Source organism: Microbulbifer maximicatervae (SeqCode) (genome assembly GCF_056232625.1).
On sequence record NZ_CP174324.1, the window covers coordinates 3,227,672 to 3,282,500 of the forward strand.

Below are 54,829 nucleotides of genomic sequence, written 5' to 3' on the forward strand. Positions count from 1 at the left end.
GGAGAACCCCGCTGCCCCGAGCACGACGAACCCCTGCAAGCCCAGACGATCAGCCAGATGGTTGATCAGGTGCTGGCTTTACCGGAAGGCAGCAAAATTATGTTGCTGGCGCCGGTAATTCGCGATCGAAAAGGTGAGCACCAGCACGTGTTTGAACAACTGCGCCGGGACGGGTTTGTACGGGCACGGATCGACGGGGTTATCTGTGACCTGGACGACACCCCCAAGCTGGATAAGCGCCGCAAACACACCATTGAAGTGGTGGTAGACCGCTTTAAGGTGCGTGAGGACCTGCAACTGCGTTTGGCGGAATCCTTCGAAACCGCTCTGAATCTCACCGACGGTATCGCCTCCATCAGTTTTATGGATGGAGACCAAGAAGATCGCCTCTTCTCTGCCCGCCACGCCTGCCCCGTCTGTGACTACTCACTAGATGAGCTGGAACCGCGCCTGTTTTCCTTCAACAATCCCGCCGGCGCCTGCCCCAGCTGTGACGGCCTGGGCGTTAAACAGTTCTTCGATGAAGACAAGGTAATTATCGATTCGGAAAGCAGTATTTCCGAGGGCGCCATTCGCGGTTGGGACAGACGCAATATTTACTATTATCACATGCTCGACTCCCTCGCCGAGCACTACGGTTTCGATCTGGATAAGCCTTGGAAAAAATTACGCAAAGCCCACCGCAAGGTTATCCTGCAGGGCAGTGGCGACGAAGAGATAGACTTCAGCTACGTCAATGATCGCGGCGATGTCACCGTGCGCCAGCACACCTTCGAGGGCATTATCCCCAACTTCCAACGCCGCTATCGGGATACCGAGTCCCAATCGGTACGGGAGGAGTTAGCCAAGTATCTGAGCACCCAAAAATGCCCAGAGTGCCACGGTACCCGCCTGCGCCGCGAGGCCCGTCATGTCTTTGTGGATAACCGCACCCTGGCGCAAATTACTGAGCTGCCTGTAGGCGATGCGTTCGAGTACTTCGACCACGAGCTGGCTTTTAAAGGCGCTCAGAAAGAGATTGCCGATAAGATTCTCAAAGAGCTCCGCGATCGATTCCGCTTCCTCGTTGATGTTGGCCTGAATTACCTGACCCTGAACCGCAGTGCAGAAACCCTTTCCGGCGGCGAAGCACAGCGCATCCGTCTCGCCAGCCAGATCGGAGCCGGCCTCGTGGGCGTAATGTATATTCTCGACGAGCCCTCTATCGGCCTACACCAGCGAGACAACGAACGTCTGCTCAACACCCTCACCCACCTGCGCGATATCGGCAACACGGTTATTGTGGTGGAGCACGATGAGGATGCCATTCGCAGTGCCGACTTTATTGTCGATATTGGCCCCGGTGCCGGTGTCCATGGCGGAGAAGTCGTGGCAGCGGGTACTGCCGATAAAATTGCCAAATGCAAGAAATCCTTAACCGGTCAGTACCTCTCCGGCAAAAAGAAAATTGCCGTACCGGAAGAACGCTACGTACCCGACTCGGACTATTTGTTGCGCCTCGAAGGGGCCAGTGGAAATAATTTACAGGACGTCGATCTGGAGATCCCAGTAGGATTATTTACCTGTGTAACCGGTGTATCCGGCTCTGGTAAGTCCACCCTGATTAATACAACACTCTATCCACTTGCCGCCACTGCACTTAACAAAGCAACAACTCTTAAGGCCTCTCCCTATAAAGAAGTACACGGCCTGGAGCACTTCGACAAATGCGTGGATATTGATCAGAGTCCTATCGGGCGCACTCCTCGCTCAAACCCAGCAACTTATACCGGTATTTTTACCCCAATTCGCGACTTGTTTGCCGGCACCCAAGAAGCCCGCTCAAGAGGCTATAAACCTGGACGCTTCAGCTTTAACGTCAAGGGTGGGCGCTGTGAAGCCTGCCAGGGCGACGGGGTGATTAAGGTGGAAATGCACTTCTTGCCGGATGTCTATGTACCCTGCGATACCTGTCACGGCAAGCGCTACAACCGCGAGACCCTGGAAGTGCATTACAAGGGCAAGAATATCCACGAAGTATTGGAAATGACCGTGGAAGATGCACGGGAATTCTTTGACCCTGTGCCCGCAATCGCGAAGAAGTTGCAAACCCTAATGGATGTCGGCCTCTCATATATCAAGCTGGGCCAGGCTGCCACCACTCTCTCAGGTGGTGAAGCCCAACGGGTAAAACTCTCCCGCGAGCTATCCAAACGAGACACTGGGCAAACCCTGTACATCCTCGACGAACCGACTACCGGCCTGCACTTTGCCGATATCCAATTACTGCTGGATGTTCTGCATCGCCTGCGCGATCACGGCAATACCATCGTAGTGATCGAACACAATCTGGACGTGATCAAAACTGCAGACTGGATTGTAGACCTGGGCCCGGAGGGTGGCTCTGGCGGCGGGCAAATTATTGCCACGGGGACACCTGAGGATGTTGCAGAAATGGACATTTCCCATACCGGGCGCTTTCTAAAAACCATGCTGAACTAATTGAATAGGAAGGGATGCCAATCTATAGATCGGCATCCTTTCTTGCTCAATTCACTTGAAAATAACTAGTAGGTAGGTGCGACAAGATATGAAGTTATTTAATCGCGACCGCTTAAACTCAGTGATCGCAGTAAGTGCAATTATGATTTCTCTGGCATCCTTCTATGCCACCTATTTACAAGCCAGAGCCGCCAATCAACAAGTCAAAATAATGACAATGCCTGTTATTCAGTTCAGCCATGGCAACTATGACGAGGAGAGCAATCAAAGCAAAATTACATTTGGCTTTCGCAATGCTGGGGCCGGCCCTGCCATCCTAAAATCCGTTAGCTTTAAATATAAAAATGTAGAATACTCAAGCACCCATGATTTTTTGCGCGCCTGCTGTCAGGAAGAGCATAAAATGATGAAAAATAAATTTAATAGAAACTATAAAAATCACCACCCACCCCTTGACGAAGGCTTTCAAAGCTCTTCAGAAATAAATGAAGTTATCATTCCCTCACAGTCGGAGTACCCTTTCTATTCTTTAAGTCGTGGCACTGCAACTTCTGAACTATGGGAAAAAATTAATCAAGAAAGATGGAACCTTTCAATTTCCGCCTGCTTCTGCTCCCCACTGGGAAATTGCTATGAATCAAATTCAAAGAAAATCTCTATGGAAGTAAATCATTGCCCTGACAATTAACCACTTTAATAGGCAGATTCTTAGCGTTAAAACCCATTCAAAATATATTACAGGCAGGATGCCACAGTGAACATTGATATCAACTGCGATCTGGGTGAAGGTGCTGATTTACACAGCTGTGACAGGGACGCCCAAATCATGCCGTTTATTTCCCGTTGCAATATAGCTTGCGGCGGTCACGCTGGCACTCCCGAGATCATGGGTAGATCAATCGAAAACGCCCTAAAAAATAGTTTAAAAATCGGCGCGCACCCCAGCTACCCCGACAGGGAAAATTTTGGCCGCAAATCTCTAGTTATTCCTCAAAATAAATTACTCGACTCTCTTTGCGCACAAGTAAACCAACTAGAAAATATCGCGCGCAGCCTAGGAGCAACTTTAGACCATATTAAACTACATGGCGCTCTTTACAATGATACAGAGTCAAACAGAGAACTCGCTAAAAGTATTATTACCCTACTCGACAAAGAATACCCTTCACTGAAAATTATTGGGTTAGCCAACGCTGCCATGCAGTTCGCTGCTGCCAAACAAAATAAAACATTTATTCGCGAAGGATTTATGGACAGGCAGTACCTCAGCAATAACCAACTAGCTCCACGCTCAATGGCGGGTGCTGTTATTGCTGAGACAGAACAGTGCTTAGAGCAGGCTATCTGCTTGGCAAAGGGCTTAGAATTTAACGATTATCATGGTGAAAAATTACAATTCTCTGTGGATACCATCTGCCTCCACGGCGATAATCCCCAAGCGCCCATTATCGCCAGACAACTTAATCAACACCTCAATGCAAACGGCGTGAGTATAGCTCGGTGACACACCCTGCCCCCCATATACCACTAGCTATTACCATTAACGGAGATTGTGCAGTAGATATCCGCTTTTCCGGCAAACCATGCAAAGCTCTTAGCCGGACAATTATCGGTTTGAGAGCGGCTCTATTAAATGAAGTGCATCCAGGTATCATTGATATCATTCCTGCATACCAGTGCTTAACTGTTATTTTCAATCCCTCCCTATGGGATCACAAAACCTTATACCAATTACTCACTAAAACTACCGAGGACTTTCTAAACAACCCTGCCCCCTTCACCAGTAGACCACGTATAGTGCGTATTCCCGTATGCTACGAAGAAGGCTTTTCTCCAGACCTTGAGGCATTATCAGAACATACCAAATTATCGTCACAGGAAATCATCAAACGACATACCGCTCAACGTTACTTAGTGCATATGTTGGGCTTTACTCCAGGCTTCTTATACCTTGGCGGACTTGACCCAAAGCTATATTGCCCCAGAAAAGAAACTCCCCGAACCAGAATTCCCGCAGGCGCTGTCGGGATAGGTGGAGAACAAACAGGCATCTACCCACAAGCTACACCGGGGGGATGGCAAATTATTGGCCAGACACCCCTTAGTCTTTTTCAACCTGCGGAACCCTCCCCATTTATCGCTGCACCTTTAGATGAAATTGAATTTTATGCAATAAATTCTCAGCAATTTCATATACTCTCGCAGAGTACTAAAAGTAGTTCACCCTAAAAAGGAGGGTCTATGGGAATTCACTTTCTTCGAGCAGGGCTACAGACAAGTATTCAGGACCTGGGTCGTCCAGGCATGATGCACTGTGGAATTCCATGGGGAGGTGCTGCCGACCCACTATCGATGAAAATAGCCAACCTGTTATTAGGAAACCCCTTAGGGCACCCAACCTTTGAGATCACCCTGCTCGGTCCTAGAATCGAATTCCTCTGCAATCTCACTATCGCTATAGCCGGAGGCCAATTCAGAGGCTCCTTAAATAACGAGTCAATTGATAATTTCCGAACCTATAGGGTTAAGCCTGGTGATATTTTGGATATAGCTCAAGCTATTTCCGGTGCAAGAACCTACCTTGCGATTTCTGCCAAGATAGACGCACCCAATATCTTAGGTAGCTCTGCAACTCACGTTATAAGTAAATTTGGCGCAAATAGTGGCAAACCGATCACATCTAACGAAGTCATCCACTTTAAAGAAGTCCACACCGCAAAAGAATCTGTACTAAATAAAAGGTTTCACCTTCACTACTCACATAATTCAAAGCTACGGCTAGTGGCTGGACCAGAGAGCAATTTATTTTCCAAGAAATTTATTGAACACTTTTACGGCTCAACCTATCTGGTTTCTACCCAAAGCAATCGTATGGGCATTTGTCTATCCACTAAAAACAATTCTACAATTCATAAAATTACAAACGGAAAGACACAACTATCATCAGCAGGACTCTATCCCGGCAGTATTCAAGTACCACCCGATGCCAATCCTATTATTTCCTTTATTGAGGGACAGACTATTGGCGGGTACCCCCGAATAGGCCATATTATAAAATCGGAACTTCATCGCCTGGGCCAGCTGGCCCCAAAAAACAAAATCACATTTCAAGAAATAAGCATTGAAGAATCGCGTGAAATTTTCAAAAAGAAACAAGACCTAATTAAAAAACTCCAACAGAGCCTGAATCTTAATCATAGGGAGGCACTATCCCTTTAATACAAGCATAAACATTATCAGATACAGAACTATTTAATGCTCAAAAATAACAGCATAAAGTAGAGAATAAAAATTACGCCAAAATAGACAAAATAATTTTATTAAAAATTTAAATGGAATATTTTTGGACAAAAAAAGAAAAAATATTACAGAAATTCTGTGACCGGCAAGTTTCCCCTCATATCTTTCTAGACCAAAACATCATTATTAACTAACCTCATTGGGTTTTACCCAAACAGCGATTTGGACTAGCGTGCAAGTTGATTATCTATAGGGAGCAAATAACCTCCAAACAATTATTGCAGGATCAACAAAGCACACTCCAAAGAGAAAACACACAATACCTTAAGGGGATTAATAATGATAAAAATTCTCCGTGGTTTTATTTCAATACTCTTAGCGAGTTCTCTACTTATCACAGCGCATGCAAATGCAGAACCGGGTGATTACAACTTCTGGACTACCCTAAAGCATTTGTTTGATCCACCCAATGCCGATGCGCCAGTCACCTCGCAGCAAGCTGAGGGGATGTATCCACTAACTATGGACGATCCCAGTTTTAATGATGATTTTGATCCTGGCGACTACAACACCTGGCAAAAAATTGATGTACCTACCAGTACAGGTGCCATGTGTGGGAATGGATCACCCTATAAGTTCTTTGTTCACCGTGTTCCAGATACCAGTAACACCATTTTCTATTTCGAGGGTGGTGGGGCATGCTGGGACTATGAAAGCTGCTCAGGACAAGCTGGTATTCGCGGGGCTCGCAACCCCAATGGCATTCCCGATGATTACCTAAGCAATGTGCACTTGTTAGATTTTACAAATTTCGAGAATCTTACTACCGCTGGCGTATCCCCTTTGATTTATACACATCATCCCTACGACCAGTATAAAACTGGCGAGTGGAATATGGTTTACGTGCCATACTGCACTGGGGATATCTACGTAGGCGATAAAACTGAAATATACGAGGACACTACTGGCGAGAACCCCGACCTTATCTGGCACCACAATGGATTACGCAACGTTCAGGCAGTTACTTCCTGGGTGAAAAATAATTTGCAAAAACCGAAGCAGATGCTCGCTGCAGGTTGTAGTGCAGGCAGTATTGGTGCCCTGTTTAATTATTCAAAATTGCGCGAGGATATGAATGTCGATTATGGCTATCTCCTCGATGATTCAGGCCCTCTCTATCAGGCACCTTTAGACGGGAGTGACAGCACCCAATATCCCTCATTACCGCTACATAAAGAAGTGCTGCGCTCTTGGACTACCTATACCGCCGATAGCGATGAAAGCTCGGAAAACCCCATCACTATGTTAAAAGCCATAACACCGGGATTCGAAGCCAATCAGCTAGCCTCACTTTATGCTGCGCTTTCCAATAAATTCCCTTCAGATCGATTGGGTATTACGCACTTTCTTGCTGACGGGAATTTTTCATCGTACTCCTACGAGAGATTTTATGAGGATATTTATAATGATCCCAATGCAGACTCCCGTTTAAATAAATTGCGACAGCGCTGGCAGAAAGATACCCATGAAAATTTGATTCCACTGCTGGATCAAACTAGTAACTGGGGCTATTACTTCCCGATGTTCCGCAACTTGAACGAGAGCCACTGCACAACCATTATCGATTTAAACTATGGTGAGATTGCCGAGCACGGGCTTGAATTAAAAGATTTCCTCGACAACATCGTCAATCATAACGGTGGAGGAATGATTCGGGCATACGAAACCGATGAGGTTTCAGATTATGAGGACAATAGTAACTGGTTCTATGATCTGATCGGCTTGTTTATGTAATTAAAATGTCCCCAGCGCTGCCGGTAACTAGCTGGCAGCGCTGAATGATAGAAAGCCTAACTGCCATATACCGCCTCACGGGCGTCCTGAAGGCGTTTACGTAAGTATTCATGTCTACTCATACCATCGGGAAAGGACGTCATCTGCTGAACTTCCTCAACGATCGAGCGCTCAAGATCCTTATAGGTGGAAAAGCCCGGAACCTCGACATGAGGGTCGTAATCCCTGATCACCGTTTGCGCTTTATCCCGATAAATATTAAATAGCTCTTCAGCTCTTTGGGTGAACTCTGCCTGGTTAAGGCTATTTTTTTCCAGCCAGGCCAACTTCATTGAAAGCGCTTCATAGCCTGTAATACGCGATTCCCGCTCTATTTTTTCAATTGCATCCCAGGCCTCTTCACCAGAGAGACTGCCCAGGTCTGCAAAGTAGTCCTTGAGCGCCTGCTTAACATTCTCACGGTCCAGATAAGCCTGAACCCGAGGATGATTTAATAACTCTTCGACCTCCCCATGTTCCAGCTGGGACCAGGGTATGCTGTCAGAAATATTCTTTACTAATTCACTATCATCTTTTAGCGGCTCTATCATCTGGCGCACCTTGGCCACACTTGAGCGCACATCAATATCGTAGTGATCAACCCCTACAACGGCGAGCGTTACTGCTCCGGCAAGCAAAATCAGCTTTTTCATAATTAGTTACCGAGCAAATTAGAAATTATGTATTTGTCTGTCGGTAACTATCTAAGCAGAGAATTGGGAGAGCATGAAAGAAAATAACGCCCTCACCAATGAATAAAGTGCCAATATCTTACAGACTGATTAGCTAGCCAACCCAGTTAACAGCTTGCTCATCGTCTTTTTTTCCTACACAGGGCTCATCCTTGGTCTTCGGCGCCACATAGCCTACCTGTTGCTCCCGCGGAAGGTTTGCGGACTCCCAATTGGAAACCGCTTCTGCGCAGAGGCTGCGTTGCTCAGGGGATAGCGCAACACCACTAGGCCATTTTCCAAGTTCAATGGCCCGCTTTAAGCTGCCCACAATCTCGGGATTCAAACTCTTTAACAGTTGCTCAAAAGACATACAAAAATCTCCTTATGGCAAAAAAAAGGCCGGTCAAAGACCGGCCTTCCGTAGCGCTATGGCTAATAACGCTTAAGCTTCAGCAGCTTCGTCTTCTACTTGAGGACGGTCTACCAGCTCAACGTATGCCATCGGCGCCTTATCACCAGCGCGGAAACCACACTTCATGATACGGATGTAACCACCAGGACGGGCTTCGTAACGAGGACCCAGCTCGTCGAACAGCTTACGCACAGCATCCTTATCACGGATACGAGCGAAAGCCAGACGGCGGTTAGCAACACTGTCTTTCTTAGCCAGAGTGATCAGCGGCTCGGCAACGCGGCGCAGTTCTTTGGCTTTGGCCAGTGTGGTTTTGATCAGTTCGTGCTCCACCAGAGAGGCGCTCATGTTCTTGAACATGGCCTTGCGGTGAGCGCTCGTGCGGCTGAATTTACGGCCACTATAGCGATGACGCATGACTCAATTCCTTACGACCTAAGTTGCTGTCACAGCAGGTCGTTCTGGAGCGGTGTCGCGCTAAGCTGTAGCACCGCTCGGGTTCTTTCTACTAATCACGACACCGTCGCGACTACCAAATGCTTACAGGGGGCTTAACTTGCTGTCGCCTTTCAGGCTGGCCGGCGGCCAGTTTTCCAGGCGCATACCCAGGGACAAACCACGGGAAGCCAGTACGTCCTTGATTTCAGTCAGAGACTTCTTACCAAGATTCGGCGTCTTCAGCAGTTCTACTTCAGTGCGCTGAATCAGATCACCGATGTAGTAAATATTCTCTGCCTTCAGACAGTTCGCCGAACGTACAGTCAACTCCAGGTCGTCTACCGGGCGCAGTAGTACCGGATCAACTTCAGGCTCTTCAGCCTTCGGTTGTGCATCCTTCTCGCCTTCCAGGTCCACAAATACTGCGAGCTGTTGCTGCAGAATAGTGGCGGCGCGACGAATAGCCTCTTCCGGGTCCAGGGTACCGTTGGTCTCCAGATCCAGAACCAGCTTATCCAGGTCAGTGCGCTGTTCTACACGCGCGCTTTCCACGCTGTAGGAAACGCGACGCACTGGGCTGTATGAAGCATCCAGCTGCAGACGGCCAATTGCACGGCTTTCCTCTTCCTCGCCACGACGAGCATCGGCGGGCTGGTAGCCACGGCCGCGCGCTACAGTGAGACGTAGGTTGAGCTCGACATCACCAGTAATATTGGCGATCACGTGCTCAGGATTAACGATCTCGATGTCGTGATCTACCTGGATATCTCCGGCAGTCACCGCACCTGGGCCCTTTTTGCTCAGGCTCAATACCGCCTGATCCTTACCGTGCATAACAACGGCGATTTCTTTCAGGTTGAGCAGGATTTCAATTACATCTTCCTGCACACCTTCGATCGCGCTGTACTCGTGCTCGACACCTTCGATTTCCACCTCGGTGACGGCACAGCCCGGCATGGAGGACAGCAGGATGCGACGCAGCGCATTGCCAAGAGTGTGGCCAAAGCCACGCTCCAGGGGCTCCAAAATCACTTTGGCGTGATTCGGATTGTACTCGGTGACGTCAATACGACGCGGTGTCAAAAACTCGTTGACAGCAGTCTGCATAGCCATACCTGTTTACAGTTGCATTCCTTAAAGTGGACTTATTGTTACTTGGAGTACAGTTCCACGATAAGGTTTTCGTTGATCTCTGCCGGCAGATCGACACGATCCGGAGTGCGCTTGAAAGTGCCTTCCAGTTTGCTCGCGTTTACGTCTACCCACTCGACATCGCCACGCTGGGCAGCGAGGGAAACGGAATTCTGGATACGCAGCTGCTTCTTGGCTTTCTCACGTACAGCGATAACGTCGCCTTCTTTAACCTGGAAAGAAGGGATGTTAACGGTAGTGCCGTTTACAAGAATCGCTTTGTGGGAAACCAGCTGACGCGCTTCAGAGCGAGTTGAGCCGAAGCCCATGCGGTAAACCACGTTGTCCAGACGCTGCTCGAGAAGTTGCAGCAGGTTTTCACCTGTAGCGCCCTTCAGACGTGCTGCTTCCTTATAGTAGTTACGGAACTGCTTTTCCAGTACGCCGTAGATACGACGAACTTTTTGCTTTTCACGCAGCTGAATACCGTAGTCGGACAGACGACCGCGACCAGCGCCGTGCTGACCGGGTTTGGATTCTGCGCGACACTTGGAGTCGTGCGGACGAACACCACTCTTCAGCTGCAGGTCAGTCCCTTCACGACGGGACAGTTTACATTTTGGTCCAATATAACGTGCCATTTTGTCAGCCCCCTCTTACACGCGACGCTTTTTAGGTGGACGACATCCGTTATGCGGGATAGGCGTCACGTCGGTGATGTTGGTGATCTTGTAGCCGCAGTTGTTCAGTGCACGAACGGCAGATTCGCGACCGGGGCCAGGGCCCTTAACTTCCACGTCGAGGTTTTTCAGGCCGTATTCCTGAGCTGCAGTACCTGCGCGCTCAGCGGCAACCTGGGCTGCAAACGGGGTGCTCTTACGCGAGCCACGGAAGCCAGATCCACCTGCGGTGGCCCAGCTGAGGGTATTACCCTGGCGATCAGTGATCGTCACGATCGTGTTGTTGAACGATGCGTGGATGTGGGCAATACCGTCGACAACGGTCTTTTTGACCTTTTTGCGAACAGTAGTTTTTGGCTTAGCCATACCAGTATCCTAAATCCTGTATCAAATCCCCTAGGCGATTAGCCGGACGGGGCATCTTGAACCGCGATTTCGCGCCTTAGTTAAGGCTTACTTGCGAATCGGCTTGCGCGGACCCTTACGGGTGCGAGCATTGGTCTTGGTGCGCTGACCACGCAGCGGCAAGCTGCGACGGTGACGCAGACCGCGATAACAACCCAGGTCCATCAAACGCTTGATGTTCATGGATATTTCACGGCGCAGGTCGCCTTCCACGGTCAGTTTTGCAACTTCACCACGGATGGTTTCGATCTGCTCTTCAGACAGTTCGCGGATTTTGGTGGATTCAGCGATACCAACCGCTGCCAAAATAGACTTAGCCGTAGTGCGACCAACCCCATAAATGTGGGTCAGGGAGATTACGGCGTGCTTGTGGTCTGGTACATTGACACCAGCAATACGTGCCATAGAGGCGTACTCCACGTATTGGAGTCACTGCTTTATATTAAGTATGTGACTCTACTTTGATTTCGGCGCTGACAGCGACTAAAAAACCGGCGGCGCCACCAAAAAGGCGCGCAAGAATAGCTTTTCAGACACTAATTTGCAATAGCCAACGTCCGCATCGGTCCCCCGAAGCGGATGAAGACGACAGTCAACGCCCCCAGTTGGAAGTTTGCTGTTGCTAACTTCCCACCCCAAAAAACTTCCCGGGGTGTTGCCATTCGATACGGGGCTGTATCGAGTAGCGAATTTTTCCAGCTTTTACAGAGGCGCCCTGAGGGCGCTCTCCGCAAGGGGCTGGCCCCTTCTTAGCCTTGACGCTGCTTGTGACGTGGCTCAGCGCTGCAGATTACCCGCAGAACACCCTTGCGACGCACGATTTTGCAGTTACGGCAGATCTTTTTTACAGAAGCGCGTACTTTCATGACCTTACCTCAATTCAATCAAACTGCGAGCAGGCGACGCCCTAGCGACGACCGTAGCTTTGCAGGTTAGATTTTTTCATCAAACCCTCGTACTGGTGCGACAGCAGATGCGATTGTACCTGTGCCATAAAGTCCATCACTACGACTACAACGATCAGCAGTGAGGTACCCCCCAGATAGAAGGGAACGTTAAACCCAACCACCAGGAACTGCGGCAGCAGGGATACCAGTGCGATGTATACAGCACCCACCAGAGTGAGGCGAGTCAGCACGCTATCGATATAGCGGGCCGTCTGCTCTCCAGGGCGAATACCTGGCACATAAGCACCGGACTTTTTCAGGTTATCCGCAACTTCATTCGGGTTGAACATCAACGCCGTGTAGAAGAAACAGAAGAAACCAATCAACAGTGCGAACAGAATAATGTTCAGCGGTTGCCCTGGTCCAAGCTGCAACGCCATCCACTGCAGGACCTCTGCACCGAGACCTTCCCCGCCCTGACCAAACCACTGTGCCAGTGTGGCCGGGAACAACAGGATACTGCTGGCAAAGATTACCGGAATTACACCGGCCATGTTTACCTTCAGCGGCAAGTGGCTCGCCTGTGCAGCTGGAGCTGCAGAGTAACGTCCCGCTTGGCGTCTGGCGTGGTTGATCGTAATGCGACGCTGGCCGCGTTCCATAACAACCACAAAGAACACTACAGCAAGAGCGATGACGCCAATCATCAACAGCATGAGTATGTGCAGCTCACCCTGTCTCGCCTGTTCAAATGCCTGGCCGATGGCACCGGGTAAACCGGCGACGATACCGGCAAAAATCAGCATGGAAATGCCGTTGCCAACACCGCGCTCAGTGATCTGCTCACCGAGCCACATCATAAATACAGCACCAGTCACCAGTGACGTTACCGCCACAAAGTAAAAACCAAACGCGGGCTCAGATGAGTAAGCCAGGTTCTGCCCTGCCAGGCCGAAAGTCATACCGATCCCCTGAATCAGGGCCAGTATTACCGTCAGATAGCGGGTGTACTGGTTGATCTTACGTCTTCCGGCCTCCCCTTCCTTCTTCAACGCTTCCAGAGAGGGAGTCACCGCGCTCATCAACTGCATGATGATGGACGCGGAGATGTAGGGCATGATGCCCAGCGCCAGAATACTCATCCTTTCCAGGGCGCCGCCTGAAAACATGTTAAACAGGCCAAGGATGGTTCCCTGGTTCTGGTTAAACAGGTTTGACAGCTTTTCCGGATCAATGCCGGGCACCGGAATATGTGTCCCCAGTCGATAAACAAGAATCGCTAGAAACAGAAAACGAAGGCGAGCCCAAAGCTCGCCCAATCCCTTGCTGTTGCCCAGGGGATTTCCACCGGATCCTGGTCGTGCCATTGGCGCCTCGATTAGTCTTCTATTTTACCGCCAGCAGCTTCAATCGCTGCCTTTGCACCTTTGGTAACTCCCAGACCCTTAACGGTAACAGCTTTGGTCAGCTCACCTGAGAGGAACACTTTGGCGCGTTTAATATGGCTGCCGATAATATCGGCATTCTTAAGCGCTGCCAAATCGATTACGTCATTTTCTACCTTCGCCAGCTCAGCCAGACGTACTTCTGCGGTAAAGCGAGAAACACGAGCGGTGAAACCGTACTTAGGAAGACGCTTCTGCAAAGGCATCTGACCGCCTTCGAAGCCCGGACGAACACTGCCGCCGGAACGCGCTTTCTGACCTTTGTGGCCGCGGCCACCAGTCTTACCAATTCCGCTACCAATACCGCGACCAACGCGCTTGGCGCTGTGCTTGTGGCCTGGTGCTGGAGACAAGTCGTTCAAACGCATGTTATTCCCCCTCAACCTTAACCAGGTAGTTTACTTTGTTGATCATACCGCGCACGGAGGGAGTATCCTCCACTTCCACTGTGTGGCCGATGCGGCGCAGGCCCAGACCCGCAACGCACGCCTGATGACTTTTCAGGCGTCCGTTGATGCTTTTGGTCTGGGTCACTTTTATGGTCTTCTTAGCCATGGTCTTAACCCACCAATAACCTTAAATCCGAGCTGTAATTAGCCCAGAATCTCTTCGACAGATTTACCGCGCTTGGCAGCTACATCTTCCGGGCTCTGCATTTGCTCCAGAGCTTTGAAAGTTGCACGTACTACGTTCACCGGGTTGGTGGAGCCGTAACACTTAGCCAATACGTTGTGTACACCAGCCATTTCCAGAACGGAGCGCATAGCACCGCCGGCAATTACACCGGTACCCTGGGAAGCGGGCTGCATGTAAATCTTGGAACCGCCGTGGCGACCATTGGTAGCGTACTGGATGGTGTCACCATTCAGGTCTACCTGGATCATGTTGCGGCGTGCAGATTCCATCGCCTTTTGAATCGCTACAGGCACTTCACGTGCCTTGCCACGACCAAAGCCAACACGGCCATTGCCATCACCAACTACGGTCAGTGCGGTAAAGGCGAAGATACGACCACCTTTAACAGTCTTGGCAACGCGGTTGACCTGGACCAGCTTCTCCTGCAGGCCTTCGTCGTTGCTTTTGTCTTTCTCTCTAGCCATAACTCAACCCTTAGAATTTCAGACCGGCTTCGCGGGCAGCGTCAGCCAGAGCCTTAACACGGCCATGGTATCTGAAGCCGCTACGATCGAAGGCAACTTGTTCAACGCCAGCGGCTTTCGCGCGCTCAGCGATCAGTTTGCCAACTGCGGCAGCAGCGTCAGCGTTGCCAGTTTTACCAGAGCGCAGGTCCTTGTCCAGGGTAGAGGCGGAAGCCAATACCGCGCTGCCTTCGGCAGACAGGATCTGTGCGTAAATGTGGCGCGGGGTGCGGTTCACGGTGAGGCGAACGGCGCCCAGCTCACGGATCTTGGCGCGGGCACGACGTGCACGACGCAAGCGAGATGCTTTCTTAACGTTCATATCTATGCCCTACTTACTTCTTCTTGGCCTCTTTGCGATACACGCGCTCGTCGGCATAACGGACACCCTTACCTTTGTAGGGCTCCGGCGGACGGAACGAGCGGATCTCAGCGGCCACTTGGCCCAGCAGCTGTTTATTGCTGCTCTTCAGTACGATTTCAGTCTGGGATGGAGTTTCCGCAGTCACGCCTTCCGGCAACTGATAATCGATCGGATGGGAGAAGCCCAGGGTCAGGTTAACCGCTTTACCGGCTGCTTTCGCACGATAACCAACACCCAGCAACTGCAGCTTCTTCTCGAAGCCCTTGCTTACGCCTATCACCATGTTATTGACCAAAGCACGGGTGGTACCCGCCAAGGCTCTGGCCTGCTTGGAGTTATTGCGCGCGGCAAAAGTCAGCTGGCTTTCGGCCTCGCTCACTTCTACATCACCGTGAATAACCATATCCAGGTTACCGCTACCGCCTTTAACAGCGATATTTTGACCTTTCAGGTCTACGGTTACACCTGCGGGGATAACTACCGGACTATTTGCTACTCGAGACATTGCAACCCCCGCTTAGAATACGGTGCAAAGCACTTCGCCACCGATACCAGCCTGACGTGCAGCGCGGTCAGTCATCACACCATTAGAGGTGGAAACGATCGCGACACCCAGGCCACCACGTACGGTAGGCAGAGCTTTTTTACCAGTGTAAGCGCGCAGGCCCGGACGGGAAACGCGATTGAGCTCGGCAATAACCGGCTTGCCCTGGAAGTATTTCAGAGCAATGGTCAGTTCCGGCTTAGCGCCTTCGCTTACGTTTAAATCAGTAACGTAACCTTCGTCTTTCAGGACTTTGGCCACTGCTACTTTCAGTTTGGATGATGGCAGGGTGACTTCCGCCTTTCCGCGCGCCAGGGCGTTGCGGATGCGAGTCAGCATATCTGCCAACGGATCTTGCATACTCATCTTATGAGACTCCTCAAATCTGCCTTAAACCAGCTGGTAATTACCAGCTGGACTTCACGAGGCCAGGAACATCACCACGCATCGCAGCTTCACGAAGCTTGTTACGGCACAGGCCGAACTTGCGGTATACAGCGTGGGGGCGACCAGTAATACGACAGCGGCGTTGCTGACGTACCGGGCTTGCATCGCGCGGCATTTTCTGCAGCTTGAGTTGAGCCTCCCACTGCTCCTCTTCGGAAGCAGTGGAACTGGCGATGATCGCCTTCAGCTCTTGACGCTTCTCGGCGTACTTAGCTGCGGTTCGAGCGCGCTTGTTTTCGCGCGCAATCATGGATTTCTTCGCCATGGAATCCTCTTAACCCTTGAAAGGGAAGTTGAACGCTTTCAGCAGCGCACGACCTTGATCGTCGTTTGCAGCTGTAGTGGTAATACAAATATCCAGACCGCGGAGCTTGTCTACTTTGTCGTAGTCAATTTCCGGGAAGATGATTTGCTCAGTCACGCCCATAGAGAAGTTACCGCGGCCGTCGAACTGCTTCGGGCTAATGCCACGGAAGTCGCGGATACGCGGAATCGCGATGTCAACCAAACGCTCCAGGAACTCATACATGCGCTCACCGCGCAGAGTTACCTTGCAGCCGATCGGCCAACCGTCACGAATCTTAAAGCCCGCAATAGACTTGCGCGCTTTAGTAACGATGGGCTTTTGACCAGTAATTGCTGTCATATCGTTGACAGCGTGCTCCAGCACCTTCTTATCACCAATCGCTTCACCAACACCCATGTTGATGGTGATCTTGGTGATGCGCGGCACTGCCATCACATTCTCGAGACCAAGCTCTTCTTTTAGCTTGGCCACGAGGTCCTTAGTGTAGAGCTCTTTAAGCTTTGCCATGATCTACCAACCTGCTTTTGCGTCAAGAGCCTTAGATGGCTTCGCCGCTGGATTTGAAGACGCGAATCTTAGTGCCGTCTTCCAGTACTTTAAAGCCCACCCGGTCAGCCTTCTGGGTGTTAGGGTTGAAGATGGCTACGTTGGAAGCTTGGATAGCAGCTTCTTTCTCAACGATGCCACCTGCAATACCCATCTGTGGGTTTGGCTTTTGGTGCTTTTTGATCATCTGTATGCCGGAGACAATCAGACGACCGTCGTTCAGTACTTTACGTACTGAACCACGTTTGCCCTTGTCACGACCGGCGATAACGATCACTTCGTCGTCACGCTTGATCTTGCGCATAACTCTTCTCCGCTCGAGGCCTAGATAACTTCGGGAGCGAGGGAGATGATCTTCATGAACTTCTCACCGCGCAATTCGCGAGTTACCGGACCAAAAATACGGGTGCCAACCGGCGCCAGTTGCTGGTTCAGCAGCACCGCTGCGTTATCGTCAAATTTAATCAGGGAACCGTCCGCGCGACGCACACCTTTTTTGGTGCGAACCACAACGGCGTTCATTACCTGACCTTTCTTCACTTTACCGCGGGGGATGGCTTCCTTAACGGTTACCTTGATAATGTCGCCCACGCCGGCATAACGACGATGGGAGCCGCCCAGCACCTTGATGCACATGACGCGGCGAGCCCCACTGTTGTCAGCTACTTCTAAGTAGGATTCCGCTTGAATCATTGTCTCTCTCCGAAACCTTTCAATTCGGCAGTCAATGCGCTAGGGGTTATACCTTCGCCGCACGCTCTACAATTTTCTGCAAAGCCCAAGATTTGCTCTTGGACAGAGGACGAGATTCCTCGATGGTTACAACATCACCGATGCTGCAATCATTGTTCTCATCATGTGCCTTGAGCTTTGTGGACTTGTTTACAATTTTGCCGTAGATCGGGTGCTTAACACGGCGCTCGATCAAAACGGTGATGGTTTTATCCATCTTGTCACTCACAACCTTGCCGGTCAGAGTACGCTTCAGTTTTGCTTCAGCCATGATTAATTACCTGCCTTCTCGGTCAACACAGTCTTTATGCGAGCAATGTCGCGACGAGTCTGCTTCAGCAGATGAGTCTGAGCCAGTTGACCGGTGGATTTTTGCATACGAAGCTTAAATTGAGCTTCGAGCTGGTTCAGCAGTTCCTGGTTCAGCTCTTCAACTGACTTTTCGCGTAGATCTGCAGTCTTCATTACATCACCGAACGCTTAACGAAAGTTGTTTTTACAGGCAGCTTGGCCGCAGCTAGTGCGAAAGCCTCACGAGCCAGCTCCTCGGACACACCCTCCATCTCATAGAGGACCTTGCCCGGCTGGATCTGAGCTACCCAGTATTCAACGCCACCTTTACCTTTACCCATTCGAACTTCAAGGGGCTTATTGGTAATTGGCTTGTCTGGAAACACACGAATCCAGATTTTACCGCCACGTTTAATGTGACGAGTCATTGCGCGACGAGCCGCTTCGATCTGGCGCGCAGTAATGCGACCACGACCGGTAGCCTTAAGGCCAAACTCGCCAAAGCTCACTTTAGAGCCGCGCTGAGCAAGACCGCGGTTGCGACCCTTCTGTACCTTGCGGAATTTTGTACGCTTTGGTTGCAGCATTTGCGTACCCCTTATTTAGCAGCTTTTTTGCGGCTCTTTACCGGCTTCTCATCGGGCACTTCGTCACCGATTACCTCGCCTTTAAAGATCCACACCTTGATACCGATGATGCCGTAAGTAGTCTTCGCTTCAACATTGGCGTAGTCGATGTTGGCGCGCAGGGTGTGCAGGGGCACACGGCCTTCGCGATACCATTCGGTACGCGCGATTTCTGCACCGCCAAGACGGCCACTTACTTGAATCTTGATACCTTCGGCACCCTGACGCATAGCGTTCTGTACGGCACGCTTCATAGCGCGACGGAACATAACACGGCGTTCCAGCTGCTGGGCAACGTTCTGGCCAACCAGAGCCGCGTCCATATCAGGCTTGCGCACTTCTTCGATGTCGATGTGCACAGGTACGCCCATCTGCGCGCTTACTTCTTTGCGCAGACGTTCTACGTCTTCACCTTTTTTACCGATCACGATGCCCGGACGTGCAGTGTGAATTTTCACACGTGCAGTGTTTGCCGGACGTTCGATCTCGATACGGCTCACAGAAGCGTGGGCCAGTTTTTTGCGAATGTATTCGCGAACTTTCAGATCCGTGTACAGCTTGTCTGCGTACTCGTCGCTGCCGGCATACCAAACAGAGGTATGCTTTTTAACGATACCCAGACGAATGCCGGTAGGATGTACTTTTTGTCCCATGGTTTTCTCGCCTGCTCTCTTATTTCTCGGCCACTTTCACAGTGATGTGACAAGTACGCTTAAGAATGCGATCAGCACGACCTTTAGCACGCGGCTTAATGCGCTTCATGGTCATACCTTCGTCCACAAAAATTGTGGAAACCTTCAGCTCGTCAACGTCAGCACCTTCGTTGTGCTCAGCGTTGGCAATGGCCGACTCCAGTACTTTCTTAATGATCGCCGCACCCTTTTTAGTACTGAAAGCCAGTATATCCAGGGCCTCTTCAACGCCTTTGCCGCGAACCTGATCAGCTACCAGTCGCGCCTTTTGCGCCGATAGACGTGCGCCGCGTAATTTTGCTGCTACTTCCATCTTTATAACCTCGGCTTAGCGCTTCTTCGCTTTCTTGTCCGCAGCATGACCGCGGTAAGTGCGGGTAGCAGCGAACTCGCCCAGTTTATGGCCAACCATTTCTTCGTTAACCAAAACGGGCACGTGTTGACGACCGTTGTGCACGGCAATCGTCAGTCCAACCATTTCCGGCATAATCATGGAACGGCGGGACCAGGTTTTAATCGGCCGACGATCGTTTGCTGCAATCGCTGCCTCCACCTTCTTGATCAAATGCAGATCAATAAAGGGACCTTTCTTTAATGAGCGTGGCACTGTCGATTCCTCTCTAGCTGCTCAGACATCGCGCGGCTTACTTGCCGCGACGACGTACTATCATCTTATCGGTGCGCTTGTTCTTGCGCGTTTTCTTACCCTTGGTCGGAACGCCCCACGGAGTAACCGGATGACGACCACCAGAGGTACGGCCTTCACCACCACCGTGCGGGTGATCTACCGGGTTCATCGCCACACCGCGAACGGTAGGACGAACACCACGCCAGCGTGCAGCACCAGCTTTACCCAGCTTGCGCAGGCTGTGCTCGGAGTTGCTCACTTCACCCAAGGTTGCGCGGCACTCAGCGAGAACCTTGCGCATTTCGCCGGAACGCAGACGAATGGTCGCATACTGACCTTCACGAGCTACCAGCTGCACAGAGGCACCAGCAGAACGGGCCAGCTGAGCGCCTTTGCCTGGCTTCAGCTCGATCGCGTGGATTACAGAACCTACCGGAACGTTGCGCAGAGGCAGAGTGTTACCCACAACAATCGGTGCGGCATCGCCGGACTGAATGGTGGCACCTGCTTTCAGGCCTTTCGGTGCGATAATGTAACGACGCTCGCCGTCGGCGTAACACACCAGAGCGATGTGTGCGCTGCGGTTGGGATCGTACTCCAGACGCTCAACTTTAGCCGGAATACCGTCTTTGTTGCGCTTGAAGTCGATTACACGGTAGTGCTGCTTGTGGCCACCACCGATGTGACGGGTAGTGATACGACCATTGTTGTTACGGCCACCACTTTTGCTCTTGCTCTCCAACAGAGGAGCGTAAGGAGCACCCTTGTGCAGGTCGGTGTTAACAACCTTAACCAGGTGACGACGGCCGGCGGAGGTCGGTTTTGTTTTTACAATTGCCATTGTAACGGTCCCCTTTACTCAGCAGCTTCAAAATTGATGTCGCTGCCCTCAGCCAGGCGAACGTAGGCTTTTTTCCAATCGCTGCGCTGGCCCATGCCATTGCGAGTGCGCTTGGTTTTGCCCTTTACGTTCACGGTGCGAACCTGCTCAACGGAAACGTTAAACAGCTTCTCAACCGCAGCCTTGATCTCAGCTTTTTCGGCGTCGGTGGTAACCTTGAAAACTACCTGATTGGCGCTATCCGCCAGTCCAGCAGCTTTTTCGGAAATTACCGGGCCCAGCAGTACTTTGTAGAGTCGCTCTTGGTTCATCCCAGCACCTCTTCAATTTTCTTGAGCGCAGAAACGGTAACCACGACCTTATCAAAGCGAATCAGGCTTACTGGATCGATCGCCTGTACATCGCGGACGTCGATCTTGTGCAAGTTGCGTGCGGCCAGGTAGAGGTTTTCGCTAACCTCTTCAGTCACGATCAGCGCATCGGACAGGTCAAACTGAGCCAGTTTGCTTACCAGCTGCTTGGTTTTGGGCGCGTCCACATCAAAGGACTCAACCACTACCAGGCGCTCCTGACGAGCCAGCTCAGACAGAATGCAACGCAGTGCAGCGCGGTACATTTTTTTGTTCAGCTTAACGCTGTGATCGCGTGGATCAGCGGCGAAAGTTACGCCACCGGAACGCCACAGCGGGCTGCGGATAGTACCGGCACGTGCGCGGCCAGTACCTTTTTGGCGCCATGGCTTCTTACCACCACCAGAAACATCGGAACGATTTTTCTGCGCCTTGGTACCCTGGCGAGCGCCGGCCATGTAGGCCACAACTGCCTGGTGTACCAGATCTTGGTTGAACTCACGTCCGAAAGTCACTTCAGAGACAGCTACTGTGCCTTTAGCGCCTTCGGGAGTAGCGATATTCAGTTCCATATCTATTTCCCCTCAGACTTAGGCTTTAACTGCCGGACGAACGATAACGTTGCCACCGGGTGCACCGGGTACAGCGCCTTTAACCAACAGCAGGTTGCGTTCGGCATCGACACGAACCACTTCCAGGTTTTGCACGGTTACGCGCTCAGCACCCATATGTCCGGCCATCTTCTTGCCTTTCCATACGCGGCCAGGAGTCTGACATTGACCGATAGAACCGGGTGCGCGGTGAGACAGGGAGTTACCGTGGGTTGCGTCCTGGGTGCGGAAATTCCAACGCTTAACGCCGCCCTGGAAGCCTTTACCTTTGGAAGTGCCGGTTACGTCGATCATCTGGCCAGCTTCGAAGCTGGAAACAGTAATTTCAGAACCGATTTCGAAAGTCTCTTCGGAACCGTCAGTGCGCAGTTCGAAAAGATTTGTGCCAGCCTCTACATTGGCTTTGGCGAAGTGGCCCGCTGCGGGCTTGGAGACACGGGAAGCTTTGCGGCTGCCTACTGCTACTTGAACAGCGCTGTAACCGTCAGTTTCCTGAGTTTTCACTTGGGTGACGCGATTCGGAGCAACCTCAACAACGGTTACCGGAATGGATACGCCATCTTCAGTGAAGATGCGAGTCATGCCGCTCTTGCGGCCGACAATACCTATAGTCATCTTTTTTAACCTCTCAGTGCACGGGGCTTTAACCCACTGCGGCCGCCCAATTTCAGAGCGTTACACTACCCGGACCGTTTTCGCCCGGGATTCGGTAGTTAGTAAAAGTGTTAGCCGAGACTAATTTGGACCTCAACACCGGCCGCCAGATCGAGCTTCATCAGCGCGTCGACGGTTTTCTCGGTAGGCTCAACGATGTCCAGCAAACGCTTGTGAGTACGGATCTCATACTGATCGCGAGCGTCTTTATTAACGTGCGGGGAAATCAGTACGGTGTACTTCTCTTTGCGAGTCGGCAGCGGGATAGGACCGCGAACTTGTGCGCCAGTGCGCTTAGCCGTCTCTACGATCTCCTGAGTGGACGCGTCAATCAGCTTGTGATCGAAGGCCTTCAGGCGAATACGGATACGTTGACCCTGCATGGAATCAAACTCCAATTATTAACTAAAGAACGTCCTCTTACGCAGCCCCGAGGGCGGGCGAAAAGGAGCGCGAATTCTACGGGGAGCGCAGCAGGCTGTCAACTGTACAGGCTGATCAAATTTCAATCTGTTGAAACTACAATTGAATACCCCAAGCGGAACGAGGTATCCACAATGACTATCGCAGCAACACTGAGTCAATATTTAAATGACCAATCGGTCGATTACCATCTGATTCAGCACCCACACACTCGCACCAGCCGGGAAAGCGCCCGCGCCGCCCACGTGCGGGAGGATCAGGTGGCAAAAGCGATTTTGCTTCAGGATATAGAGGGTTACGTAATGGCTGTGATCCCAGCCAGTAGCAGCCTCGACATGCGCTCGCTTCACAATGAGACCGGGCGAAACTCACTGCAAATGGTCTCAGAAACCGAACTCGGCGCCATATTCCCAGACTGTGAACTGGGCGCCCTGCCCGCCCTCGGCCAGGCTTACGGCATTACCACCCTGCTAGACACCAGTCTTGGACACTGTGAAACAATTTACTTTGAGGCCGGTGACCACGAAGAGTTGGTCGAGATGAGCGGCCCTCAATTCACCAAGCTGTTCGCGGGCAGCAGAAGCTGTGATTTAGGCAAAGACTGGCCGTAACCTTTATTAAGAGGCGGGGACTGGACGGCCAGCCGCCTCCGTTAACTTCAGAGAACACAACCAAACCTTCAGTTCAGGCAAAAGGCAAAAACACACATGCTGATCGTATATTGACCGGGAATACTTCCAATTCCCAATCGCTAAGGGCGGCAAAAAAGAGCAGCGGCTGTACCCATCACTAAAAGCGGAAATCCCATTAACTACCTACGCAGGATGTCGACTTACCAAACACACCCAGCATTACGCAAAGGAGACAATTATTGCCAACTAAGACCTACAAGTCGCTTAAACTCATTTTCGTCAAACCCCAATCACCCCCCGCTTATAAATAAACCAAAGCGACGAGCTGCAACTGACACCCTTCAAGATCCTGAAACAAACCTTCTAGCATTACTATATGGTCTAGGGTCTCTACGACAGGAAAAACACCTCAAAATGACTCGCGCTTCAAAAAATACTAAAAACTTTAGCTCAATAACTTCCGGCAAAGCCACTCCAAACCCAACGAAGTTTAGCATTGAGCTTACCTACCGCCTCTGATTTCCTGAATTAAGCAGCCCCAACCCCTGCATCAATAGAGAATTACGGCCACCTTTATAGCACCGAGAATAACCCCGCTAACAATGCCTGCCAACATTCAACCCCTTTTAAGACTGGCAACTTAAAGGTACAACCGCGAGCTGGGTGTCAACGTCCCAAATTAGCCTACCCATGAGTAGTACAATTATCATACTGGCTACCGTTGCAGCTTCTGAAGCGACACTAAGCAGGATGCTCAGCCGATGACAACATAAGAATTTTTTGGAAGTTTAAATTTCGGAATCGCAGGGAACAGTCGTAAGCATGCCAACTCTTATATGAAACCGCTGACACTTCTTCGGCAAAATTATTGATGCTTATACGCCACCTAACAGGACAACCATAAATGAGCATTCTCACCTGCTCCAACTAAGATAACCCGCAGCGCACTCGAAAGAAGGTGACACAGAGTGTTCCAGACAAAAATGGACATCGCCATTACCATGCTAATTACGCGCACTACAGGAGCAACATAAAGCGGGAAGGAAACTGCCACAACATTACCATCTTCGCTACCACATACAAAAGCTTAATATTCCGGCGGGCCCTATCCATCTTTTGGCGAGTAGTTATCAATCGTAACCTATCGAATACCATCAAAGTAAAAACTGCGGAAAGGGCCTCCGCACACCTTCTTTACCCCGAAAGAAACCGTACTGTGTCAGCACTTAATTGTTGATGAGATCATATGTGGGCATCATAAACTCAGATAATAGTAGCGTATGCAAACGTGTAAAATGGGGCAACTTGGATCACCCTTCTAAAAAGGAGAATTTTACTCATCCAACTCCAAAAATGAATATCAATCAAACTGCGACAAGCAAAAGACCGGCGGTAATACTTCACCAGCAACTCTACCCCTACAACCCTGTAAAACTACCTTTATTTTTGAACACCCAACAAAAGACAATTCAGCAATTCGCAGAAGCCCAGCCCACCAAATGTCAACTCAACACCTTTCGCAAGCCATCACAAAATTACCAAAACTGCCATTTACAAAGAAACTAAATTATTGTCAGCTTTTCCTCGTATTCCTTTAGTTTCTTCTTAATCCATGGCCCCTCCGGTCTCAAAACACTGGCCCCAGCAAGCAGCTTATAACTAAGCTCCAAATTTTCACTTTCAATTTTTACCGCAGCCTCACGCAGCGCCGCAATGAAATCATCACCAAAGGTATCCTCCCCCTGATATGCTAGGGCCGCTCGCCTATACCTCTTTAACACTGCAACTTTGCCCGGGCTCAGCAGATCTTTTCGCAGTAATAATTCATTATAATATCGCGGTAATAGCCGTCTATTTCTAGCACACTTCCGAAACCAAAGTTCATCGACACTGTCACTGATAAAATCATTTACGAGCTTTCTCAACATGCCCATAGCCTGTAACCAAGGGGCCAATCCATGCCCCAAACCTGGCACTCGTAAGTGTTTTAAGTTTCTGTATCGACTAGCATGAAGGGCATCACGTCTCAATAAATTATCGTATACGACATATCCACCAACGTTAAATTCTGCACCATCTGAGTAAGCCCCACTCCAATTAAGTGATCGACTTTTTCCATGCCCCGATTCACTAGGCACAATACTGACACTTAAAGTTGTTATTGGGGTAATCAATAAAACGCGATCCACCCTCAACACCGAAGCAAACGCACCGACAGCGAATCCCCCCATACTCCCGCCATATCCTAAACGAAGCGAAAATGGCAATAGGAAGTTTGATATCCCTTGAATAAATTCATGTAACTTATGCCCCCTATACCAAGACGCATCTTCAATACATGAAAAGGCCAGAACATTACAATCCAAGCCTTTTAAAAAATTGAACCCCCAGGGACTATAGTTTTCATTATTTAAATTATTATTTGATGTTAATGAAGCAGCATTAGCGAATGCTATAACTAGCGGACGAGAATAATCGAAGAAGAAATATTTACAGTACACATCCCCAACTACAAAACCGTTTTCTACCGGAAATTTCGACTTTACATCAATCTCAAACTGCTTTAGCTGGTCCATAAATAACACCTGAAAATTAACACAGTATCAAGTCAAAGAAATAATATATAAACCAATGGAACTGACACCAAAAAACAAAACATATAGAGTCACCCATAAAAAAAGCCGCAGCGTACCCGCTGCGGCTTTTTATATAGATCAGGAGTAACTATTACTCGATGATCTTGGCAACAACGCCCGCACCTACGGTACGACCACCTTCGCGGATAGCGAAGCGCAGGCCGTCTTCCATGGCGATCGGAGCGATCAGGGTAACAACCATTTGAATGTTGTCGCCCGGCATTACCATTTCAGTACCTTCCGGCAGCTCTACCGCACCAGTTACGTCGGTAGTACGGAAGTAGAACTGAGGACGGTAGCCTTTGAAGAACGGGGTGTGACGACCACCTTCGTCCTTGGACAGTACATACACTTCCGCTTCGAACTTGGTGTGCGGAGTGATGGAGCCCGGCTTAGCCAGTACCTGACCACGCTCTACTTCGTCACGCTTGGTGCCGCGCAGCAGTGCGCCGATGTTCTCACCAGCACGACCTTCGTCGAGCAGCTTGCGGAACATTTCAACACCAGTACAGGTAGTAGTGGTGGTTTCTTTGATACCAACGATTTCGATCTCGTCGCCAGTGTTGATCACACCGCGCTCTACACGACCAGTTACAACAGTACCACGGCCAGAGATAGAGAATACGTCTTCGATCGGCATCAGGAACGGCTGATCTACAGCGCGCTCTGGCTCAGGGATGTACTCATCCAGAGTCTCTACCAGCTTCTTAACAGCGGTAGTACCCATTTCGTTGTCGTCTTCGCCGTTCAGGGCCATCAGAGCGGAGCCAACGATGATCGGAGTGTCGTCACCTGGGAACTCGTACTGATCCAGAAGTTCGCGAACTTCCATTTCTACCAGCTCGAGCAGCTCTTCGTCGTCTACCATGTCCGCTTTGTTCAGGAATACAACGATGTAAGGTACACCTACCTGACGGGAAAGCAGGATGTGCTCACGAGTCTGCGGCATGGGGCCGTCAGCTGCGGAACATACCAGAATAGCGCCGTCCATCTGAGCAGCACCGGTGATCATGTTCTTTACGTAGTCGGCGTGTCCCGGGCAATCTACGTGAGCGTAGTGGCGAGTCGGGGACTCGTACTCAACGTGAGAAGTAGCGATGGTGATACCGCGCTCACGCTCTTCCGGTGCATTGTCGATACCGTCGAAAGCAACAGCGTCACCGCCCCAAACTTCCGCACATACGCGGGTCAGAGCAGCAGTCAGGGTGGTTTTACCGTGGTCAACGTGACCGATGGTGCCCACGTTCACGTGGGGCTTGGAACGTTCAAACTTTTCTTTTGCCATCTTTAGATGTCCTCTAGCTAAAAGTTTGCCAAAGGGGCCCCAGCTGTTGGCCCGGCCCCCTTTAAGCAGAAGTTAATTAGGCCTTAGTCTTGGCGATGATCTCATCGGCAACATTTTTCGGCGCTTCGGCGTACTTCAGGAATTCCATGGTGTAGGTAGCACGGCCCTGAGTAGCAGAACGCAGGTCAGTTGCGTAACCGAACATTTCTGCCAGAGGTACTTCCGCATTGACAACCTTACCGGAGGGGTTGTCTTCCATACCCTGGATGAGGCCACGGCGACGGTTGAGGTCACCAACCACATCACCCATGTTCTCTTCCGGAGTTACCACTTCCACCTTCATCATCGGCTCGAGCAGCACCGCACCGCCCTGACTGGACAGCTTCTTGGTCGCCATAGAACCGGCGATCTTAAACGCCATTTCATTGGAGTCCACATCGTGGAAGGAACCGTCGTACAGAGTCGCCTTCAGGCCCAGCAGCGGGTAGCCAGCCAGAACACCGTTCTTCATCTGCTCTTCGATACCTTTCTGTACCGCAGGAATGTATTCCTTCGGTACCGCACCGCCCACGATTTCGTTAACGAATTCCAGACCTTCCTGAGACTCGTCTTCGGCGGGCTCAAACTTCACCCATACGTGACCGTACTGACCGCGACCACCGGACTGACGAACGAACTTACCTTCGATCTCAGAGGTGTTGCGGATAGTTTCACGGTAGGCAACCTGAGGCTTACCGATGTTCGCTTCAACGTTGAACTCACGCTTCATGCGGTCAACGATGATATCCAGGTGCAATTCACCCATACCGGAGATAATGGTCTGACCGGTTTCCTCGTCAGTCTTCACGCGGAAGGACGGATCTTCCTGGGCCAGCTTGCCGAGGGCAATACCCATTTTTTCCTGGTCCGGCTTGGACTTGGGCTCAACCGCAACAGAAATTACCGGCTCGGGGAACTCCATACGCTCCAGAACAATCTTGTTGTCTTCGGCACACAGGGTGTCACCAGTGGTTACGTCTTTCAGACCAATCGCAGCAGCGATGTCACCAGCCAGTACTTCTTTAATTTCCTGACGATCGTTGGAGTGCATTTGCACCATACGACCGACACGCTCTTTCTTCATTTTTACGGAGTTGTATACCGCAGTACCGCTCTCCAGCTTACCGGAGTAAACACGGAAGAAAGTCAGGGTACCAACGAAGGGGTCGGTAGCAATTTTGAACGCCAGTGCAGCGAACGGCGCATTGTCGTCAGCTTCGCGGCTCTCAACAGTTTCGCCATCTTCCAGAGTACCTTCGATCGCCTTAACTTCAGTCGGCGCCGGCAGGTATTCGATAACTGCGTCCAGTACAGCCTGTACACCCTTGTTCTTGAACGCAGAACCGCCCAGAACCGGTACAATTTCGTTGGCCAGGGTACGCTGACGGATAGCTGCCTTGATTTCTTCTTCGGACAGCTCACCTTCTTCCAGGTATTTTTCCATCAACTCTTCGCTGGCTTCAGCGGCCGCTTCTACCAGGTACTCGCGCATTTCGTCGCACTCGTCCTGCAGCTCAGCGGGGATGTCAGCGTAGTCGAAAGTCATGCCCTGGTCGGCTTCATTCCACAGAATGGCCTTCATCTTCACCAGGTCAACAACACCCTTGAACTCGTCCTCAGAGCCGATGGTCATCTGCAGAGGTACAGCATTCGCGTTCAAGCGGTCTTTCAGCTGGCTCACAACGTTGCGGTAGTTCGCACCGGCGCGGTCCATTTTGTTTACGAATACCATGCGCGGTACTTCGTATTTGTTCGCCTGGCGCCATACGGTTTCAGTCTGAGGCTGAACACCAGAGGAGCCACACAGTACAACAACAGCACCGTCTAGTACGCGCAGGGAGCGCTCAACTTCAATAGTGAAGTCAACGTGTCCTGGGGTATCGATGATGTTTACGCGGTGCTGGTCGAACTGCTGCTGCATGCCAGACCAGAAACAGGTAGTTGCAGCAGAAGTAATGGTGATACCACGCTCCTGCTCCTGCTCCATCCAGTCCATGGTGGCAGCACCTTCGTGTACTTCACCAATTTTGTGGGATAGACCAGTGTAGAAAAGTACGCGCTCGGTAGTAGTGGTTTTACCGGCGTCTACGTGGGCACAGATACCGATGTTACGGTAACGTGCGATGGGCGTTTTACGTGCCACAGTTGTATCCTCGATATAACGGCAAAAGGCAGCCTGGAATTTTCCGTGCTGCCTTTCGGTATTAATTTCCGATGTTGGTATTCATCAGACTTAGAAGCGGTAGTGAGAGAATGCCTTGTTGGCTTCTGCCATGCGGTGTACATCTTCACGCTTCTTGACCGCGCCACCCTTGTTTTGGGCTGCATCGATCATTTCGTTGGCCAGACGCTGAGCCATAGATTTCTCACCGCGCTTACGGGAGAACTCCACCAACCAACGCATTGCCAGAGCCGTACGACGCGAGGGGCGCACTTCTACAGGCACCTGATACGTCGCACCACCAACACGGCGGGACTTTACTTCCACCATAGGCGCGATATTTTCCAAAGATTCCTCGAATACTTCGATCGGATCTTTGTTCAATTTTTCAGAAATAGTCTCAAGTGCACCGTATACGATACGCTCTGCAACTGACTTCTTGCCGCTGATCATGACGTGGTTCATGAACTTGGCCAGGGTGACGTTCCCGAACTTGGGGTCCGGTAGCACTTCGCGCTTGGCGACTACTCGTCTTCTCGGCATGGGTATTGCCTCTCTTCAGGGTTATTCTGAGACGCCGCCGTAAAACATTACAATCCGGCGAGCTCAGCCTTACTCCGGTTGGAAACCGAAACGCAAATCGTTAAAGGTGATTAACCTTTAGGACGCTTGGCGCCGTACTTAGAACGGCCCTGCTTGCGATCGTTTACGCCGGCACAGTCAAGTGCACCGCGTACAGTGTGGTAGCGCACACCCGGCAGGTCTTTTACACGACCGCCGCGAATCAGTACCACGCTGTGCTCTTGCAGGTTGTGGCCTTCACCACCGATGTACGAAGTTACTTCGTAACCGCTGGTCAGACGCACACGGCAAACCTTACGCAGTGCAGAGTTCGGCTTCTTCGGTGTAGTGGTGTACACACGAGTGCAAACTCCGCGACGCTGCGGGCTAGCCTGCAGAGCAGGAACGTCGCTTTTTTCAACTTTGCGTTTTCTCGGCTTACGAACCAACTGGTTGATCGTTGCCATTAAAAATCACTCCAAAAATAAAATGCCCCCACCTCTAACAGTGAGGGCCTATCGTCTGTGTGTATCGTCCGATCCTGGGATCAAACGGAACACCCCACATAAGCGGGGGCCGCATTCTATAAGCGACAACCCGCCTAGTCAATCGGCGACGGAAGTAAGTGCTTACATCACAGACAGTCGCCAATATCAGATCGGGCACCTAAGTGCCCCAACCTACCCCACTCCACCAACAGATAGAGTGGGATACGCCTTATTCGCCTGAGGACTTCAGTGCCTCAGTCAGAGCTGCTTCAACCTCAGCTGCGGAAGGTCCTTCACCGAAGGCCTCTTCCAACTGCAGGCTGCGCTTGCGCTTGCGCTCGCTGTGGTAAGCCAGACCGGTACCAGCCGGGATCAAGCGACCCACAACCACGTTCTCTTTCAAGCCGCGCAGGTTGTCTTCCTTACCAGTTACCGCCGCTTCGGTCAGAACGCGAGTGGTTTCCTGGAACGAAGCCGCTGACAGGAAGGACTCAGTTGCCAGGGACGCTTTGGTAATACCCAGCAGCAGGCGTTCGAACTGAGCGGGCTGCTTGTTCTCGGCACGCAGCTGTTCGTTCTCTTCGATCACGCGCTGGTATTCAACCTGGTCGCCCTTAATCAAGCTGGAATCACCCATCTCGGTGACTTCAACTTTACGCAGCATCTGACGCACGATGGTTTCGATGTGCTTATCGTTAATGCCTACACCCTGGAGGCGGTAAACCTCCTGGATCTCGTTGGTGATGTAGCGAGCCAGCTCTTCAACACCTTTCAGGCGCAAAATATCGTGCGGGTTGGACGGGCCATCGGAGATAACCTCACCCTTCTCTACGGTTTCACCTTCGAACACGGTCAGCTGGCGATGCTTTGGAATCAGAACCTCGTAGTGGTCCTTACCATTGGCCAGCGGCTTGCCGTCACGCGGAGTAATCTGCAGACGAACCTTGCCTTTGGTCTCTTTACCGAAGGAAACGGTACCGGAAATTTCCGCCAGAATGGACGGCTCTTTCGGCTTACGCGCTTCAAACAGGTCGGCAACGCGGGGCAGACCACCGGTGATATCCTTGGTACCGCCGGATTCCTGCGGAATACGTGCAATTACGTCACCCACGTTCACCTGCTTACCTTCAGCCAGGCTGAGGATTGCACGCGGCGGCAAGGCGTAGTGCGCAGGCGCATTACTGTTAGCCAGAGTCAGCTCTTCGCCGTTCTCATCCAGCAGGGTTACCGCTGGGCGCAGATCTTTACCCGCTGCCGGGCGCTCGGCCGGATCGATAATCTCGATAGAAGACAGGCCAGTGATATCGTCGGTCTGCTTGCGGATGGAGAGCCCTTCTTCCATACCGGACAGTTTCACCCAACCGGCAACCTCGGTGATGATCGGGTGGGTGTGCGGGTCCCACTTGGCCACGATCTGGCCACCGTCTACCTCGGCACCTTCATAGACGCTGATCACAGCACCGTAAGGCAGCTTGTAGCGCTCGCGCTCGCGACCGGCGCTGTCGGCAATCGCCAGCTCACCGGAACGGGACACGGCTACCAGAGTGCCGACTTCGGTTTTAACCGTCTTAACATTGTGCAGACGTACGGTACCGCCCTGCTTCACCTGGATGCTGTCCGCAGCGGAGGCACGGCTTGCAGCACCACCGATGTGGAAGGTACGCATGGTCAGCTGGGTGCCCGGCTCACCGATGGACTGTGCGGCAACAACGCCCACAGACTCACCCGGGTTGGCGCGGTGGCCACGGGCCAGGTCGCGGCCGTAACACTGGGCACAGATACCGTGTGCAGTCTCACAGGTGATCGGGGAGCGAACCAGAACCTCATCGATGCCCATGGCTTCGATGCGCTCTACCCACTTCTCGTCGATCATAGTGCCGGCAGAAACGGCGATTTCATCACTGCCCGGTTTCAGTACATCGCGGGCCACTACACGGCCGAGGATACGGTCACCGAGAGATTCGATAACGTCACCGCCCTCGATTACCGGCGCCATGGTCAGACCATCGTCGGTGCCACAATCCAGCTCGGTAATTACCACGTCCTGGGCCACGTCAACCAAACGACGGGTCAGGTAACCGGAGTTAGCGGTTTTCAGTGCGGTATCCGCAAGACCTTTACGAGCACCGTGGGTCGAGATGAAGTACTGCTGTACAGTCAGACCTTCACGGAAGTTTGCCGTAATGGCGTTCTCGATAATGGAGCCATCCGGACGGGCCATCAGACCACGCATACCCGCGAGCTGACGGATCTGAGCTTCAGAACCACGAGCACCGGAGTCTGCGTACATATATACAGAGTTGAAGGAGTCCTGCTTGGTCTCGTTGCCCTCGCGGTCGATCACCTTCTCTTTCTTGATACCGGCCATCATCGCCTGGGTTACCTTGTCGTTGGTACGGGACCAAACGTCGATAACCTTATTGTACTTCTCACCCTGGGTTACCAGGCCGGAAGCAAACTGGCTTTCAATCTCTTTCACTTCCGCTTCAGCGGCATCGATCAGCTCAGCTTTCTCAGCCGGAATCTCAAAGTCGTTCACACCAATGGAGGAACCGGACTTGGTAGAGAAGTCGAAACCGGTGTACATCAGCTGGTCGGCAAAAATAACCGTCGCCTTCAGGCCTACCTTGCGGTAGCACTCGTTCAGGGCGCGGGAGATCGCCTTTTTCTTCATCGGCTGGTTGACGTGCGCAAACGGCAGGCCTTCCGGCACGATATTCCACAGCAGCGCGCGGCCTACAGTGGTGTCCTGAATGGAGATAGTCTCGTGCTTCTCACCGTCTTCGCCGACGATATTTTCGCGGATACGCACCTTGATCTTCGCTTGCAGACCAACCTGCTTGGCGTAGAAAGCACGGCTCACTTCTTTGATATCGGAGAAGAACATGCCTTCGCCTTTATCGTTAACGCGCTCACGGGTCATCCAGTACAGACCCAGTACCACGTCCTGGGACGGTACGATGATCGGCTCACCGTTGGCAGGCGACAGGATGTTGTTGGTGGACATCATCAGCGCGCGGGATTCCAGCTGCGCTTCGATCGTCAGCGGTACGTGTACCGCCATCTGGTCACCGTCGAAGTCGGCGTTATAGGCCGCACAAACCAGCGGGTGCAGCTGGATTGCCTTACCTTCAATCAGTACCGGTTCAAACGCCTGGATACCCAGACGGTGAAGGGTCGGTGCACGGTTAAGCAGTACCGGGTGCTCGCGGATCACTTCGTCGAGGATATCCCAAACGACAGCTTCCTCGCGTTCAACCATCTTCTTGGCAGCTTTGATCGTAGTGGCCAGGCCACGGGATTCCAGCTTGCCAAAGATAAACGGCTTAAACAGTTCCAGTGCCATCTTCTTGGGCAGACCACACTGATGCAGACGCAGGGTCGGACCTACCACGATCACGGAACGACCGGAGTAGTCAACACGCTTACCCAGCAGGTTCTGACGGAAACGACCCTGCTTACCTTTAATCATGTCAGCCAGGGACTTCAGCGGGCGCTTGTTGGAGCCGGTGATGGCGCGACCACGACGGCCGTTATCCAGCAGTGCGTCAACAGATTCCTGCAGCATGCGCTTTTCGTTGCGCACGATAATGTCCGGCGCGTTCAGCTCAAGTAGACGCTTCAGACGGTTGTTACGGTTGATCACACGACGGTAGAGGTCGTTCAGATCGGAGGTCGCGAAACGACCGCCATCCAGCGGTACCAGCGGGCGCAGATCCGGCGGCAGAACCGGCAGAGCCTTCATCACCATCCACTCCGGGTTGTTGCCGGACTTGTAGAAGGCTTCCAGCAGCTTCAGGCGCTTGGACAGTTTCTTGATCTTGGTTTCGGAGTTGGTCGCAGGGATCTCTTCACGCAGGCGCTGGATTTCCGCTGGCAGCTCGATGTCCGCCATCAGCTCCTGGATCGCCTCTGCACCCATCTTCGCTTCAAACTCGTCGGCGAACTCTTCCATCGCCTCAAAGTACTGCTCGTCATTCAGCAGCTGGCCGCGCTCCAGGGTGGTCATACCCGGCTCGGTAACCACGTAAGATTCGAAGTACAGCACGCGCTCGATATCGCGCAGGGTCATGTCCAGCAGCAGGCCGATACGGGACGGCAGGGACTTCAGGAACCAGATGTGTGCAACCGGGCTGGCCAGCTCGATGTGACCCATGCGCTCACGGCGAACCTTGGCCTTGGTCACTTCAACGCCACACTTCTCACAGATAATGCCGCGGTGCTTCATGCGCTTGTACTTACCGCACAGGCACTCGTAGTCTTTTACCGGGCCAAAGATCTTGGCACAGAACAAGCCTTCACGCTCAGGCTTGAAGGTACGGTAGTTGATGGTCTCCGGCTTTTTCACTTCGCCGTAGGACCAGGAGCGAATCATGTCCGGTGATGCCAGACCGATACGAATCGCATCAAACTCTTCCAGCTGCTCCTGGGACTTCACCAGATTTAATAAATCTTTCAAGGCCTTTCCTCCACTAGGGGGTAGTCAACCCGGCACTCGCACTAGCCGCCGGGCTAGCCAGCTGCCCCACTGCTTCGAGGGGCGCTGGCACTTGTCTCATTTCACCTGCCAACAGGCTTCGGTACGGGTTCGGATTTACTCGTGCTCAAGCTCGAAGTTCATACCGAGAGAGCGGATTTCCTTAACCAGTACGTTGAAGGATTCCGGCATGCCCGGCTCCATGCGGTGGTCGGAGTCCACGATGTTCTTGTACATCTTGGTACGGCCTTCCACGTCATCGGATTTAACCGTAAGCATTTCCTGCAGGGTATATGCTGCGCCGTAAGCTTCCAGCGCCCACACTTCCATCTCCCCGAAACGCTGACCACCGAACTGGGCTTTACCGCCCAGCGGCTGCTGGGTTACCAGGCTGTAGGAACCGGTAGAACGCGCGTGCATTTTGTCGTCTACCAAGTGGTTCAGCTTCAGCATGTACATGTAGCCCACAGTTACCGGACGCTCGAAAGCATCGCCGGTGCGGCCGTCGTGCAGGGTGATCTGACCGGAGTCCGGGATATCGGCAAGACGCAGCAGCTGCTTGATCTCACTTTCATCGGCACCGTCAAATACCGGGGTCGCCATAGGTACACCGCGACGCAGGTTTTGCGCCATGGTCATGACTTCCTCATCGGAGAACTCGTCGAGTTCTTCCTTGCGTCCGCCAGTGGAGTTGTAGACCTCTTCCAGGAATCCGCGCACCTTGGCGATTTCCTGCTGCTCCTTGATCATCTTGTCGACTTTAACGCCGAGGCCTTTAGCGGCCATGCCCAAGTGCATTTCCAGAACCTGACCAACGTTCATCCGCGAGGGAACGCCCAGCGGGTTCAGGACGATATCTACCGGCTCACCGTTTTGGTCATAAGGCATGTCCTCAACGGGCTTGATTACGGAGATAACACCTTTGTTACCGTGACGACCGGCCATCTTGTCGCCCGGCTGGATGCGGCGTTTGATCGCCAGGTAAACCTTGACGATTTTCAGCACGCCCGGAGCCAGGTCATCGCCGGACTCCAGTTTCTTCTTCTTGTCTTCGAAGGCTTCGTCGAGCAGCTTGCGACGCTCTTTCAGCTGAGCTTCCGCTTTTTCCAGCTGATCGTTCAGGCTGTCGTCTTCCATACGCAGCTTGAACCAGTCTTCGCGCGGCAGAGCGGCGAGGACTTCAGCGGTCATCTCATCGCCCTTCTTAACGCCCTTACCACCGGCGGCCTTTTGGCCCAGCAGAGCCTGTTGCAGACGCTCGAAGGTCGCACCTTCTACAATGCGATATTCCTCGTTCAGATCCTTGCGGACCTCGTCCAGCTGTGACTTCTCGATATCGAGGGAGCGCTGGTCTTTCTGCAGGCCGTCGCGGGTAAATACCTGAACGTCGATCACGGTACCGCGAGTGCCACTGGGCGCACGCAGGGAAGTGTCCTTAACGTCGGAAGCTTTCTCCCCGAAGATTGCGCGCAGCAGTTTTTCTTCTGGAGTCAGCTGGGCTTCGCCCTTCGGAGTGACCTTACCTACCAGGATATCGCCAGCGCCTACTTCTGCACCGATGTATACGATGCCGGACTCGTCCAGCTTATTCAGGGCAGATTCGCCCACATTGGGGATATCCGCAGTAATTTCCTCACTGCCCAGCTTGGTATCGCGGGCAATACAGGTCAGCTCCTGAATGTGGATGGTGGTGAAGCGGTCTTCCTGTACAACGCGCTCACTGATGAGGATGGAGTCCTCAAAGTTGTAACCATTCCAGGGCATAAATGCGATGCGCATATTCTGGCCCAGAGCCAGCTCACCCAGGTCTACAGAGGGACCATCGGCGAGGATATCGCCACGGACTACACGATCACCGGTATTAACGATCGGGCGCTGGTTGATACAGGTATTCTGGTTGGAGCGGATGTATTTGGTCAGGTTGTAGATATCCACACCTGCATCACCAGCTTCCACCTCAGCGTCGGCCACGCGAACAACCACACGGCTGGAATCAACGCGCTCAATAATGCCGCCGCGCTTGGCAACCACACACACGCCGGAGTCGCGCGCTACAGTGCGCTCCATACCGGTGCCCACCAACGGCTTTTCAGCGCGCAGGGTCGGTACCGCCTGACGTTGCATGTTCGATCCCATCAATGCACGGTTGGCGTCATCGTGCTCGAGGAATGGAATCATCGCCGCAGCTACGGAAACCACCTGCTTGGCGGAAACATCCATATACTGGATTTCGCCCGGTGCTTTCAGGGTAAATTCGCCCTGGTGACGCACGCTGATCAGGTCATCAACAAAGTTACCGTTGTCGTCTACTTCCGCAGACGCCTGGGCAATAATGAAGTTGGCTTCATTGATCGCGGACAGGTACGCAATTTCATCAGTTACCTTGCCATCGACCACTTTGCGGTAGGCGCTCTCGAGGAAACCGTAATGGTTAGCGCGGGCGTAAGTGGCCAGGGAGTTAATCAGACCGATGTTCGGTCCTTCCGGCGTCTCAATCGGACATACGCGGCCGTAGTGAGTCGGGTGCACATCGCGCACCTCAAAGCCAGCGCGCTCACGGGTCAAACCACCCGGGCCGAGGGCGGAAACACGACGCTTGTGAGTCACTTCCGACAGCGGGTTGTTCTGGTCCATAAACTGGGACAGCTGCGAGGAACCGAAGAATTCCTTCACGGCAGCGGCAACCGGCTTGGCATTGATCAGGTCCTGAGGCATCAGGCCCTCGGACTCCGCCATGGACAGGCGCTCTTTAACAGCGCGCTCTACACGTACCAGGCCAACGCGGAACTGGTTTTCAGCCATTTCGCCTACGGAACGCACGCGACGGTTACCCAGGTGATCGATATCGTCGACCATGCCCTGACCGTTGCGGATATCGATCAGAGTCTTCAGAACTTCGACGATATCTTCTTTGCTCAGAGTGCCGGGGCCAGTCTCGTCTTCGCGACCCAGGCGGCGGTTGAACTTCATGCGGCCAACAGCGGACAGGTCGTAACGCTCGTCGGTAAAGAACAAGTTCTCGAACAGCGCTTCTGCGGACTCTTTGGTGGGCGGTTCGCCCGGGCGCATCATACGGTAGATCTCTACCAGCGCTTCCAACACAGTGCGAGAAGGCTCTGCACGCAGGGTGTCGGAGATAAACGGACCGCGATCCAGGTCGTTGGTGTACAGGGTTTGGAAACTCTTAACGTTCAGTACACGCAGCTTGGCGATTACTTCATCAGTAATCTCGGTGTTACAGTCGATCGCGATCTCACCGGTGGACTCATCGATGATGTCGTTCGCCAGTACACGGCCAAACAGGTACTCGAGCGGTGCTTCCAGCTTTTCTACGCCGGCCTTTTCCAACTGACGGATATGACGCGGGGTAATACGGCGACCCTCTTCGACAATCACCTTGCCCTGGCCGTCTTTGATGTCAAAAGAAGCAACATCACCGCGCAGGCGGGATGGAATCAGCTCCAGGCTGACACGGTCTTCCAACAGCTCAAAGGTGCTGGTCTCGAAGAACATTTCCAGCATTTCCTGGGAGGTGTAACCCAGGGCGCGCAGCAGAATAGTCGCTGGCAATTTACGGCGACGATCGATACGCACGAATACCAGGTCTTTCGGATCGAACTCGAAGTCCAGCCATGAGCCACGGTAGGGGATGACACGCGCGGCGTACAACAGCTTACCGGAAGAGTGAGTCTTGCCTTTGTCGTGATCGAAGAATACACCCGGGGAACGGTGCAGCTGGGATACGATAACGCGCTCGGTACCATTGATTACGAAGGTACCGTTGTCGGTCATGAGCGGAATCTCGCCCATGTAAACTTCCTGCTCTTTAATGTCCTTAATGGACTTATTCGCAGATTCTTTATCGTAAATAATCAGACGCACACGCACGCGCAGCGGACATGCATAGGTTACGCCGCGCAGGGTACATTCCTTAACGTCAAAAGCGGGCTTACCCAGCGTATAACTTACGTACTCCAGGGCGGCATTGCCGGAATAGCTGACAATCGGAAATACAGATTTAAACGCCGCTTGCAGGCCAACGTCCATACGGTCGTCGGGGCGCTTGTCGGCCTGTGTAAAGTTGCGATAAGAATCGAGCTGTATCGCAAGCAGAAAGGGCACATCCATGACCTTAGGCAGTTTGCCAAAATCCTTGCGGATACGTTTTTTCTCAGTATATGAGTAAGCCATTCAAATTCCCCAGCTTGATCAGTGACAAGACTTCGTGGGACTCCAGTCCAGAGCCCCTCCGGGCGAGAAGCCTCTGGTCAATGCAACTTGCCTGCACTGGCCAGAAACCTCTCCGCTTGCTTTTGGGTAGCGCTACTGCGCTATGGTTAAATGAGGTTTGCCACGGTTTTTAAATCCCGCCGGCACCGGTAAAAACCTCAGTACCGCAAACGGCAAAAAGGCCGGCGGACAAAAGTCCACCAGCCTTACCGCTACCCGCCGCTTTACGCGACAGCTAGCGGGAGACGCAAGAACCGAATTACTTCAGTTCTACAACTGCGCCAGCTTCTTCCAGCTCTTTCTTAGCTGCTTCAGCTTCGTCTTTGCTTACGCCTTCTTTCAGCGGGCTCGGAGCGCCGTCTACCAGACCTTTAGCTTCTTTCAAGCCCAGGCCAGTGATGCCGCGAACAACTTTGATCACGTTCACTTTCTTGTCACCTGGGGAGGTCAGGATTACGTCGAAAGAGTCTTTCTCTTCAGCGGCAGCTTCGCCACCAGCTGGGCCAGCTACAACTGCTGCAGCAGCAGTTACGCCGAATTTCTCTTCCATTGCTTCGATCAGCTCAACAACATCCTTAACGGACATTTCGGCAACAGCATTGATGATATCTTCTTTAGTCAGAGACATGATTCAGTACCTGAATTGGTTTGAGCAGTAGCTGCTCGTATTTCGTTTTGAAACTGCGATTCGCTCTAGCGAAAAAATTACGCAGCTTCCTGCTCTTTTTGGTCGCGAACGGCCGCAATAGTGCGAACCAGCTTGCCAGCAGATGCTTCTTTCAACACGCTCATCAGCTTGGCGATCGCCTCGTCGTAAGTCGGCAGGCTTGCCAACAATGCGACGTCGGTGATCGCGCCTTCGAAGGCAGCACCTTTCAGTTCCAGCTTGTCATTGCCTTTAGCGAACTGGCTCAGGATGCGCGCGCCGGCACCTGGGTGTTCGTTAGAGAATGCAATGATGCTAGGACCTACGAATTTGTCAGTCAGACATTCGTATTCGGTACCTGCCAGAGCGCGACGCGCCAGAGTATTGCGGACGACTTTCAACCAAACGCCGTTCTCGCGAGCCTCTTTGCGCAGAGTGGTCATGTCATTCACGGTTACGCCGCGGGAATCCGCAACAACCGCAGACAGAGCACTTTCAGCAGCTTGCTGGACATCTGCGACAATCGCTTTCTTGTCTTCGAGTCCAATAGCCATAGTGTCACTCCTGGATTTGAAAAAAACCGGACTTAAACGTCCGATCCGTTCCGGTGCATAAAGCTCAAATCCAGTAAAAATACTGGTTTGGGCGACACCGTCTGCGTAGGCTCGAACCTCGCAATGGCCAACCTGGCCGAAGTTCGGATTAAGCCAGGCACGTTAAACCTAAACGCACCTGACACCTACGGTCTTTGACGGCCCACCTTCTGCCGAAGCATTCAGGTGGACCCCAAAGTTCGATTTACTGAGAGGTGATCACACCCCGCAGTGATATTTAGATATTCAGGGAAGACTGATCGATAACCAGACCCGGGCCCATAGTGGTGCTCAGGGTGATTTTCTTCAGATATACACCTTTTGCAGAAGCCGGCTTGGCTTTCTTCAGGTCGGCAACCAGAGCTTCCAGGTTCTCTTTCAGAGAGTTCGCATCGAAAGCCACTTTACCGATACCACCGTGGATAATGCCGCCTTTGTCAGCGCGGAAACGCACCTGACCAGCTTTGGCATTTTTAACCGCAGTAGCAACGTCTGGAGTTACAGTGCCAGTCTTCGGGTTCGGCATCAGGCCGCGCGGGCCGAGGATTTGACCCAGTTGACCTACAACGCGCATCGCATCGGGGGAAGCGATTACTACGTCGAAGTCCATCTTGCCTGCTTTAACGTCGGCAGCCAGCTCGTCCATACCGATCAAGTCAGCGCCCGCTTCTTTAGCGGCGTCAGCGTTAGCACCCTGGGTGAAAACAGCTACGCGAACTTCTTTACCAGTACCGTGCGGCAGAGTAGTTGCACCGCGAACAGCCTGGTCGGATTTACGTGGGTCGATGCCCAGGTTTACAGAAGCGTCTACAGTTTCTGCAAACTTAACGTTGGACAGCTCTTTCAGCAGGGCTACGGCTTCTTCGATACCGTAAGCCTTACCAGCTTCAACCTTCTCAGCGATTACGCGCTGACGCTTGCTCAATTTAGCCACTTAGAGACCCTCCACTTCGATACCGGCGCTGCGAGCGGAACCGGCGATAGTGCGCACGGCCGCGTCCAAGTCGGATGCAGTCAGGTCTGCTTTCTTCATTTCTACGATCTCTTCCAGCTGAGCGCGGGTTACTTTACCCACTTTCTCAGTGTTCGGACGACCGGAACCGCTCTTGATCTTGGCAGCCTTGCGCAGCAGTACAGCGGCGGGCGGCGACTTCATGATGAAGGTGAAGGAGCGGTCGTTGTATACAGAGATTACAACTGGAACTGGCAGACCTGGCTCGAGGCTCTGGGTCTGGGCGTTGAACGCCTTACAGAATTCCATGATGTTCACACCGTGCTGACCCAGTGCGGGACCAACGGGCGGACTCGGGTTGGCCTGACCGGCCTTAACTTGCAGCTTGATATAAGCTTCTACTTTCTTAGCCATTACAGCTCTCCTCTAGTTGGGTATTAACGCCCGCCACTCAGCCATAAGGTTTAAGGGCAAGCTCCCCGAACCCCGAAATGAAAACTCATTTTTCGGGGACGCGAAAACCCCCTTCCACCTCGCGGCGAAAGGGGGCAAAAAATTTATACTGGAATCAGGTCTTCTCTACCTGACTGAACTCCAGTTCAACCGGGGTGGAACGTCCGAAGATCAACACAGCCACTCGCAAGCGACTCTTCTCGTAGTTAACCTCTTCAACCACACCGTTGAAATCATTAAACGGACCGTCGATAACTCGAACCATTTCACCGGGCTCAAACAGAGTCTTGGGCTTGGGCTTATCGGCGGAATCGTCGATGCGATTCAGGATAGCCTGCGCTTCGCGGTCAGTGATCGGGGCTGGCTTATCCGCCTTACCGCCGATAAAACCCAGTACTCGGGGAGTTTCTTTCACCAAGTGCCAGGTATCGTCATTCAATTCCATTTCTACCAGGACATAGCCCGGGAAAAACTTGCGCTCACTCTTACGCTTTTGCCCTGCGCGCATCTCAACCACTTCTTCCGTGGGAACCAGGACTTCACCAAACAGGTGGTCCATTTCGTTCAGCTCAATGCGCTCTTTCAGGGAGCTGGCGACACGCTTCTCATAGCCCGAGTAAGCCTGGACCACATACCAATTCTTTGACATGTATCAACCTTTAGCCGATAAATTTGGAAGCCGCCCAACCCAGAGCCGAATCAAGCGCCCACAAGATAAGCGCCATAATCAACACGAAAACAACCACAATCGCTGTGGTCTGGGTTGCTTCTTGGCGGGTCGGCCAAACCACACGCCTGACTTCAGTTTGCGCTTCGCGCAACAGTTGCCACAACGCATTGCCTTTGGCGGTATTTACAGCCACAACCAGAGCTACCAGACAGATGGCAGTTACTGCCAACACTCGGTAAAACAAAGGGAATTCGGCGTAATATGAATTGCCTGCAACAGCACCGCCCACCAGCAGCACTATTAACAACCACTTCAGACCGTCAAGACGAAAGGTTTTCGCTTCTGTTTTAGCATTCATATAAGAAGCCCTTAGCGCACTATAGATAATCTTTTAGCGCTCATAAACACAAAAGCCCCACTGACAAGTAGGGTTTTGCGACACCCCTAAGCTTATCTAAGCGGAGTGATTAAAAATGGCAGGCCAGGAGGGACTCGAACCCCCAACACCCGGTTTTGGAGACCGGTGCTCTACCAATTGAACTACTGGCCTGTACAGTGTGAGCACTTTCGCACTCAAAGATGAGAGAGCTACAGGAACTCTCCCACCTGGTGCACCACATAGAATATTGTGATGCAGAAATCAAAGATTACTCAATGATCTTAGCAACAACGCCCGCACCTACGGTACGACCACCTTCGCGGATAGCGAAGCGCAGACCGTCTTCCATGGCGATCGGAGCGATCAGGGTAACAACCATTTGAATGTTGTCGCCCGGCATTACCATTTCAGTACCTTCCGGCAGCTCTACCGCACCAGTTACGTCGGTAGTACGGAAGTAGAACTGAGGACGGTAGCCTTTGAAGAACGGGGTGTGACGACCACCTTCGTCCTTGGACAGTACATACACTTCCGCTTCGAACTTGGTGTGCGGAGTGATGGAGCCCGGCTTAGCCAGTACCTGACCACGCTCTACTTCGTCACGCTTGGTGCCGCGCAGCAGTGCGCCGATGTTCTCACCAGCACGACCTTCGTCAAGCAGCTTGCGGAACATTTCAACACCAGTACAGGTAGTAGTAGTGGTTTCTTTGATACCAACGATTTCGATCTCGTCGCCAGTGTTGATCACACCGCGCTCTACACGACCAGTTACAACAGTACCACGGCCAGAGATAGAGAATACGTCTTCGATCGGCATCAGGAACGGCTGATCTACAGCGCGCTCTGGCTCAGGGATGTACTCGTCCAGAGTCTCTACCAGCTTCTTAACAGCGGTAGTACCCATTTCGTTGTCGTCTTCGCCGTTCAGGGCCATCAGAGCGGAACCAACGATGATCGGAGTGTCGTCACCTGGGAACTCGTACTGATCCAGAAGTTCGCGAACTTCCATTTCTACCAGCTCGAGCAGCTCTTCGTCGTCTACCATGTCCGCTTTGTTCAGGAATACAACGATGTAAGGTACACCTACCTGACGGGAAAGCAGGATGTGCTCACGAGTCTGCGGCATGGGGCCGTCAGCTGCGGAACAAACCAGGATAGCGCCGTCCATCTGAGCAGCACCGGTGATCATGTTCTTAACGTAGTCGGCGTGTCCCGGGCAATCTACGTGAGCGTAGTGGCGAGTCGGGGACTCGTACTCAACGTGAGAAGTAGCGATGGTGATACCGCGCTCACGCTCTTCCGGTGCATTGTCGATACCGTCGAAAGCAACAGCGTCACCGCCCCAAACTTCCGCACATACGCGGGTCAGAGCAGCGGTCAGGGTGGTTTTACCGTGGTCAACGTGACCGATGGTGCCCACGTTCACGTGGGGCTTGGAACGTTCAAACTTTTCTTTTGCCATTGCAGCCTCCTATATATAGGCGAGCCGATAACGGCACCACCCACGTCCAGAACATGCACATCCGACCCGGAAAATCCGACCCCGGACACAAACAACCGCAAGAGCTTTCACTCTTGCGGTCATATAAAATGGAGCTCATGGGCGGATTTGAACCGCCGACCTCACCCTTACCAAGGGTGTGCTCTACCCCTGAGCTACATGAGCTAAAATCTTGCCGATAACGGCATCTTAAAGTGTTGCACCCTGGAGAGCTTCCAACCAACCCCAAAACTTGGAGCGGGCAGCGGGGATCGAACCCGCATCATCAGCTTGGAAGGCTGAGGTTCTACCATTGAACTATGCCCGCTTTCGGGACCTCCATGCGAAACCCTTCGATTTCGCGCAACACCCTAAGGTGTAATATGGTGCAGGGGGGTGGATTCGAACCACCGAAGCTTTCGCGTCAGATTTACAGTCTGATCCCTTTGGCCACTCGGGAACCCCTGCTCAAAGCGGTGTGCATTGTCTACACATCTCGCTGCGCTGTCAACAATTTTTCTTTAAATTTCACATACTTAGCAGCGAAACCTAATTTTGACAGCAACGGGATGAAAATGGAGCTGGCGAGAGGAGTCGAACCCCCGACCGGCTGATTACAAGTCAGCTGCTCTACCAACTGAGCTACGCCAGCCCTATCCCGTTCATTGCCGAAGTTGTTATGTCACCCTCGTCAATGGAGGCGGGATTCTATGGGAACTTATCTCGACACGCAACACCCTTTTTGCAGATAAATCATATTTTTTATGTCGCCTATTCCAACTTGTTGAAAAAAACAGCGATTCGAGACGCCACCTGATGATTTTCTGATAAATCTGCTTTTTTGTTAGCCAAGTACTTCAGAACAAAGATTTGGGCGCCGATCCAGATTCGGGTATTCACTTTGCAGTTGTCGCCAAAATTCTTCTGCAAGACTTTCTGTGCTGCCAGGGGGCATAACTATCCACCGCTCCATATAGGTTTGCGGCTCCTCCTTGAACTGCGCGGTAACCCCCCTCTCTTTCAAAACGGCGGTATGGGACTCAGCTCGGGCTCGCTCACTGAAAATCCCAAATGAAATGCCATTTTCCAATGCGCCTTTGGGAATGACATAGCTGTCGATCCCCTGAGACTGTAGTTCACGCAAGCGGTTGTAGGCCTCCCGCCTCGAACTCAGTGGCGGCAGATATACCCAGTAGCGCATCTGCCCCTGCATTTCTATATCACGCAGTTCGGCCTTAACCTGAAGGGACCGGATTCGCTGCAAGAGATTCTCGCCCTGGTACTCCTCCGCGAAAGGCCCCAACAGCGTACAAAGCTGCTCAACCTCAAAGGACTCCTTACTCAGTGCCCCAGCCTTCTCTGGAGCAGGCAGCTCTTCAGGGGATATTTCGCTAACGAGGGTAATTTTCTTTCCCTCCGACTCGTGAGGGATCGGGCTCTTGCCGCTACTTAACTGCGGAGACGGCGCCACCAACATATACCAGGCAAAAAGCACAGCGTTCAGGGCGACTAAAGAAAGGGCTATCCAGCGCATAACAGAGTAAATTTTTATGGATTACTAAGGGCCAACCCATCCATCACCAAATCAGGAACCAGGCGATGTTCGTGCTGGTAAACTGCGGAGAGCAACTGCGCATCCCCACCGGTTAACCACAATAAAGGGGGGGAACCGGAGTGGACCTGCAATTCTTCCATTGCTCGATCAACCGCACCCAACACCATCAGCAAGAGGCCACGGTTTATCGCCTCATTGGTATTACGTCCCGCGCCCAATGTTTTTGTCAGGGCCAGTGCCTCACGACTCTTTGCTGCATGGGTATCGACACTGAGAACGCGATTCATCAATCCGAAACCGGGAACGATATATCCCCCAATGTGGCGCCCGCTATTGTCCAGCAAATCTAAGGTGACCGCACTGCCGCAATCCACAATTAATGATGCTCGGGGAGATTGCTGGTAGGCCGCCAACATTGCCAGCCACCGATCCACCCCCAGGGCGGAGTGGTCTTCATACCCACAGATAACACCGGCACATTGGGGCGCTACTGCCGAGAATTCAGCCTCCAGTGTGAACAGGTCTCGGGCCACCTGACTCAAGAATTCAGCAACAACGGGACCGGCGACATTCACTACCCGAAAACGGTAGGGGGTTAACTCTGCCCAACCCTCAGGCAAAATCTGCTGGCGCAACTGCCCAGTTTCGATATCACCACGGGCAATTACCTCGCCTTCGACCAGGTAGCGCCACTTACCCCGTGTATTGCCGACATCCAGCTCTAGAATCACACCTGCCCCCGCAACGAGATTTCCCCCCCATGAAATGACTTTTGCCCTTTATCAGTGTCGAGTAACAAGGCTCCTTTTTCATCGACACCGGCCGCAACACCTTCCCAGCTCAAATTACCTGACCGCAACTGAACTGGCTGCCCGGCAAACTGGTCTAGGGTTGACCACGATTCCCGGTAAGCGGCGAAGCCCCCTTCCGGGTAAGTTTCCAGCATCGGTAACAGCTCGCTGAGTATCGCCGCAGTTAATTCACTGCGGCCAATACCAGGACGGACTTGCTGGAGATCTGCCCATGGTTGATCAATCTCCTCTGCTGTCTTTGCGTTGAGACCATTATTCAACCCAATGCCGATAACTACTGAACAGCGGTCGGTTAAATCCCCTTTTAGCTCAAGTAATACACCGGCCAATTTACGGCCCTGGCACCACACATCATTTGGCCACTTCAGGCGCACACCAGGTACAGAAAAACGCTCGAGCGCTTTTGCCACAGCAACACCGACGGCGAGACTCAACCCCTCCAGGCTTTGTACACCGCCATTAAACTCCCAGCCCACTGAGAGGCTGATACTTGTGGCATACGGGCTGACCCAATTGCGACCACGGCGACCCCGGCCGGCACTTTGCCGCTCGGCGAGAATCGCTACCGCGTGCCCCTTACCTTCTTCAAAACGCTCCAATAACAGCGAGTTCGTTGAACTCAACTCATCAAAAACCCGCAACTCGCGCAGTAGAGCTCGGGCTGAACCATCCAGCTGATTGGTAACAGTCTGCTCAGATAGCAAGTCGAGACCTCCCGGCAAGCGATAACCTCGCCCCTTAGCAGACTCAAGCGTCAGGCCGTAGCTCTCGAGCTTTTGTAGTTGTTTCCAAACAGCGGCTCGGCTGACACCAAGCGCATTCCCGAGGGATTCTCCCGAGTGTATTTCCCCATCCGCCAGCAGCTCCAGCACCGGGCGAAGCTGTTCTAATGGTGTTTTTGCGGCGACGTCCTGCAATTTGTTCAACCTTTTACATAATGGCGGCCATAGCGATGCCCGAGGCTCGTCAGGACTTCATAACCGATAGTCCCGGCATACCCAGCGACCTCATCCACCGTAAGCTGGTCATTGAGAATCTCGATCGACTGAAGGGAGTCCCGCTCCTCTTCGCTGAGACCCGAAATATCGAAAGTGGTAGAGTCCATTGATATACGCCCGACAATTGGTAGAGGGCGGCCTTGCCCCCATCCGCGCCCCCGCCCCCCTTGGGCTCGAATAATGCCATCGGCATACCCACCCCGAGCTACCGCAAGCCAACTATCTCCGGGAACTTCCTGGGTCGCACCATACCCCACAGACCGGGACTGACTGACATAGCGCTTTTGGACAATTGGCAAGCCCAAAGTCACCGTTGGACGCATCGGGTTTTCTGCCTCAGGGACAGGGTTAAGGCCGTACAGTGCGGAGCCCGGTCGGGCAATATCAAAGTGATAGTCCTCACCCAAAAAAATGCCGGATGAGTTCGCAAGACTGAGCTGAATATCCGGGCACAGTTCCCGCAAGCGATCGCCCGCGGTCTTAAACTCGTTCAACTGAAGCTTGTTATGCGGATGCTGGGGCTGGTCTGCACAGGCAAGATGACTGAAGAACATCCGAACATCGGCGGACTCCAAGAGAGGGCGGTCCTTGAGCAGCAATTCGAACTCATCTGGGGTCAATCCCAGCCGAGTCATGCCGGTATCAATTTTTACGGCGCAAGGGGCCTCCAACTGAGCTTTCTCGCAGATTTCAACCCAGCTCTTCAATTGATCCAGAGTAAACAATGTGGGGATCAAACCCGCGCGAGCGCACTCTAGTTCAGCACCAGGCCTGACACCGGTAAAAATGACTATATTCACATCGTTGCCGAGGTCACTGCGCAAGCGCTCCCCCTCGACTTGGGTGGCCACAAAGAAATCGCGGCATCCCTGAGCGTATAGCGCCGGTGCAACATGAGCCATTCCCAAGCCGTAAGCATCCGCTTTAACCACAGCACCGCACCGGGTGCCGGCTTTCAAGCGATTAGCCAGATCCTGATAGTTATCTGCTATAGACCTCAGGTTGATACTTAATAACCCTTCACGAAAGTCACTCATACCAGTACAACTCTCTAAATCAGTAAGCTAGGTAGCTCCGAGCAGACTCTCTCGCTGCAGCGCTCGGGCACCGCCTAATATACACCCAACAACCAATAAAAGGCTGACCAGTGAGCCAGCGATCATCAGTGATATGGAGACCGCATCCCCAACCAGTAGAGCCTTAAACCACTGCTGTTGTGCGACCAGCGGGACCAACTGCCAGGCAGGCCCCTCTAGCTCTATGGATGACATATCCAATATTAACAACATAGTGACAGGTAAAATCTGCAATATACTCAATTGAGTTTGGGCATCTTTAAATGACTGGGAACGCAACGCTAACAATATTTGCAGTACGGCAACCAATAGAGCCAGTGGGAGCAGGGCTAGCGCCATAGCAACCATGCCACTCAGCGTAGTTGCATGTTGTATCCCCATTTCAGCCAGGGGCAAAAATGGAAAAACAGCCATTAGCGAAACTAACGCAAGAATTGAAGATAACCAACTGATACTGGCTACAGCGAGCACCTTGGCCAGGACCACCTGCCAGGCGGCCAGAGGTTGTTGCAGTAATACCTCAAAACTCATTCTCTCCCGTTCACCGGCAGAGGCGTCAATGGACGAGGACAGGCAACCTATAAACAGCGTCATTATCAAGAGTGTCGGTATTGAACCAACAATCCAGGCACTGCGGGTAGACGGGGTACTGACATCCCTGACCTGGACTTGCCAGGGTGCCATTGTTTTGAGTGGGACCCCCCTAGCGACCATTCTTTGCTGAACAATGAGCTGTTGTAGCTCACCCAGCTTTTGTTGAACATGACTCGCGCCTTGCCCACTGAAACGATCGGAGCTATCAACATACAAATAAATCTTGGGGCTGCGGAAATTGCGATAATCGGTAGAAAAACCTTCGTCAATTTTCACAACTGCATCGTAACCTTCATCAAGTAAAGCTATCGGGTCCCCTTCTGACAGGCTATCCAGCTCCACACGCCCTTTACTCAGCTGCTGCTCCAATACTGGTAAATCCTGACCGCCTAACAACGCTAGCTGAAATGTCCTCTCCCCTTGGGACTTAAACATAAACAGAGTCATCGATGCGATCATTCCGGGAAATGAAATGGCAAACAGCAAAGATAAATACAGTGCTCGCCGGTCACGCCAAACCTCTAATAACTCCTTCTTCAGAAGAGCAGACATGGCGGGAGTAAATAATAGGTTTAAAAATTTCATGCCATCACCTCCCCTTTAACCCCGTAAGCCAGAGTGACGAAACTATCTTCCAGGTTTTTACAGCCTGTGCGTTCTACAAGCTCATCTGGGGTACCACTATCGACAATAGCACCGTTAGCCATCACCAATACTCTATCTGACAACTCAGTAACTTCAGCCATAATATGGCTGGAAAATAAAATGGCTACGCCCTCAGAGCGCAACCGCAGAAGTGTTTTCCGCAGCAGTCTCGCTGCAAGGACATCAAGCCCGCGAGTCGGTTCATCGAGTATCAAATGCGTAGGCCGGTGAACTAGTGCCCGCGCCAGCGACACTTTCATTCTCTCCCCCTGGGAAAAGCCTTTTGTCCGACGCTGCCACAAATTCTCTAATTCCAGCTCTTCTCGAACAGAATTCAACGCGTGCTTAAGCTCTGCGCCAAATAATCCTTGCGCACTGGCAAAAAATGATAAGTACTCCTCTACAGTAAGTCGTTCATACAAGCCTTCACGATCGCCGACAACGCCCAATTCCCGCCTTATCTCTAATGGCTTTTCGGCTACATTAAGCCCACCAACAAATACAGTACCTACATCCGGTTTTACCAACCCCGTTATAATTCTCAGGCATGTAGTTTTACCGGCTCCATTGGCCCCCAGCAAAGCGGTTATTTGGCCATCAGGTATATTGAAGTTCAGATCCTTGAGTACTTTCTTTCCAGAGAATTGCTTGTGAATAGATTTAACAGCAATCATTTGTTATCCCCTTGGCTCGATAGCAATTCACTGGATACCGCTTTATCAATTTCAGGTCCAAAAGCACCCGCCATAAAAGGTGGTCTTTGAATATCCGCAATACAATCACTATCTAAAGAAGCAAGTGGAGATTTTAGAAAATCATCTATTAGCTTTGGTATACAACCGCGCATACTATTGATATGTCCACCACCTGGAACCACTACCTGTTTTAATTCTGAAAGATACCCCAAGCTTTGTTCCGCATAATAATGTGGGGTAATAGGGTCAGCCTCCCCGGAAATAATTAACACAGGATGATTTCTTTCTTCCGGGACTTCGTAAGTGATAGGAGATACGGGCCACACCTTGCAACCCTCAGCAAAAATCTCAAAAAAAGCATCACCTAAAAAGCTATCGCGAATATCTGCAGCCAGCTCTTCCTCTGTAGTGCGATTTAATTCTTCAGCGCAAGCAACCGATAAGGTGAGCCCCATAGACATACTTCCATCATCAGATAAAAGTCCAACCAACCCCGATAGCGGCAAATAATTACCCTCCTCAGCCTGGCTAATAGCGTATGGTAACTGCGCTGCCGTTTCAGGTGCGTAGAGCGCGGTCCTTATCAGGTTTTGTATGAAGCTACGGGGAACACTTGTTTCCATTGTGCGACCAGAGTGGGGGTCCGGGAAGTTCGATGCTCTTCCATCCCAGTCCCTAATCAAGCTATCCAGGTCAGATCTCCAATCGCCAAATTCGGAGCACACCGGATCCTGACTGCAGTCTTTCTCCAATTTTAGCAGCGCCTTTTCAGCAGCTTGCGCAGTAAGAAAAACTTTTGAATCAATCGGGGCTACGGCATCCAGGATCAGGACACTTAAACTTTCGGGATACCATTGCTGGTAAAGAAGCGCGGTACGAGTTCCCCAAGAACCTCCCCACAAAGCAATTTTTTTATGTCTCAACTGGAGGCGCACTTCCTCCAGATCATCAACCGCTTGACGGCTATGCAGCGCTTTCGCAAAGGAGGAGTTTTCAAGGTAGCAAGTTGAGAATTGATCGGTGACCGCCTCCAGATCCATATGGACTTCTCCGTCGATCCCACAGTCAAATGCAGCCGAGTAACCCGAGCCGCGCCTATCGACAAGAACGATCGCCCTACTCTGATTGACTTTATATAAGGCATTTAGAATCGGGGTCAGATAACTGGCTGCCTGACCGGGGCCACCGGCCAGTAAATAAAGTGGCTCCAGTCCAATTTCATTAACTGCTGGGGCTATCATTACCGCTAGATCTACTGCAGCTTCTCCTCCACCAACCGGTATCGTTGTACAGTGCAGAGCATGGCTCCAGCCGTCCAGGTAGCAGGACTCGAAGTTATTCTCTTCTCTCTCTTCTGCAACTGCTGGAGATAGCCCTATAAACAAGCTGGTCGCGAAGATCGCAAACCTCTGTATCCAAACCACTGCCAACCCCCTATCCAACGAATTTATCCCAACCAGTGTATCGAACTGCTCCTAAGGTGTCGTCATCCAACAAAAGGCAGATAATTGCATTTGCATTAGCGCCCACCCCTGCACAGTGGTATGGTTTCTTATTTACTTGCCCATGATTGCACCCATGAGCTTTTCAGACCGAGAAAAACACCTAATCCGAGCCGCCTTTGCCTGGGGCCAAATCACACAACAGGAAGGCTATACACTTTCTGATCTTGAAATTGAAAAATCGGTTCTCTTCCGACGATTACTTGGCGGCCGGCCGCCATTGGCATTCCCGCCACCATTGCGTCACGGATTTCCCTGGTATGACGTTATTGAAGGGCGTAGCGAACACTTAGTAAGTGCATCCGAAGCCTCACCTGAATGCAGCATCATTGCACCGGGCTGTAAGCTCGGGGATACCTGCATTCTTATTGACGGCGCCTTTTGGCGCGTAGTCGAAACTGTTCGCGAGCACGAAGAATATATCGTTGAGTGGGGCCAATACCCAATGCAGTGGCGCTTGAAAAAGCATTGGGAAGTAAACTATGAAATGACACAACAGCTTCATAGTTTTCGTAAAGATAACCCCAATGCCGAAGTGAGCTTTGACAACTATTTAAGCCAAAGGGAGTACCGGGAATTTCGCATAGAGGATGATCAGACGGTATGGCTATGTGAATGGCAATTAAGCCGCACCAGCCTCTCTGGTTGGGTATGGGTGGGGACAATACTACCTGTTCCCGATTATCAGCTCATTCCAGTATTCGACGATGATCAAGGCCCGGTTATTCTCGGCGAGGATGGCAATTCCAATGGGCAGGCCTGGCTGCGCATTGAAGATGCCACGGATGAATACCGCTTCGTTAAACTACTGGGAACCTACGACTACCAGTCGCTAATTACTGCGAGCACCACTGAGCTGAAGACCTTTTTACAAGATCTACAGCAAGAAGAGTCAGCAGACATTGAAGTATTGGATTGGCACCAGAGCAATGCCACACGACGCTTTGCTCTCCCTGCCGAGCTGGTTCCACTGGAAGACCTCAGTTTGAATGATATGAACTTTGATCTCGTTCCAGATAACGCCTTTGCCTACTAGCTCGCCCAAGCCCCACCTAGTGGGGCTTTTTTTATCCCCAAATTTTTCTTCTCTCGCATACTGGCGTACCAATCAGCCGCAATAATCCACAGATTTATCGCTCATAACACTGTTAATAACTGATGTCCGTTTTATGGCGTCTTTGTTACCAACAGAAACCATGGATAGAGCTGTGTATAACTCCGGGATATCCCCTGCCAGCCCCGTGGTTGCTTGGCTCTATTGAAGGCGGGTAAAAAATCAGCACTTTTTGCGCGGATTTCCACAGCCAGCTCTTACTAACAGAAAGTCTGGATAGAGTTGTGTATAACTTTAATAAACGGGCTACAGGCCCCGTGGTTACAGGGGATTACTGCAGAGACTAAAAAATCACCGATATTTTTACCGGCTAAATTTAATTTTTGGCGGAAGTGGTATGGGTACTTTTCTGGTTTTTACGAGGGTTATTTTTGTTGGATGACTTTTTGTGTGAGTGCAAAGGCGTTTGCTACGGAGGTAGGTAAAGGCCTATTTTTATAGGCTTTTTAAGGTGCTCAGGTAATTTTAGCTTTTTCTTTTTTATTTACTGACTGACTTTTAAATAGAAAGTTAGGCATTAAAGTTTTTCAGAATTACTTTTATTTTTTCTATTTAATTTTTACTAAGTATTTTCTGCTTTCTCTCTCTTATTTTTTTAGCTTTTGTTTTTTGCTTCTTTAAAATATTTTCAGCCATAAAAAAAAGGGCCACCCTATTGGGTGGCCCTTTTCGGATTAGAAGCCTGACGATGACCTACTCTCACATGGGGAAGCCCCACACTACCATCGGCGATGTTGCGTTTCACTTCTGAGTTCGGCAAGGGATCAGGTGGTTCCACAACTCAATTGTCGTCAGGCAAACTGGCTTGGGTTGGCATTGGTCTTATAAGCAATCTGCTTGGCCTGCCGCGTTATCGCTGTTTGCCTCGGTCATGTTGGTGACCGGCGATAACCCCAAATAAGTCGGTAAAACAATCTGTAGTAATACACCGCAAGCGATCGTATGTCTCTAACTCACAATCCGCTAGCTTAGCTAGTCGTTAGTAACCATCTCTGTTGTATGGTCAAGCCGCACGGGCAATTAGTACTGGTTAGCTCAACGCCTCACAACGCTTCCACACCCAGCCTATCAACGTGGTAGTCTTCCACGGCCCTTCAGGAGGCTCAAGGCCTCAGGGAGATCTTATCTTGAAGGAGGCTTCCCGCTTAGATGCTTTCAGCGGTTATCCCGTCCGAACATAGCTACCCGGCAATGCCACTGGCGTGACAACCGGAACACCAGAGGTTCGTTCACTCCGGTCCTCTCGTACTAGGAGCAACTCTTCTCAAATCTCCAACGCCCACGGCAGATAGGGACCGAACTGTCTCACGACGTTCTAAACCCAGCTCGCGTACC

Annotated in this window: 59 protein-coding genes, 5 tRNA genes and 2 rRNA genes (2 of these 66 cut by a window edge); 8 read left to right on the forward strand and 58 right to left on the reverse strand. The window is 51.8% G+C overall.

Annotated elements, in window-relative coordinates; all coding sequences use genetic code 11:
- The 6 genes from uvrA to ACJJI6_RS14065 form a co-directional block, all read left to right on the forward strand.
- Positions 1-2,481, forward strand: the 3' portion of a protein-coding gene (gene uvrA / locus ACJJI6_RS14040) for an excinuclease ABC subunit UvrA (protein WP_475710929.1). Its footprint begins 345 nt before the window's first position; the window shows 2,481 of its 2,826 coding nt (coding positions 346-2,826); the start codon falls outside the window, past its left edge; its stop codon occupies positions 2,479-2,481.
- A gap of 88 nt (positions 2,482-2,569) precedes the next feature.
- Complete coding sequence (locus tag ACJJI6_RS14045) at positions 2,570-3,169, forward strand: hypothetical protein (protein WP_475710931.1); 600 nt, start codon at positions 2,570-2,572, stop codon at positions 3,167-3,169.
- A 66-nt stretch (positions 3,170-3,235) separates the two neighbouring features.
- Complete coding sequence (gene pxpA, locus ACJJI6_RS14050; RefSeq protein WP_444892720.1) at positions 3,236-3,985, forward strand: 5-oxoprolinase subunit PxpA; 750 nt, start codon at positions 3,236-3,238, stop codon at positions 3,983-3,985.
- Entirely contained in the window at positions 3,982-4,710 is a 729-nt protein-coding gene (gene pxpB / locus ACJJI6_RS14055) for a 5-oxoprolinase subunit PxpB (protein ID WP_475710933.1), read from the forward strand. Before pxpA ends, pxpB begins: the two co-directional genes overlap by 4 nt.
- Before the next feature lie 12 nt (positions 4,711-4,722).
- Positions 4,723-5,700: a 5-oxoprolinase subunit C family protein gene (locus ACJJI6_RS14060; RefSeq protein WP_475710935.1), complete on the forward strand. Its 978-nt coding sequence runs from the start codon at positions 4,723-4,725 to the stop codon at positions 5,698-5,700.
- 360 nt (positions 5,701-6,060) lie between these two features.
- A complete protein-coding gene (locus ACJJI6_RS14065; protein WP_445355120.1) occupies positions 6,061-7,515 on the forward strand; it encodes a pectin acetylesterase-family hydrolase in 1,455 nt (484 codons plus the stop codon).
- 56 nt (positions 7,516-7,571) lie between these two features.
- Here the strand turns inward: ACJJI6_RS14065 and ACJJI6_RS14070 are convergent, their stop codons facing one another.
- The 30 genes from ACJJI6_RS14070 to rpsJ all read right to left on the reverse strand — a co-directional run bounded on the left by ACJJI6_RS14070 (position 7,572) and on the right by rpsJ (position 22,781).
- Positions 7,572-8,207: a hypothetical protein gene (locus tag ACJJI6_RS14070; RefSeq protein WP_445355121.1), complete on the reverse strand. Its 636-nt coding sequence runs from the start codon at positions 8,205-8,207 to the stop codon at positions 7,572-7,574.
- Positions 8,208-8,340: 133 nt separating this feature from the next.
- Entirely contained in the window at positions 8,341-8,598 is a 258-nt protein-coding gene (locus tag ACJJI6_RS14075) for a YeaC family protein (protein ID WP_445355122.1), read from the reverse strand.
- 72 nt (positions 8,599-8,670) lie between these two features.
- Positions 8,671-9,057, reverse strand: a complete 387-nt coding sequence (rplQ, locus tag ACJJI6_RS14080) for a 50S ribosomal protein L17 (protein WP_108731671.1) — start codon at positions 9,055-9,057, stop codon at positions 8,671-8,673.
- 123 nt (positions 9,058-9,180) lie between these two features.
- Complete coding sequence (locus ACJJI6_RS14085; RefSeq protein WP_282934387.1) at positions 9,181-10,185, reverse strand: DNA-directed RNA polymerase subunit alpha; 1,005 nt, start codon at positions 10,183-10,185, stop codon at positions 9,181-9,183.
- A gap of 44 nt (positions 10,186-10,229) precedes the next feature.
- A complete protein-coding gene (rpsD, locus tag ACJJI6_RS14090; RefSeq protein WP_108731669.1) occupies positions 10,230-10,850 on the reverse strand; it encodes a 30S ribosomal protein S4 in 621 nt (206 codons plus the stop codon).
- 15 nt (positions 10,851-10,865) lie between these two features.
- Positions 10,866-11,255, reverse strand: coding sequence for a 30S ribosomal protein S11 (rpsK, locus tag ACJJI6_RS14095; RefSeq protein ID WP_020411406.1), 390 nt, complete (start codon positions 11,253-11,255; stop codon positions 10,866-10,868).
- Between the two features lie 87 nt (positions 11,256-11,342).
- Complete coding sequence (rpsM, locus tag ACJJI6_RS14100) at positions 11,343-11,699, reverse strand: 30S ribosomal protein S13 (RefSeq protein ID WP_282934388.1); 357 nt, start codon at positions 11,697-11,699, stop codon at positions 11,343-11,345.
- A 344-nt stretch (positions 11,700-12,043) separates the two neighbouring features.
- Entirely contained in the window at positions 12,044-12,160 is a 117-nt protein-coding gene (rpmJ, locus tag ACJJI6_RS14105; RefSeq protein WP_010133825.1) for a 50S ribosomal protein L36, read from the reverse strand.
- Positions 12,161-12,201: 41 nt separating this feature from the next.
- Positions 12,202-13,548, reverse strand: a complete 1,347-nt coding sequence (secY, locus tag ACJJI6_RS14110; protein ID WP_475710937.1) for a preprotein translocase subunit SecY — start codon at positions 13,546-13,548, stop codon at positions 12,202-12,204.
- Between the two features lie 11 nt (positions 13,549-13,559).
- Positions 13,560-13,994: a 50S ribosomal protein L15 gene (gene rplO, locus ACJJI6_RS14115; RefSeq protein WP_282934390.1), complete on the reverse strand. Its 435-nt coding sequence runs from the start codon at positions 13,992-13,994 to the stop codon at positions 13,560-13,562.
- Between the two features lies 1 nt (position 13,995).
- Entirely contained in the window at positions 13,996-14,181 is a 186-nt protein-coding gene (gene rpmD, locus ACJJI6_RS14120) for a 50S ribosomal protein L30 (RefSeq protein ID WP_020411402.1), read from the reverse strand.
- A 38-nt stretch (positions 14,182-14,219) separates the two neighbouring features.
- Positions 14,220-14,726 (reverse strand): 30S ribosomal protein S5, encoded by a 507-nt coding sequence (rpsE, locus tag ACJJI6_RS14125; protein WP_282934391.1) that lies wholly within the window; start codon positions 14,724-14,726, stop codon positions 14,220-14,222.
- Positions 14,727-14,736: 10 nt separating this feature from the next.
- Complete coding sequence (rplR, locus tag ACJJI6_RS14130; protein WP_282934392.1) at positions 14,737-15,087, reverse strand: 50S ribosomal protein L18; 351 nt, start codon at positions 15,085-15,087, stop codon at positions 14,737-14,739.
- Between the two features lie 13 nt (positions 15,088-15,100).
- The gene (gene rplF / locus ACJJI6_RS14135; protein WP_282934393.1) at positions 15,101-15,634 is read right to left on the reverse strand and encodes a 50S ribosomal protein L6; all 534 of its coding nucleotides are present in this window, start codon (positions 15,632-15,634) and stop codon (positions 15,101-15,103) included.
- Positions 15,635-15,646: 12 nt separating this feature from the next.
- On the reverse strand, positions 15,647-16,039 hold the full coding sequence (gene rpsH / locus ACJJI6_RS14140) for a 30S ribosomal protein S8 (protein WP_282934394.1): 393 nt from the start codon (positions 16,037-16,039) through the stop codon (positions 15,647-15,649).
- A 40-nt stretch (positions 16,040-16,079) separates the two neighbouring features.
- The gene (gene rpsN / locus ACJJI6_RS14145) at positions 16,080-16,385 is read right to left on the reverse strand and encodes a 30S ribosomal protein S14 (RefSeq protein ID WP_020411397.1); all 306 of its coding nucleotides are present in this window, start codon (positions 16,383-16,385) and stop codon (positions 16,080-16,082) included.
- A gap of 9 nt (positions 16,386-16,394) precedes the next feature.
- Positions 16,395-16,934 (reverse strand): 50S ribosomal protein L5, encoded by a 540-nt coding sequence (gene rplE, locus ACJJI6_RS14150; RefSeq protein WP_020411396.1) that lies wholly within the window; start codon positions 16,932-16,934, stop codon positions 16,395-16,397.
- Between the two features lie 31 nt (positions 16,935-16,965).
- Positions 16,966-17,277, reverse strand: a complete 312-nt coding sequence (gene rplX / locus ACJJI6_RS14155; RefSeq protein WP_108731661.1) for a 50S ribosomal protein L24 — start codon at positions 17,275-17,277, stop codon at positions 16,966-16,968.
- A gap of 20 nt (positions 17,278-17,297) precedes the next feature.
- Positions 17,298-17,666, reverse strand: a complete 369-nt coding sequence (rplN, locus tag ACJJI6_RS14160; RefSeq protein WP_067151032.1) for a 50S ribosomal protein L14 — start codon at positions 17,664-17,666, stop codon at positions 17,298-17,300.
- 46 nt (positions 17,667-17,712) lie between these two features.
- Positions 17,713-17,976: a 30S ribosomal protein S17 gene (gene rpsQ / locus ACJJI6_RS14165; protein ID WP_108731660.1), complete on the reverse strand. Its 264-nt coding sequence runs from the start codon at positions 17,974-17,976 to the stop codon at positions 17,713-17,715.
- A gap of 2 nt (positions 17,977-17,978) precedes the next feature.
- Positions 17,979-18,170, reverse strand: coding sequence for a 50S ribosomal protein L29 (rpmC, locus tag ACJJI6_RS14170; protein ID WP_020411392.1), 192 nt, complete (start codon positions 18,168-18,170; stop codon positions 17,979-17,981).
- Complete coding sequence (gene rplP, locus ACJJI6_RS14175) at positions 18,170-18,583, reverse strand: 50S ribosomal protein L16 (RefSeq protein WP_282934395.1); 414 nt, start codon at positions 18,581-18,583, stop codon at positions 18,170-18,172. The genes rpmC and rplP overlap by 1 nt, the downstream gene beginning before the upstream one ends.
- 11 nt (positions 18,584-18,594) lie before the next feature.
- Entirely contained in the window at positions 18,595-19,275 is a 681-nt protein-coding gene (rpsC, locus tag ACJJI6_RS14180) for a 30S ribosomal protein S3 (protein ID WP_282934396.1), read from the reverse strand.
- 19 nt (positions 19,276-19,294) lie between these two features.
- Entirely contained in the window at positions 19,295-19,627 is a 333-nt protein-coding gene (gene rplV / locus ACJJI6_RS14185; protein WP_282934397.1) for a 50S ribosomal protein L22, read from the reverse strand.
- 15 nt (positions 19,628-19,642) lie between these two features.
- Positions 19,643-19,921: a 30S ribosomal protein S19 gene (gene rpsS / locus ACJJI6_RS14190; RefSeq protein WP_069946924.1), complete on the reverse strand. Its 279-nt coding sequence runs from the start codon at positions 19,919-19,921 to the stop codon at positions 19,643-19,645.
- Between the two features lie 37 nt (positions 19,922-19,958).
- Positions 19,959-20,783 carry a 50S ribosomal protein L2 gene (gene rplB / locus ACJJI6_RS14195; RefSeq protein ID WP_108731657.1) on the reverse strand — a complete coding sequence of 275 codons (825 nt, stop codon included), beginning with the start codon at positions 20,781-20,783 and terminating at the stop codon, positions 19,959-19,961.
- Positions 20,784-20,797: 14 nt separating this feature from the next.
- A complete protein-coding gene (gene rplW, locus ACJJI6_RS14200) occupies positions 20,798-21,094 on the reverse strand; it encodes a 50S ribosomal protein L23 (RefSeq protein ID WP_282934398.1) in 297 nt (98 codons plus the stop codon).
- Positions 21,091-21,705 (reverse strand): 50S ribosomal protein L4, encoded by a 615-nt coding sequence (gene rplD, locus ACJJI6_RS14205; RefSeq protein WP_020411385.1) that lies wholly within the window; start codon positions 21,703-21,705, stop codon positions 21,091-21,093. The genes rplW and rplD overlap by 4 nt, the downstream gene beginning before the upstream one ends.
- Before the next feature lie 18 nt (positions 21,706-21,723).
- Positions 21,724-22,359 (reverse strand): 50S ribosomal protein L3, encoded by a 636-nt coding sequence (gene rplC, locus ACJJI6_RS14210; protein WP_108731654.1) that lies wholly within the window; start codon positions 22,357-22,359, stop codon positions 21,724-21,726.
- Positions 22,360-22,469: 110 nt separating this feature from the next.
- A complete protein-coding gene (rpsJ, locus tag ACJJI6_RS14215) occupies positions 22,470-22,781 on the reverse strand; it encodes a 30S ribosomal protein S10 (RefSeq protein WP_010133849.1) in 312 nt (103 codons plus the stop codon).
- A gap of 174 nt (positions 22,782-22,955) precedes the next feature.
- On the opposite strand from rpsJ, the gene ACJJI6_RS14220 reads away from it, so the two are divergent.
- Positions 22,956-23,432 carry an aminoacyl-tRNA deacylase gene (locus tag ACJJI6_RS14220; protein ID WP_445363124.1) on the forward strand — a complete coding sequence of 159 codons (477 nt, stop codon included), beginning with the start codon at positions 22,956-22,958 and terminating at the stop codon, positions 23,430-23,432.
- A 1,583-nt stretch (positions 23,433-25,015) separates the two neighbouring features.
- Here ACJJI6_RS14220 and ACJJI6_RS14225 read toward each other — a convergent pair.
- The 26 genes from ACJJI6_RS14225 to ACJJI6_RS14350 form a co-directional block, all read right to left on the reverse strand.
- On the reverse strand, positions 25,016-26,029 hold the full coding sequence (locus tag ACJJI6_RS14225; protein WP_475710940.1) for a hypothetical protein: 1,014 nt from the start codon (positions 26,027-26,029) through the stop codon (positions 25,016-25,018).
- Between the two features lie 151 nt (positions 26,030-26,180).
- Positions 26,181-27,374 carry an elongation factor Tu gene (tuf, locus tag ACJJI6_RS14230; RefSeq protein ID WP_108731642.1) on the reverse strand — a complete coding sequence of 398 codons (1,194 nt, stop codon included), beginning with the start codon at positions 27,372-27,374 and terminating at the stop codon, positions 26,181-26,183.
- A gap of 76 nt (positions 27,375-27,450) precedes the next feature.
- Positions 27,451-29,556, reverse strand: coding sequence for an elongation factor G (gene fusA, locus ACJJI6_RS14235; RefSeq protein ID WP_444892717.1), 2,106 nt, complete (start codon positions 29,554-29,556; stop codon positions 27,451-27,453).
- Positions 29,557-29,646: 90 nt separating this feature from the next.
- Positions 29,647-30,117, reverse strand: a complete 471-nt coding sequence (gene rpsG / locus ACJJI6_RS14240; protein ID WP_152451131.1) for a 30S ribosomal protein S7 — start codon at positions 30,115-30,117, stop codon at positions 29,647-29,649.
- A 110-nt stretch (positions 30,118-30,227) separates the two neighbouring features.
- On the reverse strand, positions 30,228-30,602 hold the full coding sequence (rpsL, locus tag ACJJI6_RS14245; RefSeq protein WP_108731651.1) for a 30S ribosomal protein S12: 375 nt from the start codon (positions 30,600-30,602) through the stop codon (positions 30,228-30,230).
- 250 nt (positions 30,603-30,852) lie between these two features.
- Positions 30,853-35,082 (reverse strand): DNA-directed RNA polymerase subunit beta', encoded by a 4,230-nt coding sequence (rpoC, locus tag ACJJI6_RS14250; RefSeq protein WP_282934401.1) that lies wholly within the window; start codon positions 35,080-35,082, stop codon positions 30,853-30,855.
- Between the two features lie 135 nt (positions 35,083-35,217).
- Positions 35,218-39,291, reverse strand: a complete 4,074-nt coding sequence (rpoB, locus tag ACJJI6_RS14255; protein ID WP_444892716.1) for a DNA-directed RNA polymerase subunit beta — start codon at positions 39,289-39,291, stop codon at positions 35,218-35,220.
- A 298-nt stretch (positions 39,292-39,589) separates the two neighbouring features.
- Complete coding sequence (gene rplL, locus ACJJI6_RS14260) at positions 39,590-39,958, reverse strand: 50S ribosomal protein L7/L12 (RefSeq protein ID WP_282934403.1); 369 nt, start codon at positions 39,956-39,958, stop codon at positions 39,590-39,592.
- Positions 39,959-40,035: 77 nt separating this feature from the next.
- Entirely contained in the window at positions 40,036-40,530 is a 495-nt protein-coding gene (rplJ, locus tag ACJJI6_RS14265; protein ID WP_108731647.1) for a 50S ribosomal protein L10, read from the reverse strand.
- A 277-nt stretch (positions 40,531-40,807) separates the two neighbouring features.
- Positions 40,808-41,503 carry a 50S ribosomal protein L1 gene (gene rplA, locus ACJJI6_RS14270; RefSeq protein WP_108731646.1) on the reverse strand — a complete coding sequence of 232 codons (696 nt, stop codon included), beginning with the start codon at positions 41,501-41,503 and terminating at the stop codon, positions 40,808-40,810.
- Positions 41,504-41,935 (reverse strand): 50S ribosomal protein L11, encoded by a 432-nt coding sequence (rplK, locus tag ACJJI6_RS14275; protein WP_108731645.1) that lies wholly within the window; start codon positions 41,933-41,935, stop codon positions 41,504-41,506. It abuts the gene before it with no gap.
- 154 nt (positions 41,936-42,089) lie between these two features.
- Positions 42,090-42,623: a transcription termination/antitermination protein NusG gene (nusG, locus tag ACJJI6_RS14280; protein WP_108731644.1), complete on the reverse strand. Its 534-nt coding sequence runs from the start codon at positions 42,621-42,623 to the stop codon at positions 42,090-42,092.
- A gap of 10 nt (positions 42,624-42,633) precedes the next feature.
- A complete protein-coding gene (gene secE, locus ACJJI6_RS14285; protein WP_108731643.1) occupies positions 42,634-43,002 on the reverse strand; it encodes a preprotein translocase subunit SecE in 369 nt (122 codons plus the stop codon).
- A gap of 116 nt (positions 43,003-43,118) precedes the next feature.
- A tRNA-Trp gene (locus ACJJI6_RS14290) sits at positions 43,119-43,194 on the reverse strand.
- Positions 43,195-43,291: 97 nt separating this feature from the next.
- On the reverse strand, positions 43,292-44,485 hold the full coding sequence (tuf, locus tag ACJJI6_RS14295; RefSeq protein ID WP_108731642.1) for an elongation factor Tu: 1,194 nt from the start codon (positions 44,483-44,485) through the stop codon (positions 43,292-43,294).
- Positions 44,486-44,614: 129 nt separating this feature from the next.
- A tRNA-Thr gene (locus tag ACJJI6_RS14300) sits at positions 44,615-44,689 on the reverse strand.
- A 68-nt stretch (positions 44,690-44,757) separates the two neighbouring features.
- Positions 44,758-44,831, reverse strand: a tRNA-Gly gene (locus tag ACJJI6_RS14305).
- 56 nt (positions 44,832-44,887) lie between these two features.
- Positions 44,888-44,971: transfer RNA gene (locus ACJJI6_RS14310), tRNA-Tyr, on the reverse strand.
- 108 nt (positions 44,972-45,079) lie between these two features.
- A tRNA-Thr gene (locus ACJJI6_RS14315) sits at positions 45,080-45,155 on the reverse strand.
- 192 nt (positions 45,156-45,347) lie between these two features.
- Complete coding sequence (locus ACJJI6_RS14320; RefSeq protein ID WP_475710942.1) at positions 45,348-46,037, reverse strand: SPOR domain-containing protein; 690 nt, start codon at positions 46,035-46,037, stop codon at positions 45,348-45,350.
- Positions 46,038-46,051: 14 nt separating this feature from the next.
- Positions 46,052-46,789, reverse strand: a complete 738-nt coding sequence (locus tag ACJJI6_RS14325) for a type III pantothenate kinase (protein ID WP_445363120.1) — start codon at positions 46,787-46,789, stop codon at positions 46,052-46,054.
- A complete protein-coding gene (gene birA, locus ACJJI6_RS14330) occupies positions 46,786-47,787 on the reverse strand; it encodes a bifunctional biotin--[acetyl-CoA-carboxylase] ligase/biotin operon repressor BirA (RefSeq protein ID WP_475710944.1) in 1,002 nt (333 codons plus the stop codon). The genes ACJJI6_RS14325 and birA overlap by 4 nt, the downstream gene beginning before the upstream one ends.
- Positions 47,788-47,792: 5 nt before the next feature.
- Positions 47,793-48,905, reverse strand: a complete 1,113-nt coding sequence (gene alr / locus ACJJI6_RS14335) for an alanine racemase (RefSeq protein ID WP_475710946.1) — start codon at positions 48,903-48,905, stop codon at positions 47,793-47,795.
- Between the two features lie 27 nt (positions 48,906-48,932).
- Positions 48,933-50,123: an ABC transporter permease gene (locus ACJJI6_RS14340; RefSeq protein WP_475710948.1), complete on the reverse strand. Its 1,191-nt coding sequence runs from the start codon at positions 50,121-50,123 to the stop codon at positions 48,933-48,935.
- The gene (locus tag ACJJI6_RS14345; protein ID WP_475710949.1) at positions 50,120-50,857 is read right to left on the reverse strand and encodes an ABC transporter ATP-binding protein; all 738 of its coding nucleotides are present in this window, start codon (positions 50,855-50,857) and stop codon (positions 50,120-50,122) included. Before ACJJI6_RS14345 ends, ACJJI6_RS14340 begins: the two co-directional genes overlap by 4 nt.
- Positions 50,854-52,302, reverse strand: a complete 1,449-nt coding sequence (locus tag ACJJI6_RS14350; protein WP_475710951.1) for an alpha/beta fold hydrolase — start codon at positions 52,300-52,302, stop codon at positions 50,854-50,856. The genes ACJJI6_RS14345 and ACJJI6_RS14350 overlap by 4 nt, the downstream gene beginning before the upstream one ends.
- 154 nt (positions 52,303-52,456) lie before the next feature.
- On the opposite strand from ACJJI6_RS14350, the gene ACJJI6_RS14355 reads away from it, so the two are divergent.
- Positions 52,457-53,416: a hypothetical protein gene (locus ACJJI6_RS14355; RefSeq protein WP_475710953.1), complete on the forward strand. Its 960-nt coding sequence runs from the start codon at positions 52,457-52,459 to the stop codon at positions 53,414-53,416.
- A gap of 758 nt (positions 53,417-54,174) precedes the next feature.
- Here the strand turns inward: ACJJI6_RS14355 and rrf are convergent.
- Positions 54,175-54,290, reverse strand: a 5S ribosomal RNA gene (gene rrf / locus ACJJI6_RS14360).
- Positions 54,291-54,493: 203 nt separating this feature from the next.
- Positions 54,494-54,829: ribosomal RNA gene (locus tag ACJJI6_RS14365) — 23S ribosomal RNA — on the reverse strand (it continues 2,546 nt past the right edge of the window).

Bases quoted from the DNA above. Each gene is read 5' to 3' on its own strand.
- rplC (WP_108731654.1), bottom strand. From the start codon at position 22,359: ATGACTATAGGTATTGTCGGCCGCAAGAGCGGCATGACTCGCATCTTC.
- rpsN (WP_020411397.1), bottom strand. From the start codon at position 16,385: ATGGCGAAGAAATCCATGATTGCGCGCGAAAACAAGCGCGCTCGAACC.
- secY (WP_475710937.1), bottom strand. From the start codon at position 13,548: ATGGCACGACCAGGATCCGGTGGAAATCCCCTGGGCAACAGCAAGGGA.
- rpmJ (WP_010133825.1), bottom strand. From the start codon at position 12,160: ATGAAAGTACGCGCTTCTGTAAAAAAGATCTGCCGTAACTGCAAAATC.
- rpsK (WP_020411406.1), bottom strand. From the start codon at position 11,255: ATGGCTAAGCCAAAAACTACTGTTCGCAAAAAGGTCAAAAAGACCGTT.
- ACJJI6_RS14225 (WP_475710940.1), bottom strand. From the start codon at position 26,029: ATGGACCAGCTAAAGCAGTTTGAGATTGATGTAAAGTCGAAATTTCCG.
- rplF (WP_282934393.1), bottom strand. From the start codon at position 15,634: ATGTCTCGAGTAGCAAATAGTCCGGTAGTTATCCCCGCAGGTGTAACC.
- rplJ (WP_108731647.1), bottom strand. From the start codon at position 40,530: ATGGCTATTGGACTCGAAGACAAGAAAGCGATTGTCGCAGATGTCCAG.
- ACJJI6_RS14085 (WP_282934387.1), bottom strand. From the start codon at position 10,185: ATGCAGACTGCTGTCAACGAGTTTTTGACACCGCGTCGTATTGACGTC.
- rplP (WP_282934395.1), bottom strand. From the start codon at position 18,583: ATGCTGCAACCAAAGCGTACAAAATTCCGCAAGGTACAGAAGGGTCGC.
- ACJJI6_RS14355 (WP_475710953.1), top strand. From the start codon at position 52,457: ATGAGCTTTTCAGACCGAGAAAAACACCTAATCCGAGCCGCCTTTGCC.
- tuf (WP_108731642.1), bottom strand. From the start codon at position 27,374: ATGGCAAAAGAAAAGTTTGAACGTTCCAAGCCCCACGTGAACGTGGGC.
- nusG (WP_108731644.1), bottom strand. From the start codon at position 42,623: ATGTCAAAGAATTGGTATGTGGTCCAGGCTTACTCGGGCTATGAGAAG.
- rplQ (WP_108731671.1), bottom strand. From the start codon at position 9,057: ATGCGTCATCGCTATAGTGGCCGTAAATTCAGCCGCACGAGCGCTCAC.
- rpsL (WP_108731651.1), bottom strand. From the start codon at position 30,602: ATGGCAACGATCAACCAGTTGGTTCGTAAGCCGAGAAAACGCAAAGTT.
- rplD (WP_020411385.1), bottom strand. From the start codon at position 21,705: ATGGAACTGAATATCGCTACTCCCGAAGGCGCTAAAGGCACAGTAGCT.
- rpsE (WP_282934391.1), bottom strand. From the start codon at position 14,726: ATGGCTAGAGAGAAAGACAAAAGCAACGACGAAGGCCTGCAGGAGAAG.
- tuf (WP_108731642.1), bottom strand. From the start codon at position 44,485: ATGGCAAAAGAAAAGTTTGAACGTTCCAAGCCCCACGTGAACGTGGGC.
- rpsH (WP_282934394.1), bottom strand. From the start codon at position 16,039: ATGAGTATGCAAGATCCGTTGGCAGATATGCTGACTCGCATCCGCAAC.
- secE (WP_108731643.1), bottom strand. From the start codon at position 43,002: ATGAATGCTAAAACAGAAGCGAAAACCTTTCGTCTTGACGGTCTGAAG.
- rpsM (WP_282934388.1), bottom strand. From the start codon at position 11,699: ATGGCACGTATTGCTGGTGTCAATGTACCAGACCACAAGCACGCCGTA.
- rplW (WP_282934398.1), bottom strand. From the start codon at position 21,094: ATGAACCAAGAGCGACTCTACAAAGTACTGCTGGGCCCGGTAATTTCC.
- ACJJI6_RS14075 (WP_445355122.1), bottom strand. From the start codon at position 8,598: ATGTCTTTTGAGCAACTGTTAAAGAGTTTGAATCCCGAGATTGTGGGC.
- ACJJI6_RS14060 (WP_475710935.1), top strand. From the start codon at position 4,723: ATGGGAATTCACTTTCTTCGAGCAGGGCTACAGACAAGTATTCAGGAC.
- rpsD (WP_108731669.1), bottom strand. From the start codon at position 10,850: ATGGCACGTTATATTGGACCAAAATGTAAACTGTCCCGTCGTGAAGGG.
- ACJJI6_RS14340 (WP_475710948.1), bottom strand. From the start codon at position 50,123: ATGAAATTTTTAAACCTATTATTTACTCCCGCCATGTCTGCTCTTCTG.
- rpmD (WP_020411402.1), bottom strand. From the start codon at position 14,181: ATGGCTAAGAAGACCATAAAAGTGACCCAGACCAAAAGCATCAACGGA.
- rplE (WP_020411396.1), bottom strand. From the start codon at position 16,934: ATGGCAAAGCTTAAAGAGCTCTACACTAAGGACCTCGTGGCCAAGCTA.
- ACJJI6_RS14345 (WP_475710949.1), bottom strand. From the start codon at position 50,857: ATGATTGCTGTTAAATCTATTCACAAGCAATTCTCTGGAAAGAAAGTA.
- alr (WP_475710946.1), bottom strand. From the start codon at position 48,905: ATGAGTGACTTTCGTGAAGGGTTATTAAGTATCAACCTGAGGTCTATA.
- rpsG (WP_152451131.1), bottom strand. From the start codon at position 30,117: ATGCCGAGAAGACGAGTAGTCGCCAAGCGCGAAGTGCTACCGGACCCC.
- rplN (WP_067151032.1), bottom strand. From the start codon at position 17,666: ATGATTCAAGCGGAATCCTACTTAGAAGTAGCTGACAACAGTGGGGCT.
- rpsQ (WP_108731660.1), bottom strand. From the start codon at position 17,976: ATGGCTGAAGCAAAACTGAAGCGTACTCTGACCGGCAAGGTTGTGAGT.
- rpmC (WP_020411392.1), bottom strand. From the start codon at position 18,170: ATGAAGACTGCAGATCTACGCGAAAAGTCAGTTGAAGAGCTGAACCAG.
- rplV (WP_282934397.1), bottom strand. From the start codon at position 19,627: ATGGAAGTAGCAGCAAAATTACGCGGCGCACGTCTATCGGCGCAAAAG.
- rplO (WP_282934390.1), bottom strand. From the start codon at position 13,994: ATGCGTTTGAACGACTTGTCTCCAGCACCAGGCCACAAGCACAGCGCC.
- ACJJI6_RS14070 (WP_445355121.1), bottom strand. From the start codon at position 8,207: ATGAAAAAGCTGATTTTGCTTGCCGGAGCAGTAACGCTCGCCGTTGTA.
- rpsC (WP_282934396.1), bottom strand. From the start codon at position 19,275: ATGGGACAAAAAGTACATCCTACCGGCATTCGTCTGGGTATCGTTAAA.
- ACJJI6_RS14220 (WP_445363124.1), top strand. From the start codon at position 22,956: ATGACTATCGCAGCAACACTGAGTCAATATTTAAATGACCAATCGGTC.
- rplK (WP_108731645.1), bottom strand. From the start codon at position 41,935: ATGGCTAAGAAAGTAGAAGCTTATATCAAGCTGCAAGTTAAGGCCGGT.
- ACJJI6_RS14320 (WP_475710942.1), bottom strand. From the start codon at position 46,037: ATGCGCTGGATAGCCCTTTCTTTAGTCGCCCTGAACGCTGTGCTTTTT.
- ACJJI6_RS14045 (WP_475710931.1), top strand. From the start codon at position 2,570: ATGAAGTTATTTAATCGCGACCGCTTAAACTCAGTGATCGCAGTAAGT.
- ACJJI6_RS14065 (WP_445355120.1), top strand. From the start codon at position 6,061: ATGATAAAAATTCTCCGTGGTTTTATTTCAATACTCTTAGCGAGTTCT.
- rpsJ (WP_010133849.1), bottom strand. From the start codon at position 22,781: ATGCAGGGTCAACGTATCCGTATTCGCCTGAAGGCCTTCGATCACAAG.
- rplL (WP_282934403.1), bottom strand. From the start codon at position 39,958: ATGTCTCTGACTAAAGAAGATATCATCAATGCTGTTGCCGAAATGTCC.
- rplR (WP_282934392.1), bottom strand. From the start codon at position 15,087: ATGAACGTTAAGAAAGCATCTCGCTTGCGTCGTGCACGTCGTGCCCGC.
- rpoB (WP_444892716.1), bottom strand. From the start codon at position 39,291: ATGGCTTACTCATATACTGAGAAAAAACGTATCCGCAAGGATTTTGGC.
- rplB (WP_108731657.1), bottom strand. From the start codon at position 20,783: ATGGCAATTGTAAAAACAAAACCGACCTCCGCCGGCCGTCGTCACCTG.
- rplX (WP_108731661.1), bottom strand. From the start codon at position 17,277: ATGCGCAAGATCAAGCGTGACGACGAAGTGATCGTTATCGCCGGTCGT.